This is a genomic window from Nocardioides flavescens (genome assembly GCF_009823805.1).
In the GTDB taxonomy this organism is placed as follows: Bacteria; Actinomycetota; Actinomycetes; order Propionibacteriales; family Nocardioidaceae; genus Nocardioides; species Nocardioides flavescens.
The window spans coordinates 454,342-498,313 of sequence record NZ_WUEK01000002.1; the positions used below are offsets into that span (position 1 = coordinate 454,342).

Annotated in this window: 43 protein-coding genes (1 of these 43 cut by a window edge); 12 read left to right on the forward strand and 31 right to left on the reverse strand. The window is 72.5% G+C overall.

What is annotated here, in order from left to right; translation table 11 throughout:
* The 8 genes from araD to GRQ65_RS04910 all read right to left on the reverse strand — a co-directional run.
* A protein-coding gene (gene araD, locus GRQ65_RS04870; RefSeq protein WP_160875666.1) for an L-ribulose-5-phosphate 4-epimerase AraD crosses the window boundary here: on the reverse strand, nt 1-199 show its 5' end (the start). The gene continues 500 nt to the left of window position 1, outside the view; only the first 199 of its 699 coding nucleotides appear in the window; its start codon is at nt 197-199; its stop codon lies beyond the left edge, outside the window.
* 26 nt (nt 200-225) lie between these two features.
* Nucleotides 226-615 (reverse strand): VOC family protein, encoded by a 390-nt coding sequence (locus GRQ65_RS04875; protein ID WP_160875668.1) that lies wholly within the window; start codon nt 613-615, stop codon nt 226-228.
* Nucleotides 616-1,509: 894 nt separating this feature from the next.
* Nucleotides 1,510-3,063, reverse strand: coding sequence for a GNAT family N-acetyltransferase (locus tag GRQ65_RS04885; RefSeq protein WP_160875670.1), 1,554 nt, complete (start codon nt 3,061-3,063; stop codon nt 1,510-1,512).
* Nucleotides 3,060-3,785, reverse strand: coding sequence for a methyltransferase domain-containing protein (locus tag GRQ65_RS04890; RefSeq protein ID WP_160875672.1), 726 nt, complete (start codon nt 3,783-3,785; stop codon nt 3,060-3,062). Before GRQ65_RS04890 ends, GRQ65_RS04885 begins: the two co-directional genes overlap by 4 nt.
* 1 nt (nt 3,786) lies before the next feature.
* Nucleotides 3,787-6,156 (reverse strand): ATP-binding cassette domain-containing protein, encoded by a 2,370-nt coding sequence (locus GRQ65_RS04895; RefSeq protein WP_160875674.1) that lies wholly within the window; start codon nt 6,154-6,156, stop codon nt 3,787-3,789.
* Nucleotides 6,157-6,192: 36 nt separating this feature from the next.
* Nucleotides 6,193-6,612 carry a VOC family protein gene (locus GRQ65_RS04900; RefSeq protein ID WP_160875676.1) on the reverse strand — a complete coding sequence of 140 codons (420 nt, stop codon included), beginning with the start codon at nt 6,610-6,612 and terminating at the stop codon, nt 6,193-6,195.
* A 9-nt stretch (nt 6,613-6,621) separates the two neighbouring features.
* Complete coding sequence (locus GRQ65_RS04905) at nt 6,622-6,996, reverse strand: helix-turn-helix transcriptional regulator (RefSeq protein ID WP_160875861.1); 375 nt, start codon at nt 6,994-6,996, stop codon at nt 6,622-6,624.
* Between the two features lie 59 nt (nt 6,997-7,055).
* The gene (locus GRQ65_RS04910; protein ID WP_160875678.1) at nt 7,056-8,009 is read right to left on the reverse strand and encodes a WYL domain-containing protein; all 954 of its coding nucleotides are present in this window, start codon (nt 8,007-8,009) and stop codon (nt 7,056-7,058) included.
* Between the two features lie 62 nt (nt 8,010-8,071).
* Between GRQ65_RS04910 and GRQ65_RS04915 the strand changes: the two genes are divergently transcribed.
* Nucleotides 8,072-8,494, forward strand: coding sequence for a VOC family protein (locus tag GRQ65_RS04915; protein WP_160875680.1), 423 nt, complete (start codon nt 8,072-8,074; stop codon nt 8,492-8,494).
* Nucleotides 8,495-8,496: 2 nt separating this feature from the next.
* Here the strand turns inward: GRQ65_RS04915 and GRQ65_RS04920 are convergent, their stop codons facing one another.
* The 6 genes from GRQ65_RS04920 to GRQ65_RS04945 form a co-directional block, all read right to left on the reverse strand.
* Nucleotides 8,497-10,236 (reverse strand): alkaline phosphatase D family protein, encoded by a 1,740-nt coding sequence (locus GRQ65_RS04920; RefSeq protein ID WP_337191495.1) that lies wholly within the window; start codon nt 10,234-10,236, stop codon nt 8,497-8,499.
* A gap of 62 nt (nt 10,237-10,298) precedes the next feature.
* On the reverse strand, nt 10,299-10,976 hold the full coding sequence (locus GRQ65_RS04925) for a response regulator (protein WP_160875682.1): 678 nt from the start codon (nt 10,974-10,976) through the stop codon (nt 10,299-10,301).
* A complete protein-coding gene (locus tag GRQ65_RS04930; protein WP_160875684.1) occupies nt 10,973-12,256 on the reverse strand; it encodes a histidine kinase in 1,284 nt (427 codons plus the stop codon). The genes GRQ65_RS04925 and GRQ65_RS04930 overlap by 4 nt, the downstream gene beginning before the upstream one ends.
* Nucleotides 12,241-13,200 carry a D-alanine--D-alanine ligase gene (locus GRQ65_RS04935; protein WP_160875686.1) on the reverse strand — a complete coding sequence of 320 codons (960 nt, stop codon included), beginning with the start codon at nt 13,198-13,200 and terminating at the stop codon, nt 12,241-12,243. The genes GRQ65_RS04930 and GRQ65_RS04935 overlap by 16 nt, the downstream gene beginning before the upstream one ends.
* Complete coding sequence (gene alr / locus GRQ65_RS04940) at nt 13,197-14,357, reverse strand: alanine racemase (protein ID WP_337191496.1); 1,161 nt, start codon at nt 14,355-14,357, stop codon at nt 13,197-13,199. The genes GRQ65_RS04935 and alr overlap by 4 nt, the downstream gene beginning before the upstream one ends.
* Nucleotides 14,354-14,995 carry a M15 family metallopeptidase gene (locus GRQ65_RS04945; RefSeq protein WP_160875688.1) on the reverse strand — a complete coding sequence of 214 codons (642 nt, stop codon included), beginning with the start codon at nt 14,993-14,995 and terminating at the stop codon, nt 14,354-14,356. Before GRQ65_RS04945 ends, alr begins: the two co-directional genes overlap by 4 nt.
* A 119-nt stretch (nt 14,996-15,114) precedes the next feature.
* On the opposite strand from GRQ65_RS04945, the gene GRQ65_RS04950 reads away from it, so the two are divergent.
* From GRQ65_RS04950 to GRQ65_RS04975, 7 genes are all read left to right on the forward strand, one after another.
* Entirely contained in the window at nt 15,115-16,641 is a 1,527-nt protein-coding gene (locus GRQ65_RS04950) for a helix-turn-helix domain-containing protein (protein ID WP_160875690.1), read from the forward strand.
* 161 nt (nt 16,642-16,802) lie between these two features.
* Nucleotides 16,803-17,594 (forward strand): glycerophosphodiester phosphodiesterase family protein, encoded by a 792-nt coding sequence (locus GRQ65_RS04955; protein WP_160875692.1) that lies wholly within the window; start codon nt 16,803-16,805, stop codon nt 17,592-17,594.
* Nucleotides 17,595-18,137: 543 nt separating this feature from the next.
* Nucleotides 18,138-18,269 carry a hypothetical protein gene (locus GRQ65_RS23255; protein WP_272917534.1) on the forward strand — a complete coding sequence of 44 codons (132 nt, stop codon included), beginning with the start codon at nt 18,138-18,140 and terminating at the stop codon, nt 18,267-18,269.
* Nucleotides 18,270-18,417: 148 nt separating this feature from the next.
* Nucleotides 18,418-19,035, forward strand: coding sequence for a DUF6518 family protein (locus GRQ65_RS04960; RefSeq protein ID WP_160875694.1), 618 nt, complete (start codon nt 18,418-18,420; stop codon nt 19,033-19,035).
* A 122-nt stretch (nt 19,036-19,157) separates the two neighbouring features.
* A complete protein-coding gene (locus GRQ65_RS04965; protein ID WP_237447659.1) occupies nt 19,158-19,829 on the forward strand; it encodes a hypothetical protein in 672 nt (223 codons plus the stop codon).
* A gap of 57 nt (nt 19,830-19,886) precedes the next feature.
* Nucleotides 19,887-21,266, forward strand: coding sequence for an MFS transporter (locus tag GRQ65_RS04970; RefSeq protein ID WP_160875698.1), 1,380 nt, complete (start codon nt 19,887-19,889; stop codon nt 21,264-21,266).
* 153 nt (nt 21,267-21,419) lie between these two features.
* Entirely contained in the window at nt 21,420-21,806 is a 387-nt protein-coding gene (locus GRQ65_RS04975; RefSeq protein ID WP_160875700.1) for an RNA polymerase-binding protein RbpA, read from the forward strand.
* A gap of 71 nt (nt 21,807-21,877) precedes the next feature.
* On the opposite strand, the gene GRQ65_RS04980 is transcribed toward GRQ65_RS04975, so the two are convergent.
* From GRQ65_RS04980 to kdd, 8 genes are all read right to left on the reverse strand, one after another.
* Complete coding sequence (locus GRQ65_RS04980) at nt 21,878-22,423, reverse strand: FxsA family protein (protein WP_160875702.1); 546 nt, start codon at nt 22,421-22,423, stop codon at nt 21,878-21,880.
* The gene (locus tag GRQ65_RS04985) at nt 22,423-23,241 is read right to left on the reverse strand and encodes a polyprenol monophosphomannose synthase (protein WP_202387360.1); all 819 of its coding nucleotides are present in this window, start codon (nt 23,239-23,241) and stop codon (nt 22,423-22,425) included. Before GRQ65_RS04985 ends, GRQ65_RS04980 begins: the two co-directional genes overlap by 1 nt.
* The gene (gene lnt / locus GRQ65_RS04990) at nt 23,238-24,824 is read right to left on the reverse strand and encodes an apolipoprotein N-acyltransferase (RefSeq protein WP_337191497.1); all 1,587 of its coding nucleotides are present in this window, start codon (nt 24,822-24,824) and stop codon (nt 23,238-23,240) included. Before lnt ends, GRQ65_RS04985 begins: the two co-directional genes overlap by 4 nt.
* A 77-nt stretch (nt 24,825-24,901) precedes the next feature.
* Nucleotides 24,902-26,107 carry a S8 family peptidase gene (locus GRQ65_RS04995; protein WP_160875704.1) on the reverse strand — a complete coding sequence of 402 codons (1,206 nt, stop codon included), beginning with the start codon at nt 26,105-26,107 and terminating at the stop codon, nt 24,902-24,904.
* 691 nt (nt 26,108-26,798) lie between these two features.
* Nucleotides 26,799-27,206, reverse strand: coding sequence for a 3-aminobutyryl-CoA ammonia lyase (gene kal / locus GRQ65_RS05000; protein WP_160875706.1), 408 nt, complete (start codon nt 27,204-27,206; stop codon nt 26,799-26,801).
* Nucleotides 27,203-27,943, reverse strand: coding sequence for a lysine 5,6-aminomutase subunit beta (gene kamE / locus GRQ65_RS05005; RefSeq protein ID WP_160875708.1), 741 nt, complete (start codon nt 27,941-27,943; stop codon nt 27,203-27,205). The genes kal and kamE overlap by 4 nt, the downstream gene beginning before the upstream one ends.
* Entirely contained in the window at nt 27,940-29,502 is a 1,563-nt protein-coding gene (gene kamD / locus GRQ65_RS05010) for a lysine 5,6-aminomutase subunit alpha (protein WP_160875710.1), read from the reverse strand. Before kamD ends, kamE begins: the two co-directional genes overlap by 4 nt.
* Complete coding sequence (gene kdd / locus GRQ65_RS05015; protein ID WP_337191498.1) at nt 29,499-30,512, reverse strand: L-erythro-3,5-diaminohexanoate dehydrogenase; 1,014 nt, start codon at nt 30,510-30,512, stop codon at nt 29,499-29,501. The genes kamD and kdd overlap by 4 nt, the downstream gene beginning before the upstream one ends.
* Before the next feature lie 89 nt (nt 30,513-30,601).
* On the opposite strand from kdd, the gene GRQ65_RS05020 reads away from it, so the two are divergent.
* Complete coding sequence (locus GRQ65_RS05020) at nt 30,602-32,056, forward strand: lysine 2,3-aminomutase (protein ID WP_160875713.1); 1,455 nt, start codon at nt 30,602-30,604, stop codon at nt 32,054-32,056.
* A gap of 72 nt (nt 32,057-32,128) precedes the next feature.
* Nucleotides 32,129-32,794, forward strand: a complete 666-nt coding sequence (locus GRQ65_RS05025; RefSeq protein ID WP_160875715.1) for a hypothetical protein — start codon at nt 32,129-32,131, stop codon at nt 32,792-32,794.
* Nucleotides 32,795-32,813: 19 nt separating this feature from the next.
* On the opposite strand, the gene GRQ65_RS23805 is transcribed toward GRQ65_RS05025, so the two are convergent.
* Complete coding sequence (locus GRQ65_RS23805) at nt 32,814-33,266, reverse strand: Lrp/AsnC family transcriptional regulator (RefSeq protein ID WP_439331842.1); 453 nt, start codon at nt 33,264-33,266, stop codon at nt 32,814-32,816.
* Nucleotides 33,267-33,352: 86 nt separating this feature from the next.
* On the opposite strand from GRQ65_RS23805, the gene GRQ65_RS05035 reads away from it, so the two are divergent.
* Together GRQ65_RS05035 and GRQ65_RS05040 are read left to right on the forward strand one after the other, a co-directional pair.
* The gene (locus tag GRQ65_RS05035; protein WP_160875873.1) at nt 33,353-34,261 is read left to right on the forward strand and encodes a 5'-3' exonuclease; all 909 of its coding nucleotides are present in this window, start codon (nt 33,353-33,355) and stop codon (nt 34,259-34,261) included.
* A 48-nt stretch (nt 34,262-34,309) separates the two neighbouring features.
* A complete protein-coding gene (locus GRQ65_RS05040) occupies nt 34,310-34,969 on the forward strand; it encodes an SDR family oxidoreductase (protein WP_160875717.1) in 660 nt (219 codons plus the stop codon).
* Between the two features lie 153 nt (nt 34,970-35,122).
* Here the strand turns inward: GRQ65_RS05040 and GRQ65_RS05045 are convergent, their stop codons facing one another.
* The 8 genes from GRQ65_RS05045 to GRQ65_RS05080 form a co-directional block, all read right to left on the reverse strand.
* On the reverse strand, nt 35,123-37,909 hold the full coding sequence (locus tag GRQ65_RS05045; protein ID WP_160875875.1) for a DEAD/DEAH box helicase: 2,787 nt from the start codon (nt 37,907-37,909) through the stop codon (nt 35,123-35,125).
* Between the two features lie 76 nt (nt 37,910-37,985).
* Entirely contained in the window at nt 37,986-38,858 is an 873-nt protein-coding gene (locus tag GRQ65_RS05050; protein ID WP_160875719.1) for a diacylglycerol kinase, read from the reverse strand.
* Between the two features lie 17 nt (nt 38,859-38,875).
* Nucleotides 38,876-39,274 carry a hypothetical protein gene (locus tag GRQ65_RS05055; protein ID WP_160875721.1) on the reverse strand — a complete coding sequence of 133 codons (399 nt, stop codon included), beginning with the start codon at nt 39,272-39,274 and terminating at the stop codon, nt 38,876-38,878.
* The gene (tatC, locus tag GRQ65_RS05060; protein WP_237447660.1) at nt 39,271-40,110 is read right to left on the reverse strand and encodes a twin-arginine translocase subunit TatC; all 840 of its coding nucleotides are present in this window, start codon (nt 40,108-40,110) and stop codon (nt 39,271-39,273) included. The genes GRQ65_RS05055 and tatC overlap by 4 nt, the downstream gene beginning before the upstream one ends.
* 25 nt (nt 40,111-40,135) lie before the next feature.
* Entirely contained in the window at nt 40,136-40,453 is a 318-nt protein-coding gene (tatA, locus tag GRQ65_RS23270; protein WP_202387362.1) for a Sec-independent protein translocase subunit TatA, read from the reverse strand.
* A gap of 48 nt (nt 40,454-40,501) precedes the next feature.
* Nucleotides 40,502-41,545 (reverse strand): WYL domain-containing protein, encoded by a 1,044-nt coding sequence (locus GRQ65_RS23810; RefSeq protein WP_160875723.1) that lies wholly within the window; start codon nt 41,543-41,545, stop codon nt 40,502-40,504.
* Complete coding sequence (locus tag GRQ65_RS05075) at nt 41,542-42,525, reverse strand: helix-turn-helix transcriptional regulator (protein ID WP_160875725.1); 984 nt, start codon at nt 42,523-42,525, stop codon at nt 41,542-41,544. Before GRQ65_RS05075 ends, GRQ65_RS23810 begins: the two co-directional genes overlap by 4 nt.
* Before the next feature lie 58 nt (nt 42,526-42,583).
* Nucleotides 42,584-43,546, reverse strand: coding sequence for an FKBP-type peptidyl-prolyl cis-trans isomerase (locus tag GRQ65_RS05080; RefSeq protein ID WP_160875727.1), 963 nt, complete (start codon nt 43,544-43,546; stop codon nt 42,584-42,586).
* Between the last annotated feature and the right edge of the window lie 426 nt (nt 43,547-43,972).

Consider the following 43,972-nt stretch of genomic DNA (forward strand, 5'->3'; position numbering starts at 1 on the left):
CGCCGCTCTCGAGGTCGACCGGCACCAGCATCTCCGCTGTGAGGTCGTCGTAGGACACCCCGGACGGCTTGATGAAGTAGAGCCCCGCGTCGCGGTCGATGCCGCTGACGTTGCCCCAGGTCAGTTGGGCCAGGCCGGCGGCGGCGATCTGCTTGTTGGCGCTCAGGACTTCCTGGCGGAGGTCTGTGTGGTCGGTCACGCTCTGATGTTAACGCTCACAGAAGTTCACTGCACGGTGGAGACGAGTTGGACGAGGTTCCCGCACGTGTCGTCGAGGATCGCGACCGTCACCTCACCCGCGTCCACGGGCGGCTGGGTGAAGACGACACCTCGCGCGACGAGCCGCGCGTGCTCGGCCACGACGTCGTCGACGGTGAGCACCAGCGTGGGGATCCCGTCCTCGCGCATGGCGGCGCGGAACGGACCCACGGCCCGGTGCCTCGACGGCTCGAGCAGCAGCTCCACCCCGTCGGGCTGGTCGCGCGGGACCACGGTCAGCCAGGCGTCCTCACCGAGGGGGACGTCGTGCTTCACTTCGAAGCCGAGGACGTCGGTGTAGAACGCCAGCGCGGCGCGCTGGTCGTCGACGAACACGCTGGTCAAGGTGATCCTCATCGTGGCCTCCGGGCATGTCGGTCAAGGGCGTCCTGCGCCGTCGCGCAGATCCTGCACCACGTCGGCGACCATGCGCAGCCCCTGCTCCTCGAAGGCGGTGTCGCCGATCCTGACGGCGTACGCCGCGGTGCCCACGGCCTCGCGGACCCGCAGTCGAGTCCAGGGCGTCCGGCGTGCGCGGGTCCTCGCCGTACCCCTCCCAGAACGCCGCCTCGAGGTCAGTTCGGCCGCGCCACTGCTGCGCGGTCAGCCGGCCGAGATCCGTGTGCCGCGGGCGAAGGTCGGCCCGACCGAAGTCGATGACGGACACCTCGCCGCTGTGAACGAGCCAGTTGCGGGGCTGCCAGTCACCGTGGGTCGGCACCAGCAGTGATGCAGGCGCCGGCCACCGCTCGACCTCGTCTCGGAGGAACTCGGTCGTCGACGGGTCGATGCGGTGGGGACGGTCGAGCCAGGCGAGCGTCTCGTCCCGCTGGCGGCGCTCGAACCCACCGTCGTCGAGCATCTCGTCCTGGCCGTGGAACGCCGACAGCAGCTCGCCCGCCTGCCGGTGGGTCTCCGGCTCCCACTCGTGGGGCGTGCCCTCGACCAGCTCCCCCGGCAGGTGCTCGGTCACCACCAGCTTCGCGTCGGGGTCGCCGTGCACGAGCCTCGGCGCCCGCCCGCGTCCGACCAGCACCCCGACCCATTCGTGGTGGGCGCGGAGCTCGCGGGCGATGTGGCGGTCGGCCTCTCCCCCGGCCTTGACGACGTACCTCGCCCCGTCGGAAGCGAGCAGCTCGAGGACGGTGATCGCTACGAGGCCCCAGCTGTGGTCGCGCACCACCTCGGCCTCCGGCAGGATGCGCCCCACGACCTCCCGCTGCGTCGGCGTCAGGAGCTCGAGACCCGCGCTCACCGCTGTGGTCCGAGGCGGAACTCCGGCCCGGCCTGCCACCGCCCGTCGGGCTGCTGCACCAGCAGCGTCACCGCCCGGGCCGACGCAGCCACCGGCGGTCCGGCCTCGAGCCGGGGCACCGCGGCCTGCAGCCGCTCCGGTCGCGCGCGGTGGGCGACGGTCAGGTGCGGCGTGATCTCGTCGAACCTGCCGCCGTACGGCGCGTGGTCCGGGAACGCCTCGGCGACCAGCTCGGTCAACGCGCGGAACGGCTCCGACGGCTCCGGGGCGAGGAACAGGACGTCGTCCCCGAACCAGCCGACGCGCTCGAAGGTGACGTCGAAGCCCGGGACCGTTGCGAAGAGCTCCGACAGCCTTGTCTCCAAGGTGGCGTCGACCCGCGCCGCGGCGACGAACGGGTAGAGCACGGTCACGTGCGCCGGCACTCCGAGGCGGGCGTGCGGGTCGAGCTCGTCCCGGATCGCGGTGACCGCAGCCTCGACCTCGGGCACCACGACGACGAGGGCCGTGCGGCGGCGCCCCCGCTCCTTGATCGCCTCGACGACCTCGGTCTTGGCATCGGCGTAGGCGTCCATGGAGGCCCAGTCGCGGGAGATCAGGTCACGCTTCGTCTGCTCGTAGAGCGCTCGGTCGGCGGCGTCGCGGCGCAGCTGGTCGCGGAAGACGAGGTAGTCCTCGGCTGCGGGGTCGTCGGGCTCGAGCACGTGGACATGGGCGTCACGGCCGGGCGGGCGGACCAGACGGTGGCCGGGCTCGCGCACCCGGAGCTCGTAGCCCGCGTCCAGCAGCGCGGGGAGGTAAGCCCCCTCGTCGACGAGATCGGGCACCGTGACGAGCACGTCGACGATCGGCTTGGCGGCGAGCCCCGGGACCGAGGTCGAGCCGATGTGCTCGACGCTCAGTGCGGTGTCGCCGAGGGCGGCGCGGATCCGCGCCTCGTGTTCGACGTACGCCGCGGGCCAGGCGTCGTCGTAGGGGGTGAGTGCGTCGGGCACGTGCGAGGGCGGGCCGTGGAACTCGACCTCGAGGTCGGCCTCGCGCAGGTCGAGCCCCATGACCTGGCGGCCGCGACCGAGCGTGCCGACCCGCCGCCACCCCCGCGCGAGGTAGAGGCGCACCGCCGGATCGGTCGGGTCGTCGGTGGCCGACAGCAGGCAGCGACGGCGCACGCCGTCGAGCAGTGCGTCGAGGAGTCGTCCGCCCAGACCCGCACGACGGTGCTCGGGCAGCACGGCCAGCTCGACGACCTCGAGGTGACCGCCCACCCAGCGGTCGGCGGTCAGCGGGTCGAGGGCGTCGCGCACGAGGTCGTTCCAGTGCTCCCCCGCGTGGCCCACGTGCCCCCACGCCAGACCGACGACGTCTCCGGACGGATCGGGTCGGGCGACGACGAGGCGGAAACCCTCGCGCGCCGCGTGCCGCTCGAAGGTGTCGCGCCGCCACTCGTCGTACGCCGGCGTGTCTTCGAACACCGCTGCGCAGCAGCGCCACACCGCCTCGGCGAGGTCGGGGTCGAGAGCGTCGGCGTGGCCGATCGTGTCGATCCTCATGTCCGCCTCGCCAGGACGACGTGCTCGAGCCCGGGTCGGTCGGAGGCGTCGCGCACGTCCGCCAACTCGAAGCCGGCGGTCGACAGGTCGGCAGCCATCTCGTCGAGGGTACGGAACCGGAGGGTCGAGACCGACTCCAGCACCTCCCCGTCGAGTTGGGCCTCCTCGGCAAAGGTCACCAGTGGCAGCGCCACCTCGGAGACCGTCCGAGTGACCGTCGCCGTGCGTCCGTCCGGGAGTCGGACCAGTGACGGCCCGACATCCCACCCCTCCCACGCCCGCGCCTCTGGCCGTCGGGTCTCGAAGACGAGCCATCCGCCCGGGCGCAGGCTCTCGCGCACAGCGTCCAGGGTCACCTGCCAGTCCTCGTCGTCGACGAACACCTGGGCGACGTTGCCGGTCATGAGGGCGAGGTCCGAGGACAGACCTAGGGGCAGCAGCGCGGTCGCGTCGCCCTCGACCCACCGGACTCGATGTGCGCCCGGTTTCGACCGGGCCACATCGACGGAGGCGATCGCCGGGTCGACTCCGGTCACGTCCACGTCCCGCTCGGCGAGGAGGAGCGCGAGCACGCCGGTTCCGCAGCCGAGGTCGACGACGATCCGGGCGCCGAGCTCCTCGACGATGGCCACGTACTGCTCGAGGTCGGAGCGGTCGGTGTCGAGCGGGTCGTAGAGGGCCGCGAGCCGGGCGTCGGCGAAGGCCGCGTCGGGTGCGCGCACCTCAGGCGCCGACGTACGCCGCGAGGTGCTGACCGGTGAGGGTGTCGGCGCGCACGAGGTCGGCGGGGGTGCCCTCGAAGACGACCCGGCCGCCGTCGTGTCCGGCACCGGGGCCGAGGTCGATGACCCAGTCGGCGTGGGCCATGACGGCCTGGTGGTGCTCGATCACGATCACGGTGCGACCGGAGTCGACCAGGCGGTCGAGCAGGCCGAGGAGGTGCTCGACGTCGGCGAGGTGCAGCCCGGTGGTGGGCTCGTCGAGCACGAACACGCTGCCCGACTTGTCGCCGAGCTGCACGGCCAGCTTGAGGCGCTGGCGCTCACCACCCGAGAGCGTGGTGAGCGGCTGGCCGAGGGTGACGTAGCCCAGACCGACGTCGGCGAGGCGTTCGAGGATGCGGTGGGCGGCGGGCAGGGCGCCGTCGCCGCCGGGCGCGAAGAACGCGACCGCCTCCTCGACCGGCATGGCCAGCACCTGGCTGATGTCGCGGCCGCCGTAGAGGTGCTCCAGCACGCCGGCGTCGAAGCGGCGGCCCTCGCAGACCTCGCACGGGACGGCCGTGCCGCCGGCGATGCCGAGGTCGCTGTAGACGACCCCCGCGCCGTTGCACGTGGGGCAGGCGCCCTCGGAGTTGGCGCTGAAGAGGGCCGGCTTGACCCCGTTGGCCTTGGCGAAGGCCTTGCGGATCGGCTCGAGCAGCCCGGTGTACGTCGCCGGGTTGCTCCTGCGCGAACCCCGGATCGCGCTCTGGTCGACCACGACGACGCCCTCGTGCCCGGCGACCGAGCCGTGCACGAGCGAGCTCTTGCCGGACCCGGCCACGCCGGTCACGACCGTCAGCACGCCGAGCGGGACGTCGACGTCGACGTCGCGCAGGTTGTGGGTCGCGGCCCCGCGCACCTCGAGCACGCCCGTGCGCGCGCGCACCGACTCCTTCAGCGCGGCGCGGTCGTCGAGATGACGCCCGGTGAGCGTGTCGGCGCGCCGCAGCTCGTCGAAGCCGCCCTCGAAGACGATCTGCCCGCCGGCGGACCCGGCGCGCGGGCCGAGGTCGACGACGTGGTCGGCGATCGCGATCGTCTCGGGCTTGTGCTCGACGACCAGGACGGTGTTGCCCTTGTCGCGCAGCTGCAGCAGCAGCTGGTTGAGGCGCGCGATGTCGTGGGGGTGCAGCCCGATGGTCGGCTCGTCGAAGACGTAGGTGACGTCGGTGAGCGAGGAGCCGAGGTGGCGCACCATCTTGGTGCGCTGCGCCTCTCCGCCCGACAGTGTGCCGGACGCCCGGTCGAGCGAGAGGTAGCCGAGCCCGATCGACACGAACGACTCCAGGGAGGCGACCAGCGCCTCCAGCAGCGGAGCCGTCGACGGCTCGTCGAGCTCGCGCAGCCAGACGACCAGGTCGCGGATCTCCATCGCGCACAGGTCGGCGATGCTGCGCCCGCCGATCTTCGAGGACCGGGCGAGCTCGGTGAGCCGGGTGCCGTCGCAGTCGGGGCAGGTCGTGAAGGTGACCACCCGGTCGACGAAGGCCCGGATGTGCGGCTGCATCGACTCGCGGTCCTTGGCCAGGAACGACTTGCGGATCTGCGGGATCAGCCCGTAGTAGGTGAGGTTGATGCCCTCGACCTTGATCTTGGTCGCCTCCCTGTGCAGGAGGTCCTCGCGCTCGGCGTCGGTGTAGTCGCGGATGGCCTTGTCGGGGTCGAAGAAGCCGGACTGGCGGTAGATCCGGCCGTACCAGCCGTCCATCGTGATGCCAGGGACGTTGATGGCACCCTCGTTGAGCGACTTCGACTCGTCGATGATGGCGGTGAGGTCGAAGTCGCTGACCGCGCCGCGGCCCTCGCACCGCGGGCACATGCCGCCGGTGACGGAGAAGGTGCGCCGCTCCTTGACCTCCCTGCCGCCCTTGGACGTCGTGATCGCGCCCGCGCCGCTGACCGAGGCGACGTTGAAGGAGAACGCCTGCGCGGAGCCGACGTGCGGCGAGCCCAGGCGGCTGAACAGGATGCGCAGCATCGCGTTGACGTCGGTCGCGGTGCCGACCGTCGACGTCGGGTTGCTGCCCATGCGCTCCTGGTCGACGACGATGGCGGTGGTGAGCCCGTCGAGCAGGTCGACGTCGGGTCGGGCCTGGTGGGGCATGAACCCCTGCAGGAACGCCGGGTAGGTCTCGTTGATGAGCCGCTGCGACTCCGCCGCGATCGTGCCGAAGACCAGCGAGCTCTTGCCCGACCCCGAGACCCCGGTGAACGCCGTGAGACGGCGCTTGGGGATCTCGACACTCACGTCCTTGAGGTTGTTGACCCGGGCCCCGGTCACGCGGATGCGGTCGTGGGCGTCGGCGACGTGCTCACCTGTGCGCGGCATGGGCCTCAGTCTCCAACAGCACACCGACAGTCGTCCTCACGCGACCTCCTGGACGCGGATCATGTTGCCGGCGGGGTCGCGCACCGCGCAGTCACGGGCGCCCCAGTCCTGCTGCATCGGCTCCTGCACGACGTCGGCCCCGCCGACGCGGAGGGCCTCGAAGGTCGCGTCGAGGTCGGGCGTCGAGAGCATGAGGCTCGCGAAGGTGCCCTTGGCCATCATCTCGGTGATGACGCGCCGTTCCTCCTCCGTCGTCGAGGGGTCGGCGCCCGGCGGGTGGAGGACCACGCTGACGTCGGGCTGCCCGACGGGCCCGACGGTGAGCCAGCGCATCTGCTCCCAGCCGACGTCGAGGCGCAGCTCCCAGCCGAGCAGGTCGCGGTAGAAGCCGAGGGCCGCCTCGGCGTCGTCGTGGGGCAGGAACGTCGTGCGGATCCGGAGCTCGGGAGAGGTCATGGGGCCACGCTAGGGACGCGTCGGCGGGCCCGCTTCTCGATTCCTGACCGGTCGTGCGACCTTGCGGGTCTCACACGACGGGAGCCCGGAGAGGTCGTCGCCGCGGGTGCGGCGGTACTCGCTCGGCGACATCCCGACGAGCTCGCTGAACTTGGCGCTGAAGGTCCCCAGCGACGACGCCCCGACGGCGAAGCAGACCTCGGTGACGCTGAGGTCGCCGCGGCGCAGCAGCGACATCGCCCGCTCGATGCGCCGCGTCATGAGGTAGCCGTAGGGCGACTCGCCGTAGGCCTTCTTGAACTCCCGGCTCAGGTGGCCGGCGGACAGGTGCACCTCGCGGGCCAGCGCCTCGACGTCGAGCGGCTGGGCGAAGTCGCGGTCCATCCGGTCGCGGACCCGTCGCAGTCGGGCCAGGTCACGCAGCCGCTGCTCGCCCGACGTGCTCACGGCGCCGATGCTGCCACGCACCGCCGGCCCAGGTCGGCGAAGGCCGCGCGGAGCTCCGCCGGCTCGACCTCGCTCAGGTCGGCGCCGAACCGCGCGAGGGAGGCGGCGAGCCCGGTCCACGACCAGGAGCCGAGGTCGAGGCGGCACCGGTCCGGCCCCAGCGACTCGACGACCCCGTCCCCGGCGTACGCCGCCACCTCGGCCGCGGGGAGCGCCATCACCGCGCTCCCCCGGCACGGCCAGTCGCTCCCGCTCGTCGAGCCTCGGAAGCGGCCGGCCACGAACGCCGCCACGTCACCGCCGGGCACCTCGCGCGGGACGAACCGCGGGCCCGTCGGCGGGTGGGGCACGAGCCGGTCGACGCGGAAGGTGCGCCAGTCGGCGCGGTCGAGGTCCCAGGCGAGGAGGTACCACCGCCCGGCTCGGGCCACCACGTGGTGCGGCTCCACGCGCCGACGCTGCAGCTCCCCGTCGCGGTCGGGGTACGACGCGCGCAGCACCTCGTGGTCACGCGCGGCCACGGCCAGCACCAGCAGCACGTCAGGGTCGACCGCGGGGCCCGGGGCGCCGACGGTCGTCACGCTCACCGCGTCGACCCGCAGCCGCAGTCGGGTCGGCAGCACCTGGCGCACCGTCGCGAGAGCACGCAGCGCGTCCTCCCCCACGTCGGCCCCGCTGGCGGCGGCGACCCGGAGCGCAACGGCGAGGGCGACCGCCTGCTCGTCGTCGAACAGCAGCGGCGGCAGTGCGCCGCCCGGCTCGAGGCGGTAGCCGCCGTCGGGCCCCTTGACCGCGCGGACGCGGTAGCCGAGCTCGCGCAAACGGTCGACGTCGCGACGCACGGTCCGCTCGCTGACGCCGAGCCGTTCGGCGATCAGGGCGCCGGGCCAGTCACGCCGCACCTGCAGGAGGGACAGCAGCGACAGCATCCTCGACGACGGGCTCGGCACGACATCCAGGATGCCCGAAGTAGCGGACACGATCTGACCGCTACCGCGGTCACGGTGTGCTCATGACCATCGAGACCACACCCCACCTGAACTTCCGCGACCAGGCCCGGGCGGCCCTGGAGCACTACCAGAAGGCCTTCGGCGGCGACCTCGTCGCCATGACCTACGCCGACACGGGTCTGCCCGCCGACGCGCCCGGCGCCGACGGCATCGTCTGGGGCCAGGTGAGCGCGCCCGGTGGCTTCCGGGTCATGGCCTACGACGTGCAGCCCGAGCACGACCACTCCCCCGGGGAGCGCGCCTTCTTCGTCTCCGTCCGCGCGACCTCGGCCGAGGAGCTGACCGGGCCCTGGGAGGTGCTGGCCGACGGCGGCACCGTCGTCGCCCCGCTCGCCCCGTCCCAGTGGTCGCCGCTCTACGGCATGGTGACCGACCGGTTCGGGGTCACCTGGGTGCTCGACGTCGCGGTGTCGTACGCCGGCTGACCTCAGTGCACCGGGACGTCGACCGTGGCGACCCGGTGCAGGGTCGCCCGGCCGTGGTCGCCGTCGTGCACCTCGCCGCGCGACCACCAGAACCGCACCCGGTCGCTCTGCAGCTCGAGCACGGCGAGGTTGTTGTCGTACCACGGCCCCCGCGTCATGCTCCAGCGCAGCGGCGAGCGCTTCACCCGGCCCAGCAGCAACCGTCCGGTGGGCCGGGCGCGGCCGAGACCCGCGAGCCGGATCGCCACCTTCATGAACGTCGGCAGCGGGTTGCGGATCGGCGAGCAGACCGCCTGCACGACGGCGCTCTGCAGTTCGCGTCCCGCCGCGGGGTCGGCCCAGGCCTCGGCGAGGTAGCTGTGGTGGACGTCGCCGGACAGGAACGTCACCGACCTGGGCGCGCGGCCGCGCTGTCCCGTCGCGACCTCCACGACCATCCCGGTGAGCTCCTGGAAGCCGCGCTGGAACGCCGCCCAGTGCTCCATGTCGGCGGCCTGGCGGGCCCACTCCCCGAACCGCTTGGTGCGGCGGCTGAGCGTGCCCTGGGCCAGCACCTCGCCGAGCGCCTCGACGTGGTGCAGGGCGGGCGCGAGCAGGACCGGCAGCGACGTGCCGATCAGCAGGTGGTCGACGTCGCCCTGCAGCTGCTCGTCGACCCAGGCCAGCTCGTCGTCGTCGAGCATCGAGCGGTGCTCGGGGTCGAGCACCCGCGCGGCGCGTGAGTCCACGACGACCAGGCGCGCCTGGGTGCCGAAGTCACGGGTGTAGCTCCACCGGTAGGTCGTCGGCTCGCGGTCCACCTCCTCGGCCAACCGGTCGACCTCCGCGGTGAGGTCGAGCTCCCCCGGCCCGTCGTACGTCGCGACCCGCTGCCACAGCGCGTCCTCGGCCCGCGCCTGCGGGCTGAGGTTGCCGAGGTGCTGGTAGACCCAGTAGGAGCCGAGCCCCGAGACGACCCGCTCGTGCCACCAGTCGGTGGCGTCCATCTCCCGCTTCCAGGTCTGGCTGGTGTTCCAGTCGTCGCGGATGTCGTGGTCGTCGAAGATCATGGCGCTGGGCAGCGTCGAGAGCAGCCAGCGGTTGGCCGGGTCGCTCCAGGCGAGCCGGTAGAGGTGGGCGTACTCCTGGTAGTCCTTCAGCTCGGTCCACGGCGGCTGCTCGGGGTCGCGGCGGGCTGCGATGAAGTCCTTCATCAGCGGGCTGGTGTCGTCGGCGTAGACCTGGTCGCCGAGGAAGACCACGAGGTCCGGCCAGCGCTCGGGCTCCTCGCCCGTGACCCCGGCCATCCGCAGCGCGTAGGCGCGCAGGGCGTCGACGCCGAACGCCTCGTTGCCCTCCTCGTCGTGCGGCATGCTGACGCGGCACGACCCGAACGCCATCCGCAGCGGCTTGCCTGGCTTCAGGGTCGGGATCACCGACGGCGGCAGCTCCGGCTCGACGCCGGTCGAGTCACGAGTCGAGTCGCCGGCCCGCCCCGGCGGTTCGGGCCAGGCCTGCACGCCGTCGACGGTGAGGCGGTACGGCGTGGCCGTGCCGGGCGGGAGTCCCTCGACCTCGACCAGCGCGTAGTGGTGGCCGTGCACCGCGAAGGTACGGGCCTCCGCGCTGACGTCGCCGGCCTCGACGCACACGGTCGCGCTCTCGGCCGTCTCGACCCAGATCGTGGCCGACGTGTCGTCGACGTAGCGCAGCAGCGGACCGAGCCGCAGCGGCCCGTCCGGCAGCTCCTCGAGCGTGCTCACGACCCACCCCTCCCAGCGAGACGTCCCAGAAGACGTCGCGGGTCGGGCGGTACCCACGCGCGTCAGCGCGTCACGAGGCCGTGCTCGTGGGCGAACACCACGATCTGCACCCGGTCGCGCAGCGCGAGCTTGCGCAGGATTGCGCCGACGTGGGTCTTGACCGTCGACTCGGAGGCGAAGATGCGGGCGGCGATCTCGGTGTTGGACAGCCCGCGCGCGACGGCGTCGAAGACCTCGCGCTCTTTCTCCGTCAGCCCGACGTACGCCGCGGGTGGGGTCACGGGTGCCCGGAACTGCTGCTCGAGCAGGGTGGAGAGGTCGGTCGGGGCGAGCACCGCGTTGCCCGCGTGCACGGTGCGGATCGCGTCGCGCAGCTGCAGCGGCGTCGTGCCCTTGAGCAGGAACCCGCTCGCGCCGTGGCGGATGGCGGTGGCCGCGCGGTCGTCGAGGTTGAACGTCGTCAGCACCACGACCCGCACCGGGTGCTCGCGGGCCGCGACCCGGGTCGGGGCGAAGATCTGCCTGGTCGCCTCCACGCCGTCCATCTCGGGCATCCGGATGTCCATCAGCACCACGTCGGGGGCGAGCTCGTCGACCAGTCGCACCGCCTCGACTCCGTCGGCGGCGGTGCCGACGACGCTCATGCCCTCCTGGGCGTCGACGATGACCTTGACGCCCTCCCGGAACAGGTCCTGGTCGTCGACCAGGAGGACCCGGATGTCCGGCTGCTCCCCGCTCACGCGCGCACCGGCACCCAGGCCGTGGTGGTGAACGTCGGCCCGTCGGGCCCGCTGCGCCGTCGTACGTCGAGCCGGCCCCCGACGGCCTCGACCCGCCGACGCATGCCGGGCAGCCCCTGACCGCCTCGTGGCCCACCTGGGTCCACGACGCTGATCGGCTGGGTCTCGCCGGCGTCGGCGAGGGCGTTGCTCACCTCGAGGCGCAGGTCGCGCTCGAAGGAGTCGTGGGGCCAGTGCCGCTCGACGCGGATCGGTCGGTCGCGGCGCCCGTGGCGCACGGCGTTGGTGAGCATCTCCTGCACCACGCGGTGGGCGACCACCTCGAGCTCCGGAGGCAGCGGACGGGCCTCGCCCACCTCGTCGACGACGACCTCGCGGCCCGAGGACCGCACCCCGGCGACCAGCTCGTCGAAGCCACCGGGCCGGCTCGGCTCCGGATCGGGGGTCGGGGCGAGCACCCGGCGCACGTCGTCGAGCGAGGTGCGCGCCGAGTCCGCGACGGTGGCGAGGGTCCGCTTGAGGGTGGCCGGGTCGTCGGGGAGGTACTGCGCCGACTCGGCCTGGGCCAAGATCACCGCGAGCGAGTGGCCGACGACGTCGTGGACGTCGCGGGCGAGGCGGGCCTGGTCGTCGCGCAGCCGGGCGATCTCCTGGGCCTGCGCCGCCTCGCGCTGGGCCAGGGCCGCGTCGGCGTGGGCGACCTCCTCGGAGGCCTGGGAGCGCTGAGCGCGGGCGAGGAAGCGCAGCGTCAGCCCCGCCAGCCACGGCACCACGAGGACGAGCGCTCCGACGACCGCGGCGCCGAGCTGCCAGGTGTCGCTGAGCCGCTCGACGACGTCCTGCACCTGACGGGCCTGGTCGATGCCGAGCAGCATCCCGCGGAACACGTCGGTGGCCAGCAGGAACGCCACCACGAGTCCCGCCGCGGGGATGGACAGCCCGCTCAGCACGACGGTGACCTCGCGACCCCAGCGCGCGCACCCGAAGGCCACGAAGACGACGGCGAACTCCACCAGCAGCACCGACGTGCCGGTGAGGACCTGACAGGCGCCCATCAGCCAGACCAGCACCAGGGCCGCACCCGGCAGGTGGCGGCTCAGCGCCGTCGCGACGGTGAAGCCGAGCACCAGCAGCAGGATCGCGCCCCCGGCGTAGGCGGACCGGTAGGCCTCGAGCAGGCCGTAGACCAGCACGAGACCGGCGAGCACCGCCTCGGGCGCCCACGTCTCCGGCTCGGCCCAGCGCGGCCCGGTGCGCCGAGGTGTCATGCGGCCGTCCACGGGGTCATCCTCGCGGTCTCGACCGCGTCGCGCACGAGCAGGTCGACCAGGTCGGGGTACGACGTGCCCGCGGCGGCGAACATCCGCGGCACCTGCGACTGCTCGGTGAACCCCGGCATCGTGTTGACCTCGTTGAGCACCGGACCGTCCTCGGTGAGGAAGAAGTCGACGCGGGCGACGCCGGCGCAGCCGAGGGCGTCGTACGTCGTCACGGCGGCCCGCTCGAGCTCGGCGACCTCGCGCGGGGCGAGCGGTGCGGGCACGCGGAAGACCGCGCTGCCGTCGTACTTGGTGGCGAGGTCGAAGACCCCGTCGACGACGATCTCGAGGGCCGGGGCGACGACGCGGCTGCCGTCGGGACGCCCGAGCACGGCGAGGTCGATCTCGCGGCCGACGACGAGGTCCTCGACGAGCACGCGGTCGTCGACGGCGAGGGCGGCCTCGAGTGCGGGCCGCAGCTGCTCGGCCCGACGCACCAGCGTGACGCCGTGGCTCGAGCCCGCGGCGACGGGCTTGACGACGACCGGGCGGGTCCAGGCGTGATCGGCCGCCGTGGCCGCGGTCAGCAGCACCCCGGGGGCTGTCGCGACCCCGACGGCCTCGGCGACGAGCTTGGTCGCCCACTTGTCCATCGCCAGCGCACCCGCGCCGACGCCGGACCCGACGGAGGGCACCCCCGCGAGGTCGCAGAGCGCGGCGAGCGTGCCGTCCTCACCGCCGGGTCCGTGCAGGGCGGGGACGACGACGTCGCAGCCCTGCAGGGTGCGCACGGCGTCGGCGAGCGGGACCGGTCGGCCGGCCTCCGCCCACACGCCGTCACGACCGATCGTCAGCGCGACGACGTCGTGGCCGGCGACCTGCAGGGCGGCGCCGATGCCGGCCGCCGAGGCGAGCGACACGTCGTGCTCGCACGAGCGCCCGCCGCCGATCACCGCGGCCCTCACGCCAGGCTCCGCAGGACCGCGGGGCGCACGACGCGCTCGGTGCGGCCGCCCCGGGCGCCGAGGCCGGTGACGACCTCGTGGGCGATGGTGCCGCTCCACCGCGCCCACTCCCCCGCCGTCGGCTCCCCCTCGTGACCGGGGCCCAGCACAGTGACGGTCGTCCCGGCGGCCAGCGGGAGGTCTCCGAGGTCGACGACCGCGGTGTCCATCGAGACCCGGCCGACCAACGGCCGTCGGACGCCGGCCACGAGCACCTCGGCCCGGCCCGAGGCCGCGCGGGGCAGCCCGTCGCCGTACCCCAGCGGCAGCAGCCCGAGCCGGGTCGCGGCCGGGGCGGTCCAGGTGTGGTCGTAACCCACGCCGGTGCCGGCGCGCACGTGACGCACCTGGACCAGCGGCGCGGTGAGTGTGAGCGCTCCGGCGAGCTCGGTGGTGCCGGTGGGGTCGATGCCGACCAGCCCGGCACCGACCCGCACGGTGGTGTGGTGGCTGGCCGGGTCGGTCAGCGTCGCCGACGTCGCGGCCAGGTGGCGCTGACGTGGCCGCAGACCGCAGACGCGGGCGACGCCGCTCCCCCACGCGAACCGCGCCCGGCCCATGGCGGTGCGCGGGTCGCCGGGGGTGTCCGCGGTCGCGAGGTGGCCCATGAGCCCCACGACCGAGACCGCGTGACGGCGTTCGGCCCGCCGCGCTGCCCGGCACAGGCGGGCCCACTCCTCGGGCGCCGCGCCGTCGCGGGCCATCCCGGTGTCGAGGTGCAGGTGGACCCGGGTGCCCGGGGCCGTGCGGGCGACGGCGTCGAGGTGCTCGAGCGACGGCACCGCGATCTCCACGCCGGCGTCGCGGGCGGCGCGCCAGTCCTCGTCGACGGGGTTGAGCCAGCTGAGCACCGGCGCGTCGAGGCCGACCTCGCGCAGGGCGAGCGCCTCGGCGAGCGTGGTGACCCCCAGCGCCGTGGCCCCCGCGCCGAGGGCCGTGCGGGCCACGTCGGCGGCGCCGTGACCGAAGCCGTCGGCCTTCACCACCGCCATCAGCTCGCCGCTCGCCCGCGCGGCGAGGCGGCGGGTGTTGGCCGCGACGGCCTCGAGGTCGACGGTGAGCGTGGGGTGCGCGACCGGACGCGTCACGCACACGGGCTCGTGGGCCAGGGCGCTCACGCCGCCACCGCCGTACGCCGCTCGACCGGGCCGTAGAGCGCGGCGTCGGCGCCGGTGAGCAGCGCCCAGTAGCGGTCGCCGTAGGACCAGTGCCACCACTCGGTCGGGTAGTTGACCAGACCCGCGGTGCCGAGCGCGTCCGCCATCAGGTCGCGGTGCCTGCGGGCGTCCGGCCCAATGCCCGGAGCGTCCGTTGAGCAGCGGCCCTGTGACTGCTCGGGCGTCTCGTCGATCGCGGTGCCCAGGTCGAGCGGGGTCCCCGACCCGTCTGTGCTCACGTCGACGAGCGTGAGGTCGACCGCGGCGCCCGCCACGTGCGGGGCCACCTCGACCGGGGCGACGAAACGGCTGGTCAGCCGGCGCACCTCGGTCTCGTCGGCGTCCGGGTGGGCGGCCCGCACCTGGGCGGAGTACGACGCGATGATCGCCTCCTGGTCACGGAGCGTGCGGTGCCCCTCGACCACGCGCAGGCCGACGCCGGCGGGGAGCAGCTGCCGGGCGGTCAGGAGCCGCAGCGCGAGCCCGGAGCGCACCCGGGCGCGGGCCGGTCCGAACGACGCGTCGAGGGTCACCAGCGGCTCGCCGCACTCGCGGACCGGCACGGCGGCGACCCGGGGGTCGGAGAGGAGGATCGTCATGGCCCCAGCCTTCTCGGCCTCGGCGCCGTGCACCTCCGCCTCAGGTGCCGACGTGCTGTCCTCGAGGACGACCCGCGCGCCGAGTTGCCCTATCTCATCTGTGAGATAACGTGGACGGCATGAGTGAGGGTTACAAGGGCCGCATCGGCAGCATCATCCGCGACGCCCGCAAGCACCGGGGTCTGACCCAGCAGCAGCTGGCCGACCGGCTCAACACCAGCCAGAGTGCCATCAACCGGATCGAGAAGGGTCACCAGAACCTCTCCCTGGACACGCTGGCCAAGATCGGCTCCGCGCTCGACTCCGAGATCGTCGCGCTCGGCGCCGGTCCGACGCACCTGCGGGTCACCGGCCCCACCACGCTCTCGGGCTCGATCGACGTCAAGACCTCCAAGAACGCCGGCGTCGCGCTGCTCTGCGCCACGCTGCTCAACCGGGGGCGGACCACCCTGCGCAAGGTCGCGCGCATCGAGGAGGTCAACCGGCTCCTCGAGGTGCTGCAGAGCCTCGGCGTGCAGACCCGCTGGCTCGGCGACGAGGGCGACCTCGAGATCGTCCCGCCGCGCGACCTGCGCCTCGACGCCATCGACGAGACCGCGGCGCGTCGTACCCGCTCGATCATCATGTTCCTCGGCCCGCTGCTGCACCGCGCCGACACCTTCGAGCTGCCGTACGCCGGCGGCTGCAACCTCGGCACGCGCACCGTCGAGCCGCACATGTACGCCCTGCGTCCGTTCGGGCTCGAGGTCAAGGCGACGGACGGCAGCTACCACGCCCACGTCAACCGGGCGATCGAGCCTGGCCAGCCGATCGTGCTCACCGAGCGCGGCGACACCGTCACCGAGAACGCCCTGATGGCCGCCGCGCTGCACCCCGGCACCACGGTCATCCGCAACGCCAGCTCCAACTACATGGTCCAGGACCTCTGCTTCTACCTGCAGAAGCTCGGCGTCGCTGTCGAGGGCATCGGCACAACCACGCTGACCGTCACCGGCCTCGAGACCATCGACGTCGACGTCGACTACGCCCCCAGCGAGGACCCGATCGAGGCCATGTCGCTGCTCGCCGCGGCGATCGTCACCCGCTCGTCGATCACGATCCGCCGGGTGCCGATCGAGTTCCTCGAGATCGAGCTCGCGACGCTGGGCGAGATGGGCTTCCAGCACACCCGCTCGGAGGAGTACCTCGCCCGCAACGGTCACACCCGCCTCGTCGACCTGACCACGCACCCCTCCGAGCTGCGCGCGCCGCTCGACAAGATCCACCCGATGCCGTTCCCGGGCCTCAACATCGACAACCTGCCGTTCTTCGCGGTCATCGCCGCCGTCGCCGAGGGCCAGACCCTGCTGCACGACTGGGTCTACGAGAACCGCGCGATCTACCTCACCGAGCTCAACAAGCTCGGCGGCCAGGTCAAGCTGCTCGACCCGCACCGCGTGATGATCGAGGGCCCGACGCACTTCTCCGGCACCGAGATCGTCTGCCCGCCGGCCCTGCGCCCCGCCGTCGTCATCCTGCTCGCGATGCTCGCCTCCAAGGGCACCTCGGTCCTGCGCTCGACGTACGTCATCCACCGCGGCTACGAGGACCTCGCCGAGCGCCTCAACGAGCTCGGCGCCAACATCGAGCCGTTCCGCGACATCTGACACAGACCTGGTTTCGAGACGGCCGTAGCCGGCCTCCTCAACCACCGGGACCCGACCACCGGTGGTTGAGGAAGGACGAAGTCCTGTCTCGAAACCACTGCCGTCGCACACCGCTGCGCGGCGAGCGTCGCTGTGGTCCGCCGCGGTCGCATACTGCTCCCGTGAGCACGCCCCGCACCGGCTTCGCCTACCTCGACGAGGGCCCGGGGCTGCTGGCCTTCGCGCACCGGGGCGGCGCCTTCCACCCGGAGATCGAAGGGCTCGAGAACACCCTGGCGGCCTTCGAGCACGCGGTCGCCCTGGGCTACCGGATGCTCGAGACCGACGTGCACCTCACCAGCGACGGCGTGCTGCTGGCCTTCCACGACAGCGTGCTCGACCGGGTCACCGACCAGCAGGGTGCGATCAGCGAGCTCACGCTGGCCGACGTACGATGCGCGAGGGTCGGCGGTCGCGAGGAGGTCCCCACGCTCGCCGAGCTGGTCGACGCCTTCCCGACCGCGCGGTTCAACATCGACATCAAGGCCGAGGCGGCCGTCGCGCCGCTGGCGGCGTTCGTCGACGAGCGCGGTATCCACGACCGCGTGCTGATCGGCTCCTTCAGCCCGGGCCGGCTCAACCGCTTCCGTCGTCTCACCGGCGGTCGGGTGCCCACCTCGGCTTCCCCGCCCGAGGTCGTGGCGTTCCGGTTCCTGCCCAGCGGCCGCCTGGCCGACCTCGTCACGCGGGGCCGGGTCGCCGCGCTGCAGATCCCCCGCCGTCGCGGGCCCCTCACCCTGCTCACCCCGAGGCTGCTGCGCCGCGCCCACCGCGCCGGCAAGCACGTCCACGTCTGGACGGTCGACGACCCTGCCGAGATGCGCGAGCTGATCGACCTCGGCGTCGACGGGCTGTTCACCGACCGGACCGACCTGCTGCGCGACGTACTGCTCGAGCGTGGGCTGTGGGAGTGAACTGGGGTCTGTCTGCGCGAGACCGCGAGGCGGACGGCACCGGCCGCGATCGGCTAGCGCAGTCGACTCCGGTAGCGAGCTCCGGCCAGGCCACTGCGAGCGCCTCGCCGGGATCGCACTCTGGTTCGTCTTCCTCGCCTTCGCTACCGGGCCACCCAGCGTCTATCTGGCGTTCTTCCTGGGCTTCGTGTGGCACTGGACCGCATTGCTCATCTGGTTGCTCGCGGCCTGCGCGGCAGTCCGTGGGGCTTGGCGGCGGTGGGACCGGGGTGCTCCACGGGCGCTGGTCGGGGCCGTGGTCGCGGCCGGGTTCGTCCTTGCCCAGCTGCCGCAGCTCCCACGGCTGTTCTTGATCGCCGACGGTCGGACCTGGTTCGAGGACCACCGGTCGGGCTTCGAGGCGCCGCTGCCTGGGCTGAGAAGGAGGGGTGCTGCGGCGGGGGCCTGTACGGCGAGCACCTGCCGTGGCACCTTCGCTGGCTGTCGGTCGACGGCTCGGTCAGCGGCGATGGGGACCATCTCTTCTTCCCTCAGTGGTTCGGCGTGCCCGACGACGCGGGCGGCTTCTTCCACGTCGCCTCCGGCTCACCCGAGGGCAAGGACATGGCGGGCATGATCTGCGAGTCACCCGTCGATCTGTCCGATGGCTGGTGGCTGTGCGGGATGAAGCTCTGAGCAGGACGACCGAAGAAGCGACCGTTGGCCGACGAGCTGGTGCGGCCGCAGGCTGCCTCTCGTCCCGCGGTGCCGACCTCATCCACCTGAGGTACCGAACCGCCCTCCGACGGCTCCGCGGGCCCGCGCGGGGATGCAGGATCGGCGCGTGACCAGCACCGCACGCAGCACCCGCTCCTCCCTCCTCGCCGTCGCGCTCGTCGCCGTGGCCAGCCTGCTGGTGGGCGCGCTCACCTCGTGGGCCCAGGGTGTGCTGCCGGACGCGCTGGCGTCGTTCGCCAACTCGCCGTCCGGCTGGACGCTGCTGACGGCAGCGTTGGTGGCCGCGGCCCGTCCTAGCCTCGGGTGGGGTGCGTTGTCCGGCGTGGTGTCGTTCGTGGCGCTGGTGCTCGGCTACACGCTCGCCTCCGAGCTGCGGGGCCTCACCTACGACCCGACGCTGTGGGGTGCCGTCGGCGTCGTCGCGGGACCGTTCGTCGGCGTGGCCGCCGCCGCGGTGGTCGGCCGGCGTCCACGCTGGGCCGCGCTCGGCGCCGGCGCACTGTCCGGGGTGCTGATCGCCGACGGCCTCTACGGCCTGACCGTCGTCGCCGACACCACCAGCCCGGTCTACTGGACCGCGTGCCTCGTCGCGGGCGCGCTCGTCGTCCTCGCGACCGTCGCCCGCCTGCGGACGCCCGCGGCCGTCGGCCTCGTCCTCGTCACCACCGCTGCGGCCGTCGGCGTGCTGCGCCTCGGCTACGCCGCGCTGAACGCTGGCATCTGAAGGGACGCGACCCGCAACGGGAAACCCGGCAGACGTCGTCGCGCGCGTTGGCCTACCGTGCGGACATGCGCCTGGTGACAACCGCTGACGAGCGCGAGGCCGTCCTGGCGCTGTCGACTCGGATGGACGCCGGCCTCGGAGTGCCGCGCGACATGGCCGTCCATGCGCGCATCTTCAACCCGTGGAGCCGCTTCCTCTCCTTCGACCGGCCCCTCTGGACCGAGGTCCTCGGAGCCGACGACCCGGCTTTTGCGGACGAGGACTTCGGCTCGCGATCCCTGCGCGAGCTCTACGCCGCCGCCGGCCCGGAGTTCGAGCCGCCGATGGAGGCGGGGCCAGCGCCGGGAGTGCAGGAGACGCTCCTCGAATCGCTCACCGGCCTCGCGGACCGGGAGCACGACGATTCCTACTCGCTCTGGTGGCTCGGCCGCGGCGGGGCCGAGGTTGGCAGCCCTCACGACCACCCGGTGCTCGAGCTCGACTGCGGGATCGAGCACAAGTACGAGGCCGTGAGGGGACCGGCGGCGCAGCTCGACGCCTTCCTGGCCCCCAGCCTCGACAGACCGGTCCCCACCATCAGGTGGTTCCCGGAATGGGTCTTCGCTGCCGATGGCTCGTGGTACCTCTACTGGGACCTCGATCTGCCCTGGGGCGTCCTGGGGCTCACAGCCGAGAAGGCCGATCGGCTCGACCCTGGTGATCTGGAGATCGTCCCGTTTCGACCTCGCGCGGGCGAGGTGGGTGTGCGAGCCACCGCGCGATGGACCGACGCCGGCCCGGGTGCGACCTGGTGAGGGACTCGGTCGTGTGAGCGGCGCCGCAGAGGGTCCCTCGACCGGTACGTTCCCTCCGTGAGCATCGCCGACCTCCGCCCGCTGCGCGACCAGGCCGAACGCCGACGCGAGCAGAAGGCGTGGAACTGGTACGACTGGGCCAACTCGGCGTTCTACACGACGGTGCTCGGCGTGCTCTTCGCGCCGTACCTCATCACGGTGGCGGGCAAGGCGGCCGGCTGCGTCGACGCCGACGAGACCTGCTCGCGCACCGTCAGCGTGCTGGGGCTCGACCTGGCGGCCGGGTCGCTGCCGTTCTACCTGACCAGCTTCGCGACGCTCGTGAGCGCGTTCCTGCTGCCGGTGGTCGGCGCCTTCGTGGACGCCTCGGACCGCAAGAAGTGGCACATGGGGGTCTACGCCTACCTCGGGGCGGCGTTCACCTGCCTGCTCTTCTTCATCGAGGGCGAGCGCTGGCAGGTCGGCGCGGTCGCGATCGTGCTCGCGAGCATCATGGGCGGCTGCTCGCTGGTGAGCTACTACGCGATCCTGGTCGACATCTCGACCGAGGCCGAGCGTGACCGGGTCTCGAGCCGCGGCTGGGCGCGGGGCTACCTCGGTGGCGGGCTGCTGCTGGTCGTCAACCTCGTCGTCTTCACGTTCCACGACACCTTCGGGCTCGGCGAGGGCATGGCGGTGCGGCTCAGCCTGCTGTCCGCAGGCGTGTGGTGGGCGGTCTTCACGATCATCCCGCTCGCGCGGCTGCGCAACCGGCCCTCCCTCGGCGTCGCCGCCGGCGGCGGCTCGGTGCTCGAGCGCAGCTTCGGTCAGCTGTGGACGACGCTCAAGGAGCTGCGCCGCTACCCGATGACGCTGACCTTCCTCGTGGCCTACGTCTTCTACAACGACGGCATCCAGACCGTCATCTACGCCGCGTCGACGTTCGGGACCAAGCAGCTGGGCTTCTCCCAGGGCGTGATGATCGCGACGTACGTGCTGATCCAGTTCGTGGCGTTCCTCGGGGCGCTGTGGTTCGGTCGGCTCGCGGCGACCCACGGCGCCTACCGCGTGATCCTGTGGGGCAACGTCGCCTGGATGGTGATCGTGCTCGGGGCGATGTTCCTGCCCGCCCGCCAGGCGGTGCCGTTCCTGCTCGCCGGAGTGGCGATCGGGATCGTCCTCGGCGGCACCCAGGCGCTCTCGCGCTCGTTCTTCAGCCTGCTCATCCCCCGTGGCCGCGAGGGCCAGTACTTCGCCCTCTACAACGCCTTCGAGCGCGGCACGTCGTGGTTCGGGGTGCTGGCCTTCGGGATCGTTTTCCAGCTGACCGGGTCCTACCGACCGGCGATCGCCGCGCTCGTGGTCTTCTTCGCCCTCGGCGTGGCCCTGCTGCTGCGCCTCGACCCCGAGCGAGGCATCCGCGAGGCCGGCAACGCCGTGGTGCGACCCGTCGTGTGAGGCCTGTCGCTGCGATTCGGGGGAATTCCCACCCCCTGGGTACCGTTAAATGCTCGACGGGTTTTCTGTCAACGCCCACGTCCAGCCAACCGATGGTTGGGCCGGTCCGTCGAGGGTACGGGGACCACACGACATCAGTAGGGAGGTGCCTTCATGGCAGAGCGCACGCTACGCGGAGCCCGCCTAGGGGGCCAGAGCTTCGAGGACGAGCGGGGCATCGAGTTCGCCGCTCGCCAGCAGGTCGGCTACCGCTGCACGCAGGGCCACGAGTTCGAGATCACCATGTCGATCGAGGCCGAGATCCCGGCGGTGTGGGAGTGCCCGCGCTGCGGTGAGGAGGCGCTGAGCACCTCTGGCATCGAGCGCGAGGAGAAGGCCGAGAAGCCGGTCCGCACGCACTGGGACATGCTGCTCGAGCGCCGCTCCGAGAAGGAGCTCGAGGACATCCTCAAGGAGCGCCTCGAGCTGCTCCGCGGCGGCGAGATCGGTCCGGCCCACCTGCACCGGGCCAACCAGAAGAAGCGCCGCGCGACCGCCTGATCGCACGGCTCAGACGCAGCTCGCAAGCCCCGGACCGGTACGCCGGCCCGGGGCGTCGTGCTGTCCGGGCCTCAGCGTCCCGGGTGGTCGCGGTCGACGACCTCACCCTGGACCACGGGACCGCCGCCGGGCGGCGCCGACGGCTCACGCCGTGCCTGACCCGGGAACCCACCGGGGAAGCCGCCCGGGAACCCACCGAGGCCAGAGGCCGGCGCCCCCATGACGGTCAGCCGGCTGGCCACGACCCGGGTGAGGGCGGCCCGGAACAGCGGACGCGTGAACGGCAGGATCATCAGGATGCCGACCGCGTCCGTGGCGAATCCCGGGCTCAGCATGAGGGTGCCGCCGATGAGGATGAGCGCCCCGTCGGCCAGCTCGCGCGCGGGCATCCGACCGCTGTTGAGCGCCTCGCGCAGAGCGCGGAAGGCCCGGGACCCCTCGTGCTTGATCAGCCACGAGCCTAGGATGCTGTCGAGCACGAGCAGGAGGATCGTCCACCACGGTCCGACCAGCTGGCCGACCTGGATGATCGTCCAGATCTCGACGATCGGGACGACGACGAAGAGGGCGACGAGCACCCAGACGAGCCAGGGTCGGCGTCGGGTGACTCCGGCCATCAGGGTCTCCGTCCGGCGCGGCGGGCGCGCTCGCGGCGCAGCTGCTCGCGGCGCTCGCTGATCCCCCACTGGGTGATCCGCCGCAGCGACTCGGTCGCCACCGCCCCGCTCATCTTGGAGTCGCCGCGCTCGCGCTCGATGAACTCGATCGGCACCTCGCGCACGGTCAGCCCGGCGTGCAGGCACCGGGTGACCAGATCGGTCTGGAAGACGTAGCCGGTCGACTGGACCGAGGCGAGGTCGATCTTCTCCAGGGCGCTGCGCCGGAAGACCCGGAAGCCCGCCGTGGCGTCGCGCACGGAGATGCCCAGCAGCAGCCGGACGTAGAGGTTGCCGCCGCGCGAGAGCGCCTCGCGGCGCCAGGGCCAGTTGACGACGGAGCCACCGGGCACGTAGCGCGACCCGATCACCAGGTCGGCGCTCCCCCGCCCGTCGGCACCGGCGAGCGCGTCGAGCAGGCGGTGCAGCTGCTCGGGCTGGTGGGAGCCGTCGGCGTCCATCTCGCCGACGACGTCGTAGCCGGCGTCGAGGGCCCACGCGAAGCCGGCGAGGTACGCCGCCCCGAGGCCGCCCTTGCCCGCGCGGTGCAGCACGTGCACCGCGTCGTCCTCTGCGGCCAGCGCGTCGGCGATGTCACCGGTGCCGTCGGGCGAGTGGTCGTCGACGACCAGGACGTGCAGGTCGGGCTCGGCCGCGCGCAGCCGGCCCACGATCCACGCCAGGTTGTCGGCCTCGTTGAAGGTGGGGACCACCATCACGACCCGGCCCAGCTCTGCGCGGGGCCCCGGTCGGGGACCCGTCTCGTCGTACGTGCTCATGCGGGCTCACTCACCCTCGTCACGCCGTTCTCCTGCTCGTCGTGCGCCGGCGCGGCGCTGCGGTCCCCACGACCGCTACGACGATACGCGAGCAGGCCCAGCAGCACGCCCAAGGCGCCCAGCGCGGCGGCGGCGCGTCCGCTCCACGGCCCGATCCGCATCGCGGGGGTGAGGCCGTCGACGAGCCCGACCTCCTCTTGCAGCACGGCACGGGTGCGCGGCTCGGCGGTCGCGACGACGGTGCCGTCGGGCGCGATCACCCCCGAGACACCATTGGTGGTGGCGACGGCGACCCAGCGCCCGGTCTCGAGGGCCCGCAGCCGGGTGATCGCGAACTGCTGGTCGATCTGGTCGGTGCGGATGAACGTCGCGTTGCTGCTCTGCACGACGAGCAGCTCGGCACCGTTGCGGACCTGGGCCACCAGACCGTCGTCGTAGGCGATGTCGAAGCAGATCGCGTCGGCGACCGGCACTCCGTCGATCGGCAGCGGCTCGTCGCGGGTGCCGTGCAGCATGTCGCGGCCCACCTCGCGCAGCCGGTCGAAGAACTGGTACTTGGTGAAGACCGCCCGCCACGGGATGTACTCGCCGAAGGGGACCGGGTTGCGCTTGGTGTAGCGCTCCCCCGCACCGGTGACCGGGTCCCACACGATGCCCTGGTTGAGCACCTGGTCGGGCCCGGTGCCGTCGACGATGGCGCCGACCAGCACCGGGACGTCGACCGCCGCCACCGCCTCGAGGATGCCGGCGTGGGTCTGCTCGTCGGCGAACGGGTCCGTCGCCGTGGAGTTCTCCGGCCAGAGCACCAGGTCGGGCCGGGTCGTCTCGCCGGCGTCGATGCGGGCGCCGAGGTCGACGGTGGCGTCGACGTGGTTCTGGGTGACCCGGCGGAAGTCGTAGAGGATGTCGTCGCCCGGCCCCGGGACGTCGCCCTGCACGACCGCGACGTCGAAGGTGCCGGTCTCCTCCGCCCGCCAGGGCGCGAGGGCCGGGACCGCCAGCACCGCGACCAGGGCGGCGAGGACGACCGCTGCGGTGACGCGTCCGCGCTCCCCCGCAGCCGGCCCGTGTGCGCCGCGCACCACCCAGGCGAGCAGCGCGCCGAGGAGCGCGGCCAGGAAGCTCACGCCCACCGCGCCGGCGTACGGCAGCGCCTCGGCGAGCGGGGTGTCGACGACCCCGAAGGCCAGGCGTCCCCACGGCATCCCGCTCAGCGGCCAGCCGCTGCGCAGCACCTCGATCGCGGCCCACGCGGAGGCGAACCAGAGTGGCCACCAGCGGTGGCGCTGCAGCAGTGCGGAGGCACCGCCCATGAGGCCGTAGAAGAGCGCCTCGAGGGTCGACAGCGCGATCCAGGCCGGGATGCCGACGGCCCGCATCCAGAAGATGTGGGAGAAGTAGAAGACGACGCCGAAGACCAGCCCAGCCCACAGGCCGGACCGGAAGGGCCGCGCGTCACTGCCCCGGGTCGACAGCACGAAGCCCGCGACGGCCACCGGCATCACCCACGGCAGCGTCACGGGCTCGAACGCCGCGAAGAGCAGCGCCCCCGACAGGGCGGCCACGAGCGTCCGCCTCAGCACGGGCCCAAAGTACCCGGCCGGCCCACCGCGGGTCGCGGTGAGCCGGCCGGGCCGGGAGCGGTGGTGCTCAGTGCCGCTCAGTAGTTGGTGAACAGGAGTCGGTTCGGGGAGCCGTTGACGCCCGAGACGACGTTGGTGGTGCTGTTGGCAACCAGCGCGTTGGTCACCGTCGTGGGGCTCGCGCCCGGGTTGCGCTGGAGGTACTGCGCGGCGACGCCCGCCACGTGCGGCGAGGCCATCGAGGTGCCCGAGATCGTGTTGGTGGCGCTGCTGCTGCCGATCCAGGCCGAGGTGATGCCCTGGCCGGGCGCGAAGATGTCGACGCACGAGCCGTAGTTGGAGAACGACGCGCGGGCGTCGCTGCTCGTGGTGGCGCCGACGGTGATCGCCGAGGAGGCGCGGGCGGGCGAGACGTTGCAGGCGTTCTGGTTCTCGTTGCCGGCGGCCACGACGGTGGTGATGCCCGCCGAGGTCATCCGTTGGACGGCGGCGTCGGTGCTGGAGTCGGCCGGACCGCCCAGGCTCATGTTGGCGACGGCGCCGCCACCTTGGCCCGCGACCCAGTTCATGCCGGCGATGACCCCGCTGCTGGTGCCGCTGCCCTCGCAGTCGAGCACACGCACCGGGATCAGCGTGACCTGCTTGGCGACGCCGTACGTGGTGCCGCCGACGGTGCCGGCGACGTGGGTGCCGTGACCGTTGCAGTCGTTGGTGCCCCGGCCGTCGTTGATGGCGGTGTAGCCGCTGCCGAGACGGCCGCTGAACTCGCTGTGGGAGGAGTTGATGCCGGTGTCGATGATGTAGGCGCGCACCCCCGCACCGGTCGCGGTGTAGGTGTAGGTGCGGCTCAGCGGCAGCGAGCGCTGGTCGATGCGGTCGATGCCGAACGTCGCGCCGCTCTGGGTCGCCGAGGTGGTGATGACGGCGTCCTCGGCGACGAACGCCACCGACGGGTCCTGGCGCACCGCGTCGAGCTCGGCGGCCGACAGGTCGGCGGCGTAGCCGCGGAGGTTGCCGAAGCGGGCCTCGATCTCGCCGCCGGCGGCCTTGGTCGACTGCACCGACTCCTTGACGGCCGACTTGGGAGCCGACTCGTCGAGGAACACGACGTACTGCCCGGGCACCGCGGTGCCCTCGGCCTGGACGAGCGGCGCGGGCTGCGGGCCCTCGTCGCGGGTGGGGGCGGCGGTCGCACTGGTCGAGCCCACGGCGACTGCCAGGGCCGACCCGGTGAGGCTCAGTGCGGCCAGTGAGATCAGGCCCCTGGAGCTGTTTCTGCGCATGCGGTGGCACAGCCTTTCTGTCCGGCCCTGGGCGAGGCCCCGGGCCACGGTGGACACCGTCCCGAGATGGACAGCGAGTGCCGCCGGGCGTCCGACGGCACTGTCGGAACAGAACCCCACCGGGACGAGCCGCGGCAAGGCTCACGAGGTGGGTCGTGACCTCATCGTGACCTGGGGTCAGAACGCCCCTGACAGTTCACCTTCGCTGGTTGAGGAGGTTGCGCAGCAACCGTCTCGAAACCACCCTCGGCAGGGCCGTGGTTTCGAGACAGGACTTCGTCCTTCCTCAACCACCGAGCTGGTCAGGTGGGAGGGCAGAGGGCGGAGGGGTCCCGCGCGCCTTCGGTCCTGCCCTGGTCGCGACTGGCTGCCGGGTTCGGGCTGTTGTCTAGGGGGTGCGGGCCCCTCCGTGCCCTGCTCTCGCGGAGAGTGGCCGGCCCCTGTCACCGAGACGTCGGGCGATGGCACCTCACCCGCGTCGCGGCCACCCGTGGACCGGTCCTCACCCGCGATCTGCACGAGCGGACACCGAAGACAACCGCGTCCGGACACCTCGCGTCAACACGCCTCTGACCTGCGAGGACGCGCGAACCCGCAGGTCAGCGCGGCGCGTCGTTCACCGAGATTTCCTGACAATTTCCCCGGTTCTCGGCGTGTCGTGCGTGATGCGCAACGCGAACGGGGTAATGGGTCACTCGGCTCGCGGCGGGACGACCACGGTGCCGGTCGCGGTCGTCGCGACCAGCGGCTCGGCGAGCACCTCGGCGCCCCCCGGCCGCTCGGCGGTGGGGCAGCCCCTGGCCACCACCCGGACCTCCAGCTCGAGCGTGCGCGAGCGGGTGCCGACCCGGGCCAGCGTGCACACGACCTCGAGGACGTCGCCGGCGCGCACGGGCTCGCGGAACTGCACGTCGGCGTAGGAGGCGAACAATCCCTCGTCGCCGTCGGTGACGATGCACATCTCGGTGGCGACGTCGCCGAAGAGCTTCATCGAGTAGGCGCCGTCGACCAGGTTGCCGGCGTAGTGGGCGTCGGAGTAGGGCACGTAGCGGCGGTGGGTGACGACCGCACCGGCCTCGGGGACCGAGCGGCCGCTCACGCCGCGACCTCCGGGGCGACGAGGCGGTGCACCAGGAACGACGCGACCTCGCCCGGGGTGGTGCCGCGGGTGAAGACCCGGTCGACGCCGAGCTCGTCGGCCATCGTCTCGTCGAAGCGCGGCCCGCCGACGACGAGCAGCGGCCGCCGGTCGGCCGGGTAGGCCTCGCGGAAGGCCGCCGACATCTCGCGGGTGTTGAGCAGGTGCGCGTCGCGCTGCGTGACGACCTGGGAGACGAGCACCGCGTCGGCCTTCTCCTCGCGGGCGCGCTCGACCAGCTGCGGCACGGAGACCTGGGCGCCGAGGTTGACGACCTTGAGCTCGCGGTAGTACTCGAGCCCCTTCTCCCCCGCGAACCCCTTGATGTTCATGATCGCGTCGATGCCCACGGTGTGGGCGTCGGTGCCGATGCAGGCACCCACCACGACCAGGCGGCGCCGCAGCGAGCTCTTGACCGCGCCGTTGACCTCCTTGGGCGTCAGCAGCGGGTAGTCGCGCTCGACGACCTCGACCAGGCTGGTGTCGACGAGGTGGTTGACCCGGCCGTAGACGACGAAGAACGTGAAGTCCGGGCCCATCGGCTTGCTGTGCACCACCAGCGCGGGATCCATGCCCATCTTGTTCGCCAGCTGCACGGCGGCGCCCTCGGCGACCTTGCTGTGCGCGACGGGCAGGGTGAACGACAGCTGCACCATCCCGTCGCCGGTGGTGTCGCCGTAGGGGCGCACGATGCTCACGACTGCTCCTCCAGGAGGTCGACGGCGGGGTTGACGTAGAGCTCGGACTTGCGGGCGACGCCGTCGAGACCGCGTCCGGCGTCGGCCGGGCGCTTCATCAGTCCGAAGGTGCCGTCGGCGATGGCGTCGAGCAGGCCGTCGTCGACGATGCGCTCCAGCAGGTCGACCGACTCGCCCAGGACCTGCTTCGCCCGCTGGGCGACGAAGCCGTCGGGGGCCGGGCGGAAGTCCTCGTGCAGCGCGCCGCTGGCGTTGAGGACGTAGCGGACGTTCTGCAGGGCGATGTCGCGGTCGGAGAGCCACGGGGTGACCACGGCTTCGGTCATCATGCCGACCAGGAGGATGCCCTGGCCGGTCAGCGCACCGACGAGGTTGAAGAAGCCGTCGAGCAGGTTGCCCCGGAAGACGTCGCCGGTCATGTGGCGGGTGGGCGGCATCCACTTCAGCGGGGCATCGGGGAACAGCTCGCGCGCCAGCAGCGCGTGGGCCAGCTCCAGGCGCAGGCTGTCGGGCACGTCGGGGTCGATCTCGAAGGCGTGGCCCAGACCGAGCTGCCAGTCCTCGAGCCCGGCCTCCTTGGCGAAGTACTCGTTGAGGAGCTGGCTGGTCGTCACCGTGTGCGCGGCCTCGACGGCGTCGGCGGTCGTGAGGTAGTTGTCCTCGCCGGTGTTGATGATGATGCCGGCGCGCGCGTGGACCTGGCGGCTGAAGCGCTGGTCGACGAAGGTGCGGACCGGGTTGATGTCGCGGAAGAGGATCCCGTACATCGAGTCGTTGAGCATCATGTCGAGCCGCTCGAGCCCGGCGAGCACGGCGATCTCGGGCATGCACAGCCCGCTGGCGTAGTTGGTGAGACGCACGTAGCGACCGAGCTCCTTGCTCGACTCGTCGAGCGCCGCCCGCATGATGCGGAAGTTCTCCTGGGTGGCGTAGGTGCCGGCGAACCCCTCGCGGGTCGCGCCCTCGGGGACGTAGTCGAGCAGGCTCTGCCCCGTCGAGCGGATCACCGCGATGACGTCGGCCCCCTCGCGCGCGGCCTGCTGGGCCTGGGGGACGTCCTCCATGATGTCGCCCGTCGCGACGATGAGGTAGATCCAGGGCTTGCGGGGCGCGTCGCCGTGCCTGCGGATGAGCCGGTCGCGCTCGGTGCGACGGCGGTCGATCCGCCTCAGTCCGGCGGCGACCTGGCGGCGCGCGGCCTTCTCGGCGCGGATCGCGTCGCGGCCCTCGGGCACGCGGAACGTCACCGAGCCCGCCCCGGCCTTCTGTGCCAGGGTCGGCAGGTCCTCGGCCTCGCCGCGCACGAGCGCGTCCCACACCGGCAGCGCGACCCCGTGCTCGAGGCCGACGTCGGCCCGGACGACGTCGAGGAGCCGGTTGGCCCACGGGATGCCGTCGCCGTCGGCGCCCTCGAGCCCCGCCATCCGCAGCGTGGCGCGCTCGACGCTCACCGTGGTGTGCTGCTGGGCCATCTCGACGATCGGCCGCCCGGCCTTCCGCGCCAGCGCTCGGGCCTTGCGGACGGTGACCGGGTCGAGGTCGAGCTTGCCCCGGCTCACGCGAGTCGCCGGAGGAAGAGGTCCCGCACGCCCTGGTGGGCGCGCAGCAGGCTCAGGGCGTACGCCGCGTGGCCGGGCACGTAGCCGTTGCCGACCAGCATCGTGACGTCGGCAGCCAGGCCCTCGGCCCCGAGGGCCGCCGCGGAGAACGACGTCGCCATCGAGAAGAAGACCACCGTGCCGCCCGGCGCGGTGGACAGGATCGCGCCGCCCTCGCAGCCGGGCACGTCGACGCAGACGACGGTGACGTCGGCGGCCTTGCCGACCGCGTCGCGCAGGGCGATCGGGTCGCGGGCGTCGGAGACGACGACCTCGTCGGCGAGGTCGGCCTCCCGCAGCAGGGCCGCCTCGGCCTCGGTCGGCACGACGCCGACCGTCGTGGCCCCCGCGTCGCGCGCGGCGGCCAGCGAGAGCGAGCCCGACTTGCCGGCGCCGCCGATGACGACGACCCGCGGGGCGTCGTACGACTCCACGACGCGGCGGGTGAGCGCCGGGGCGCCGCAGACGTCCATGACCGCCAGCGAGAGGTCGGCGCGCAGGTCGTCGGGGATCCGGGCGGCGATCGAGCGACCGAAGAGCACGGCGTAGCCGTCGCACGGGACCTGCTCGGAGCGGCCGTCCCAGCCGGCGAGGCCGTCCTCGATCACGAGCGGCGTCAGCGTCAGGGAGACGAGGGTGGCGACGCGGTCGCCGACCTCGAGGCCGAGCGGCGAGTCGGGGCCGACCTCCTCGACCGTGCCGACGAGCATCCCGCCGGAGCCGGTCTCGGGGTTCTGCATCTTGCCGCGGGCCGCGACGATGTCGAGCACGGCGCGGCGCACCCCGTCGGGTCCGTCGTGGGTGCGCTCGAGCTGGCGGAAGGACGCGGCGTCGAGGTTGAGACGCTCGACGCGGATGCGCACCTCGTCGGGCCACAGCTCGCGGCGCGTGTCGAGCCGCTCGGCGGCCTGCGGCAGCACGACGCGCTCGTCGAGCACGCGGTGCAGCCCGGTCGGATCGCTCGGTCCCACGTACGTTCTCACTCTCATCTTGGTGCGACACAGAAGGATTTGCGGTCAAGACTTGCGCGGGCCGCAGATCGTGCACCTACAGTGGCACAGTGACCATCGAAACGTCCATCGGACTCGAGACCGGCCAGCCCTACCCGTACCAGCGCGTCGAGCTGGTCGAGCCGGACTGGACCCGCTTCCCGGGCTGGCGCGACGTCACCGCCGCCGACTGGGCCTCGGTCCAGTGGCAGCGGGCGCACTGCATCAAGAACGTCAAGCAGCTGCGCGAGCTGCTCGGCGACCTCGTGGACGAGCGGTTCTACGCCGACCTCGAGCGCGACCAGGCCGAGCGGGCCACGATGTCGATGCTCGTGCCGCCGCAGATGATGAACACGATGGTCCCGCACGATCTGCCGGCTGGTCCGGGCTCGCTGACCGAGGCGTTCTACGCCGACCCGGTGCGCCACTACATGATCCCGGTCTTCAGCGACCGCCGCACCGACTGGTCCTCGCACCCGCACGCCACCCGCGACTCGCTGCACGAGCACGACATGTGGGCGACCGAGGGGCTGACCCACCGCTACCCCACCAAGGTCCTCGCCGAGCTGCTGCCGACGTGCCCCCAGTACTGCGGCCACTGCACCCGCATGGACCTCGTCGGCAACTCCACGCCGGTCATCGACAAGCTCAAGTTCGTCGCGAAGCCGAACGACCGCATCGGCGACATGCTCGACTACCTGCGTCGTACGCCGTCGGTGCGCGACGTGGTGGTCTCGGGCGGCGACGTCGCCAACATGCCGTGGCCGCGTCTCGAGGCGTTCCTGACCTCGGTGCTCGAGATCGACAACGTCCGCGACATCCGGCTCGCGACCAAGGCGCTGGTCGGCCTGCCGCAGCACTGGCTGCAGCCCGAGGTGCGCGAGGGCGTCGAGCGCGTCGCGACCCTCGCCCGCGCCCGGGGCGTCTCGATCGCGATGCACACCCACGCCAACCACGCGAACTCCATCACGCCGATCGTGGCCGAGGCCGCCGGCGCGATGCTCGACGCCGGGCTGCGCGACGTGCGCAACCAGGGGGTCCTGCTCAACGGCGTCAACGCCGACCCGCACGCCCTGCTCGACCTGTGCTTCCGACTGCTCGACGGCGCCCGGATCATGCCCTACTACTTCTACATGTGCGACATGATCCCGTTCTCGGAGCACTGGCGGGTCTCGGTCGCCGACGCCCAGCGGCTGCAGCACCACATCATGGGCTACCTCCCCGGCTTCGCGACCCCGCGCATCGTGTGCGACGTGCCGTTCGTCGGCAAGCGCTGGGTGCACCAGCTCGCGTCGTACGACGAGGTGCGCGGCATCTCGCACTGGACCAAGAACTACCGCACCTCGATCGAGGCGAGTGACCCCGAGGCGCTGACCCGCACCTACTCCTACTACGACCCTATCCACACCCTGCCCGCCGAGGGACAGGCGTGGTGGGCCGAGAACGCCTCCCTCGACGAGACCGCCCTCGCGGCCGCCGAGATGGCCGAGGCCTCACGGCGTACGGCGGCCCTGCAGGCGTATTGAGCCGATCCTGCGGCGCGCCATGGCCCATAAGGGTCATGTCGCGCCGCGCCGGGCCCGTCGAGCATGGGGCGCATGCGCTCCCGGATCCTCACGGCCCTCGCGGTGCTCGTCGCCGCCTTCCTCCTGGTGACCGACCCGGTCGTGGCGGACGCCGCCCGGACGATCACCGGCAAGGACATCAAGAACGGGTCGGTCACCGGCAAGGACATCAAGGACGGCTCGCTCCAGGCCGCCGACCTCTCCGCCGCCGCAGTCACGCAGTTGAGGGGGAACACCGGCCCCACCGGCCCGGCCGGGCAGACGGGCCCGGCAGGTGCCTCGGCGTTCGCTCCGCCACCGGCCGGCACCGTGGTCACGGGTGGCGGCCTGCTCTCGGTCGACGTGAGCGGCGGGACCTACCTCCGCTCCTACAGCCCGCTCCCGGTCACCACGACGCGGCCGCTGTCCGACAGCAGTGCGAGCAGGTCGGTCCTGTTCGGCGCGAGCACCTTCGCGGCCCAGAGCCTCGTCGACGCGGCCCGCTGTCCAGGCACCTTCGCCGCTCCGACCGCCGCGGCCGGCGTCCTGTGCGTCTACGTCGGCGCGACGTCCAACATGGAGCCAACGAGCGGTGAGCTCTATGCGGGCTCCGGCACCGGCGCAGACGGTGCCGACTCCAGCGGCTTCTACCTGGCCGGCCTCACCCAGGGTGCGGGCGCCGCGGTCGTGCGCTACACCTGGGCCTACACCGCGGGCTGACGCCCGACCTCCTCCGAGGTCAGGTGACAGGGCGGTTCTCGTAGTAGGTCGACAGCACGATGGTGGTGCGCGTCGAGACGTTGGCGGCGGCGCGGATGCGCGCGAGCAGCGACTCCAGGTCGCTGGGACGGGCGAGGCGGACCTTGAGGACGTAGCTCTCGTCGCCGGCCACCGACCAGCACGACTCGATCTCGGGGATCGACTCCAGCTTGCCGGGGGCGTCGTCGGGCTGGCTGGGGTCGATCGGGCGGATCGAGATGAACGCCGTGATCGGCAGGCCGAGCTCGTCGTGGTTGACCTGGGCGCCGTAGCCGAGGATGAGGCCGCGCTGCTCGAGCCGCTTGACCCGCTGGTGCACCGCCGACGTGGACAGCCCGGTGGCCTTGCCGAGGTCGGTGAAGGACATCCGCCCGTCCGTGGCGAGCAGCTGCAGGATGTGGCGGTCGATGGCCTCGATCGGGGCGGTCGTCACCTCCGCACCCTAGCCGCGCTCGGGGCCCTGCGGCTGGGGGTGCCGCCTGACAGGATGCTCGCGTGACCCGCTCCGGTGACCGCCTGATGCTGCTCGACTCCGCCTCGATGTACTTCCGCGCGTTCTTCGGCGTGCCCGAGATCAAGGCCGACGACGGCACCCCCGTCAACGCCGTGCGCGGCTTCCTCGACTTCATCGCCCGCCTGGTGAACGAGTACGACCCCACCCACCTGGTCTGCTGCTGGGACGACGACTGGCGCCCGCAGTGGCGCGTCGACCTGCTGCCGTCGTACAAGGCGCACCGGGTGGTGCAGGAGGTCGAGACCGGCCCGGACGTCGAAGAGGTGCCCGACCCGCTCGAGGTGCAGGTGCCGATCATCGTCGAGGTGCTCGAGGCGTTCGGGCTGTGCCGGATCGGGGCGCCCGGCTACGAGGCCGACGACGTCATCGGCACGCTGGCCACCGGGGCCGGCTGCCCCGTCGACGTGGTGACCGGCGACCGCGACCTGTTCCAGCTGGTCGACGACGAGGCCGAGGTGCGCGTGCTCTACATCGCCCGCGGCGTCGGCAAGCACGAGCGGGTGGACAACGCCTGGGTGCGCGCGAAGTACGGCGTCGACGCCCGGCAGTACGCCGACTTCGCGACGCTGCGCGGCGACGCCTCCGACGGCCTGCCCGGGGTGGCCGGGGTCGGCGAGAAGACGGCGGCCAGTCTGCTCGGCACCTACGGCGACTTGGCGGGGATCGTGGCGGCCGCTCAGAACCCGGTCACCGACCTCGGTCCCGGCCCGCGCGGCAAGATCAAGGCGGCCGCCGACTACCTCGCCGTCGCGCCGAAGGTCGTCGCCGTCGCTCGCGACCTCGATCTCGACCGCGGCGCGATGCAGCGACCGGTGACCCCGGCCGACCCCGAGAAGGTCGCCGAGCTCGCCGCCCGGTGGAACCTCGAGTCGCCCGCCGCGCGCCTGGTCGAGGCGCTGATGGCGAAGGCGTGATGAGGTGACTCACCCCGGCGCTCGACGGATGCGGGGTACCGGTTCGACATGTCCCGCATCGCGATCGTCGGGGGCCACGGCAAGGTGGCCCAGCACCTCATCACCGCACTGAGCGAGGGCGGGCACACGCCCGTCGCCCTCGTCCGCAAGCCGGAGCAGCGCGCCGAGCTCGAGGGCAAGGGTGCGGAGGTGCGCCTGCTCGACATCGAGCAGGACGGTGCCGACGAGTTCTCGGCGGCGTTCGCGGGCTGCGACGCCGTCGTGTTCGCCGCCGGTGGTGGCGCCGACGGCAACATCGAGCGCAAGCGCACCGTCGACCTCGGCGGCTCGCTGAAGTCGATCGAGGGCGCCCGCGGGGCCGACGTGCGCCGGTTCGTGCAGGTCTCGGCGATCGGCGTCGACGACGAGCTGCCCGAGGACACCGACGACGTCTGGCGCGCCTACGTCGAGGCCAAGCGCGACGCCGACGCCGCCCTGCGCGACTCCGACCTCGACTGGACGATCATCCGCCCCGGTCGGCTCACCGACGACGCCGCCACCGACCGGGTCGCCCTCGGCCCGGACGTCGAGCGCGGGGACGTCACCCGCGCCGACGTGGCCGCCGTCATCGCCGCGGTGCTCGAGGACCGCGGCACCGTCGGCGCCCAGTGGAACCTCGTCGGCGGCGACCAGCCGGTCGCCGAGGCGGTCCGCAGCGCTCAGAGCTGACCGACGACGGGTGGTTCCGAGACGGCGCTGGCGCGCCTCCTCGACCAGCGATACCGGTGGTTGAGGAAGGACGAAGTCCTGTCTCGAAACCACCCGACCACCGACAGTGGTTTCGAGACGGCGCTAGCGCGCCTCCTCAACCAGCGGTGGAGCTCAGCCCTCGTCGCCCAGCCCGGAGTAGGCGACGACGCCGCGACGCAGGACCTTGACGACCTGGCGGGCGGTGTCGCGGAGCGGGCCGTCGCCAGCCGCGTCGGCGACCTGGCCGGCCAGGTCGAGCAGCTGCTTCATCCAGCGCACGAAGTCACCGGCGGCGAGGTCGACGACCTCGAGGACCTCGTCGAGCTCGTCGCCCTCGGCCCAGCGGTAGGCCGCCCACGCGAACCCCTGATCGGGCTGGCGGAGGTAGTCGAGGTGGTGCTCGCGCTCGAGCGCGTCGAGCTGCGCCCACAGCCGCACCATCTGGCCGACGACCTCGCGCACCTTCACACCGGGCAGGCGCGGCGGGCCGGCGTCGTCGGGACGGCGGGCCTCGAAGACGAGCACGGACAGCACGGCGGCGAGCTCGGAGACGGTGAGGTCGTCCCACAGGCCCTGGCGCAGCGCCTCGGCCGCGACGAGGTCGAGCTCGGAGTAGAGACGCATCAGGTGGCGACCCTGCTCGGTCACCCGGACGTCGCGACCGCGGCCGTCGAGGTACCCGAGGGCCGTGAGCACGTCGCAGACCCGGTCGAACTGGCGGGCCACGGTGTTGGTGCGGTTCTCGACGCGCCGGCGCAGTGCCGTGGCGTCGCGCTCGAGCTTGAAGTAGCGCTGCGCCCAGCGGTCGTGGTCCTCGCGGTCGGGGCAGGCGTGGCACGGGTGGGCCTTGAGCCGCTCGCGCAGCTCGGCGATCTCGCGGTCGACCGGTGAGTCGGAGGGGCCGCCGCGACCCGGACGCCGCTTGCCGGGCGGCGGCGGGGCCAGGTCGTGGGTGCGGCTGCGCAGGGCCTGGGCGAGGTCGCGGCGCATCTGCGGGTTGCGCCCGTTGAACGACTTCGGGATCCGGACCTGTGCGAGCGAGGCGACCGGCACCGGGAAGTCGATCAGCGCCAGGCGCCGGGCCTGCCGGTCGGCCGTGACGACGTAGGGGCGGGGGTTGACCTCCTCCCACCCGGGGTCGACGACCACGGCGTAGCCGGCGAACTTGCCGGTCGGCACCTCGATCACGTCACCGCGCTTGAGCTGGCGCAGCGACTCGATGACCTCGTCGCGCCGGTCGGCGCGCTTGGCCTTGCTCGCCCCCTTCTCGAGGTCGGAGATCTGGCGCCGCATGCCGGCGTACTCCATGAAGTCGCCGAGGTCGCACGTCGCCGCCTCGGCGTAGCCCTGCAGCGCGTCCTCGGCCTTGCGCAGCTGGCGGGCGAGCCCGACCACCGCCTTGTCGGCCTGGAACTGGGCGAACGACTGCTCGAGCAGCTCGCGCGAGGTCTCGCGGCCGTAGGTGTGCACGAGGTTGACGGCCATGTTGTACGAAGGCCGGAAGGACGAGCGGAGCGGGTAGGTCCGGGTGGAGGCGAGCCCGGCGACCTCGCCGGGGTTCATCCCCGGCTGCCACAGCACGACGCCGTGCCCCTCGACGTCGAGGCCGCGGCGTCCGGCCCGGCCGGTGAGCTGGGTGTACTCCCCCGGCGTGATGTCGGCGTGCGCCTCGCCGTTCCACTTGGTGAGCTTCTCGATCACCACGGTGCGCGCGGGCATGTTGATGCCCAGCGCGAGGGTCTCGGTGGCGAAGACGACCTTGCACAGCCCGCGCAGGAAGAGCTCCTCGACGACGTGCTTGAACGCCGGCAGCATGCCCGCGTGGTGGGCCGCGACGCCGCGGGTGAGCGCGTCGAGGAAGTCGTGGTAGCCGAGGACGTGACGGTCCTCGTCGGGCAGGTCGTGGCACGCGGCCGTGACGTAGTCGTGGATCGTGTCGCGCTCCTCCGGCGTCGTCAGCCGCACGCCGGCGTTGAGGCACTGCTGCACCGCCGCGTCGCAGCCGACCCGGCTGAAGACGAAGACGATGGCGGGCAGCAGCCCCTCGCGGTCGAGCCGGTCGACGACGTCGGGGCGCGACGGGATCCAGACCCGGCGGCCGTTGCCGACGTTGCGACCGCCCTTGGGTCCCGCCTTGGACGCGCCGGGCTTGCCCCCGCGCGGCGAGCGGCGGTCGCGCATCAGCCGGGTGGAGGCCCAGTCGTCGCGGGCCACGCGCATCAGCTCGCCGTTGACCGGCGCGCCCTCGCGGACGAAGCCGCTGGCCGCGTCGACGTCGGAGGAGGCGAACAGGTCGTGCAGCCGCTTGCCGACCATGACGTGCTGGAAGAGCGGCACCGGTCGGCGCTCCTCGACGATGGTGGTCGTCTCGCCGCGCACGGTGGCCAGCCACTCGCCGAACTCCTCGGCGTTGGAGACGGTCGCGCTCAGCGAGACCACGGTCACCGACTCCGGCAGGTGGATGATGACCTCCTCCCACACGGCGCCGCGCGAACGGTCGGCGAGGTAGTGCACCTCGTCCATCACGACGAACCCGAGACCGACCAGCGTCCGCGAGCCGGCGTAGAGCATGTTGCGCAGCACCTCGGTGGTCATCACGACCACCGGCGCCTCGCTGTTGACGACGTTGTCCCCGGTCAGCAGTCCGACGTCGTCGGGGCCGTAGCGGGCGACGAGGTCGTGGTACTTCTGGTTGCTCAGGGCCTTGATCGGCGTCGTGTAGAAGCACTTGCGCCCGGTCGCGAGCGCCAGGTGGATCGCGAACTCGCCGACGATGGTCTTGCCCGAGCCGGTCGGCGCCGCGACGAGGACGCCCCGCCCGTCCTCGATCTCACGGCAGGCCCGCAGCTGGAAGTCGTCCAGCGGGAAGTCGTAGAGCGCCTCGAAGTCCTTGACGACGGGGTGGCCCTTGGTCCGCATGTGGGCGGCGTAGCGCTCCGCAGGGGACAGCTCGCCGACCTCGCCCGTGCTCACCGGTCCAGCCTAATGAGGAGGCCTAGGCCAGGACGGTCAGCGCCCCCGGAGCGGCGGTCACGGTCAGCGGCAGTCCGCCGAACCGCTCGCCGTCGGCGTACGCCGTGATGCCGGGACTGGCCACCGTCACCGAGCGCACGCGGTGGCGCTCGTACTGCGGGTGGGTGGTGTGGGTGCCGCGGAACAGCTTGGGGTAGGTCCGCACCAGCCCGGCCCGGCTGAGCGGCTTGATGACGACGACGTCGAGCAGGCCGTCGGTGAGGTCGGCGCCCTCGCACATCCGCAGCCCGCCGCCGTACGACGGCCCGTTGCCGACGGCGACGAGCATCGCCTCGAGGCTGAGCGAGGTGCCGTCGAGGTCGAGGGTGTAGCGCAGCGGCTCGAAGACGCGGAGCTCGGCGAGGGTGGCGATGTTGTAGCGCATCTGCCCGCGCGGCCAGCTCATCTCGTTGGCGCGCTCGTTGACCAGGGCGTCGAAGCCGGCGCAGAGCACGGTCACGAAGTGGCGATCACCGACGCGGGCCAGGTCGATGGTGCGGGTGCGCCCGGCGATCACCCGGTCGGCCGCGGCCACCGGGTCGGTGCGCGGCAGGTCGAGGTAGCGCGCGACGTCGTTGCCGGTGCCGGCCGGGACGACGCCCAGGGCGGTCGAGCTGCCGGCGAGCACCTGCGTGGCCAGGTGCACCATGCCGTCGCCGCCGACCACCACGAGCGCGTCGACCCCGTCGGCGACCGCCTGCGCGGCCATCGCCTCCGACTCCTCGGCGCTGGCGCCCACCAGGTCGCGCACGACCAGCCCGGCCTCCCGCAGTCGGGCCAGCACCGGTCCGCGGGCTCGGCCCGCGCGTCCCTTGCCGGCCGCCGGGTTGGTGAGCAGGGCGATCTCGCGAGGCACGAGCGAAGGCTAGTGCGTCACCGCGCGCGCAGGGCGAGCCGCACCGACCACCGCGCGGGGTCGGCGCCGACCGCACGGGCCAGGCGGGTCAGCGCCTCCAGCACGTCGTCGGCGGCGTACGCCGTGCCAGGGGTCGCGACCGCCGTGCGACCGTCGTGGCTGACGAGGAGCACCTCGCCGTGCTGCCAGACCTGGTGGGCCCGGGCGCGCAGGGCGCTGTCGACGACCGGCGCCGGGTAGGCCTGGTCGACGGCGAGCAGGTCGCAGCCCAGAGCGAGGTCGGGCTCGGCCGCGATGCTCCCCTCGACGAGGTGGCCGCCCAGCCCGGCGTCGGCGGACCAGGTCACCGACCGCTCCCCCACCCAGTCGGGCAGGTCGAACGGGTCGAGCTCCGTCGTCGTGACCGGACCGGTCACAGCGGGGAGAGCTCGTCGTCGTCCCAGTTCTCGGTGCTCTCCTCGCCCTTGCCGCGGGCGCGGTCGACCAGCCGGGCGATCACCTCGGCGACGAGGAAGAGCAGCAGCATCGGGACCGCGAGGAACAGCATCGAGAACGGGTCGGTCGACGGCGTGCCGACCGCGGCGAAGACGAACGTCGCAAGGATGATCCACGGCCGGTAGCGTCCCAGCGCCTTGCCGGAGACGACGCCCGCGAGGTTGAGCATCACCACGAAGAGCGGGATCTCGAAGGCGATGCCGAAGATCAGCAGCATCCGGCTGATGAAGGAGAAGAACTCCGTGAACTCGACCAGGTTGGTGACGCCCTCGGGCGTGAACCCGATCAGGACGGCGATCGCCTTGGGGAGCACGTAGTAGCCCGTGGCCGCGCCCGCGAAGAACAGCGGACCGGCGATGGCCGCGAAGATGCGCGACCACTTGCGCTCGCTCGCGTGCAGGCCCGGGAGGATGAACCCCCAGATCTGGTAGAGCCAGTAGGGGCTCGACGCCAGGAGCGCGGCCACCCCGCACAGCTTGAGCTGGAAGGTCAGACCGGCCGTCACACCGTTGATGACCGGCTCGGTCTTGGTGCTCGAGTCGATCTGCTCCCGCGCCCGCAGGTAGGGGTCGAGGACGAGCTGGTAGAGGTCGTTGTAGAAGTACAGCATCACGAAGAAGACCAGGACGACGACGAGCGTCGCCCGGATCAGCCGTGCTCGGAGCTCACGCAGGTGGTCCGAGAGGGCCATCCGGCCGTCGGAGCCGATGGCGTGCTGAGGCTTGCCCGACAGGAGCCGGACGAATCCCTTGATCAAGGAGCGGTCGGTTCAGCGCCGGCCGTCAGGCCGGGTTGTCGCGGCGCAGCTTCTCGGCCTCGGCGTCGAGCTCGGCCTGGCGAGCAGCGAGGTCGCGCTGCCGGGTCTCGAGCTCGAGCTGGGCCTGCGTCTTCTCGGCCGGCGTCGTGGCAGCCGAGCCGACGACCGGCTTCTCGTCGTCGTCGTCCATCAGGCCCTTGGTCTCGGCCTTGAAGATGCGCAGCGCGCGTCCGCTGCCGCGGGCGAGCTCGGGCAGCTTGGCCGCACCGAACAGCAGGATGATGACAGCCAGGATGATCAGGAGCTCAGGGGTGCCGAGGCCCCCGATGGCGAGCGCGTACATGGTGATCCTCACGTGGACGGGTCGGGCACGCCCACAGTACCTCCCACCTCATGCGTAGAGGCTGAGGGTCTCCTGTGCGGCGGCGGTGAACGTCTCGGCGTACGCCGCGGGCGCGACCACCCGGGCGTGCGGGGCCAGGCGCAGCAGCAGCCGGGTCAGCCACCGCTCGTCGGCGACCGTGATGACCACCCGCAGGGGTGCGTCGGCGGCCACGTCCTCGTCGAGACCACTGCCGAGGACCTCGACCGGGTAGTAGTCGACGATCCAGCGGGCCGCGGGGTCGAGCTCGAGGGTCACCGGGGTCACGTCGCTGGCCTGGGCGAAGATGCCGTCGGCCAGGTCGCGGGGCGGCTCGGGGGCAGTGGCGACCGGCGTGTCGAGCACCTCGGCGTGCTCGATGCGGTCGAGGCGGAACAGCCGCGGCGCCTCGGCGGAGTGGCACCAGGCGTCGAGGTAGAGGTGGCTGCGCGCCTGCCCGGGGCCGGGTACGACGCCACGCGGGTCGACGACGCGCTCGGACTGCTCGTCGCGCGCGGCGACGTAGTAGCCCAGACGCACCTGGCGCCCGGCGTCGGCCGCACCCTGCAGGCGACGGGCGAGCAGCGCCTGGTCGGCGTCGGCGGCGTCCTGGCCCGGGTCGACGAGCGGCGTGACCCCGCCCTCGGCGGCGGCGGTCTCGAGCTTGGCCAGCGCCCGGTCGACGACCTCGCGGGTCGCCTCGCGCGCACCGTTGCGCAGCGCGCGGAGCGCCACGATGATCGCCGAGGCCTCGGTGGGGCTCAGCCGCAGCGGGCGGGCGAGGTAGTCGGCGTTGGAGACGCGGATGACCCCGTCGCTGCGCACGCCGTCCTCGCCCTCGAGGGCGTCGAGGTCGACGTCGATCAGGTCGTCGGGGTAGCCCCCGGGCAGCCCGCACATGAAGAGCACCTTCAGGTCGCGCAGCAGCTGCTCGGGCGTGACCCGCAGGGCGGTGGCGGCCTCGTCGAGGCGGACCTCGCCGTGGGCGTGGAGGTAGGGCACGAGGGTGAGGAGCCGGGCGACCTGCTCCTTCGCGCCGGCGCTCGGGGCGCCGCCCCGGTCCGCGGTGCTCACGAGGTCACGGTCCGGCGGTCGTCGAGCGCCGCGCGCAGCCGGCCGACGACCCGTTCGCGCAGCGCGGGCGGCGAGACGACCAGCACGTCGGCGCCGTAGCCGAGGACCTCGTCGGCGAGGCCGAGCGAGCCCCGCTCCAGCACCAGCCGGTCCCACGCGGTGGCGGTGTCGGGTCCGGGCACGCCCTCCTCGACGCGGTCGGCGCCGACCCGCAACGTGTGGCCCGCCCCGCGGCGCACCAGCAGCTCCACCCGGGTCGTCGACGGCTGCGGAGCGAGGCGACGCGCGACCTCGCTGACATCGGTGCCGGGCGGGACCTCGTAGGCCCCGCCGCGACCCGACTTGCGCGCGCGGCCCTGCACCCGGGAGAGCCGGAAGATGCGCTCGGCGCGGCGGTCGGTGTCGAGGCCGACGACGTACCACCGCCCGGCGTACCTCGCGACGCCCCAGGGCTGCAGGTGGCGTGTGGTGGGCTCCTCGTCGCCGGGCTTCAGGTAGTCGAAGACCACCGCCTGGCGCTCCTGGGTGGCCTCCCAGAAGACGTCGAACGACGGCTCGTCGGCGCTGAGCCGCGGCTCGACGATGTCGAGGGCGCCGAGGTCCAGGTCGTGGCCCTGCGCGGCGAGCTTGCGGACCGCCTCGGTGGTGGCCTCGGCGAGGCGCGCGTGCTGCCAGACCTTGGTGGCGACGCCGATCACGGCGGCCTCGTCGGGGGTCAGCGTGATGTCGGGCAGCGCGAAGTCGTCGGGGCTGATGCGGTAGCCGGGCTCGTCGTCGAAGAGCGGGTCGAGCGTGCCGACCTCGATCGGGACGCCCAGGCTGCGCAGCTCCTCCTTGTCGCGCTCGAACATCTTCTCGAACGCCTCGAACCCCGAGTCGGGGTAGAGGATCTCGCGGATCTTCGCCTTGGAGACGTAGTGGCGCTGCACCAGCAGCATGATCAGCAGGTTGAGCAGCCGTTCGCTCTTGCCCGCCGCCATGCGGCCCATCATGTCAGGGCCGTCTGATCAGCCCCGGGCACGCCCTGGTCAGCCCTGGTCAGGCCGCGCCGAGCACGTCGATGACGAAGACGAGGGTCGCGTTGGCCGGGATGCCCGAGTCGGGCTGTCCCGCCTCGCCGTAGCCGAGCGACGGCGGGATCTCGAGGACCACACGCGAGCCGATCGGCACACCCTTGAGCGCCTCGTCCCAGCCCTTGATGACCTGACCGGTGCCGATGCCGAAGGCGGTCGGGGTGCCGGTGCTGTAGTTCTCGTCGAACGGCGCGTCGCCGCCGAAGGCCTGACCGAGGTAGTTGACCGCGATGGTCTGGCCCTTCTTGACCCGGTCGCCGGTGCCCTGGATCAGCTGGACGCGGCGCAGGTCGTCGGTCGGCTGCGGGACGCCGTCGAAGGAGAACGACGCGGGCTTGCCGTCGGTCTCGTTCAGCTTCGGCATCCAGTCGGGGGCCGGCTGGGCCTTGCCGTCGGGGGCGGTGAGGACCGGCGAGACCAGGTCGACGACGATCAGCACGCTGTCCTTGTTGCCGATGCCGAGCTGGGCGTTGCCGGCCTCACCGAAGATCTCGTCGGCCGAGCCGGTCACCGCGAGCCGCGAGCCGATCGGGGCGCCCTCGACGCCGTCGAGGAACTCCGGGAGCGAGTCACCGACCGCGAGCAGCTCCGCGCGCTCCTCGGTGTAGGTGCTGAACGCCTCCTGCTTCGAGAAGCCGTTGCCGATCCACAGCTGGGCCATCGCGGCCTGACCCTCGCCGAAGTCGGGTCCGTCGCCCTCGGTGATGGTCTCGGTCTCGAGCTTGCCTGCGTCCATCGACGCCTTCCACTTCACCTCCGGCGCGGTGCCGACGTCACCGGAGATGGTCACGGCGTCGAGCCGGTCGGCGGTCTTGCCCTGGCCGGGCACCGCCTCGGTGTCGCCGCCGTCGCTGCCGCACGCGGTGAGCGTGAGCGCGCAGACGGACACGAGGGCAGGCACGATCGCGAGACGTCGCAGAGGCAGCACGTGCTGCACCTTAACCGGGGCGCCTGAGGAGTCCCTGATCGACGTACGCCGGTGGTCACCCAGCGAGCGTCGTACCCCGGTGGTCGAGCAGCCGTACCCCGGTGGTCGAGGAAGGACGGAGTCCTGTCTCGAAACCACTCGACCTCCGCCGGTGGTTTCGAGACGGTCGCTAGCTGTGATGTCCAGGCACGTTGGTCGAGATCGTGCGACGACACGATCTGATGCCGTAGATAGGTGAAGACCCCCTGTTGTGAAGTGGAGCTGTCTAGGCCAAACCGCTTCACCAACAGGAGGTCTTCATGCCCCACGCTATACATTCCAACGCTGCGCTGGCTCCGACGGCGCGGCTCAAGCTGGCCCGCCTGATCATCGACGAGGGCTGGGACATCGCCCGAGCCGCCGAGCGCTACGACGTCTCGTGGCGCA

What these genes read in the sequence shown, in the direction of transcription:
- GRQ65_RS04875 (WP_160875668.1), bottom strand. Translation starts at nt 615, where the DNA reads ATGAGGATCACCTTGACCAGCGTGTTCGTCGACGACCAGCGCGCCGCG.
- GRQ65_RS04885 (WP_160875670.1), bottom strand. Translation starts at nt 3,063, where the DNA reads ATGAGGATCGACACGATCGGCCACGCCGACGCTCTCGACCCCGACCTC.
- GRQ65_RS04895 (WP_160875674.1), bottom strand. Translation starts at nt 6,156, where the DNA reads ATGCCGCGCACAGGTGAGCACGTCGCCGACGCCCACGACCGCATCCGC.
- GRQ65_RS04900 (WP_160875676.1), bottom strand. Translation starts at nt 6,612, where the DNA reads ATGACCTCTCCCGAGCTCCGGATCCGCACGACGTTCCTGCCCCACGAC.
- GRQ65_RS04905 (WP_160875861.1), bottom strand. Translation starts at nt 6,996, where the DNA reads ATGGACCGCGACTTCGCCCAGCCGCTCGACGTCGAGGCGCTGGCCCGC.
- GRQ65_RS04915 (WP_160875680.1), top strand. Translation starts at nt 8,072, where the DNA reads ATGACCATCGAGACCACACCCCACCTGAACTTCCGCGACCAGGCCCGG.
- GRQ65_RS04945 (WP_160875688.1), bottom strand. Translation starts at nt 14,995, where the DNA reads ATGACGATCCTCCTCTCCGACCCCCGGGTCGCCGCCGTGCCGGTCCGC.
- GRQ65_RS04950 (WP_160875690.1), top strand. Translation starts at nt 15,115, where the DNA reads ATGAGTGAGGGTTACAAGGGCCGCATCGGCAGCATCATCCGCGACGCC.
- GRQ65_RS04965 (WP_237447659.1), top strand. Translation starts at nt 19,158, where the DNA reads ATGGACGCCGGCCTCGGAGTGCCGCGCGACATGGCCGTCCATGCGCGC.
- GRQ65_RS04975 (WP_160875700.1), top strand. Translation starts at nt 21,420, where the DNA reads ATGGCAGAGCGCACGCTACGCGGAGCCCGCCTAGGGGGCCAGAGCTTC.
- GRQ65_RS04980 (WP_160875702.1), bottom strand. Translation starts at nt 22,423, where the DNA reads ATGGCCGGAGTCACCCGACGCCGACCCTGGCTCGTCTGGGTGCTCGTC.
- GRQ65_RS04985 (WP_202387360.1), bottom strand. Translation starts at nt 23,241, where the DNA reads ATGAGCACGTACGACGAGACGGGTCCCCGACCGGGGCCCCGCGCAGAG.
- GRQ65_RS04995 (WP_160875704.1), bottom strand. Translation starts at nt 26,107, where the DNA reads ATGCGCAGAAACAGCTCCAGGGGCCTGATCTCACTGGCCGCACTGAGC.
- GRQ65_RS05025 (WP_160875715.1), top strand. Translation starts at nt 32,129, where the DNA reads ATGCGCTCCCGGATCCTCACGGCCCTCGCGGTGCTCGTCGCCGCCTTC.
- GRQ65_RS05035 (WP_160875873.1), top strand. Translation starts at nt 33,353, where the DNA reads ATGCTGCTCGACTCCGCCTCGATGTACTTCCGCGCGTTCTTCGGCGTG.
- GRQ65_RS05040 (WP_160875717.1), top strand. Translation starts at nt 34,310, where the DNA reads ATGTCCCGCATCGCGATCGTCGGGGGCCACGGCAAGGTGGCCCAGCAC.
- GRQ65_RS05045 (WP_160875875.1), bottom strand. Translation starts at nt 37,909, where the DNA reads ATGCGGACCAAGGGCCACCCCGTCGTCAAGGACTTCGAGGCGCTCTAC.
- tatA (WP_202387362.1), bottom strand. Translation starts at nt 40,453, where the DNA reads ATGTACGCGCTCGCCATCGGGGGCCTCGGCACCCCTGAGCTCCTGATC.
- GRQ65_RS05075 (WP_160875725.1), bottom strand. Translation starts at nt 42,525, where the DNA reads ATGGCGGCGGGCAAGAGCGAACGGCTGCTCAACCTGCTGATCATGCTG.